We start from the raw sequence: 55,442 nt of genomic DNA, 5'->3' as shown, positions 1-55,442 counted from the left end.
GCCGTCGACTCGGTGACCGAATGGACTATCGCCCGCGGCGTCCAGGCGCTGCGCGCCGAGCGCGCAACCCTCGTGCTCACCGCCTCCCCCGCCTTCCGCGCCCTCGCCGACCTGGTCGTCGAGATCCCCGAGAACGCAGAGCCGACACTGGTCAGGAGCGTGCAGCGATGACGACCAGCACCGCCCCGGCGGCCGCCACGCCGCTCCTGCCCACCGCTCCGCCGCGCCGCATCCTCGCCGAGATCCGACCGATGCTCACGCGGCGACCGCTGCTGCTGCTCGCGATCGTGGCCGCCGGCGTCGTCTCCGCGGTCTGCGGGCTGGTGGGCCCCTGGATCGTCGGCGACCTGGTCGACGAGCTCACCGCAGACCCGACGATGCGGCCGGTCGTCACCGGCGCGATCTGGGTGCTCGGCGCCGGGATCGTCGGGGGCCTTGCCACATGGCTCGGGCGCTGGTGGACCTCCGCGCTCGCCGAGCCGGCGGTCGCCTCGCTGCGCGAGGACGTCATGGACGCCGCGCTGTCCGTGGACTCGGCGGTCGTCGAGAGCGGCGGCCGCGGTGACCTGGTCTCCCGCGTCGCCGAGGACTCCCGCGTGGTCACCGATGCTGCCTCGCTGATCCTGCCGATGTTCCTGCAGTCGCTGTTCGTGGTGGTCGTCTCCGCGGCCGGCATGACCGCGGTGGACTGGCGCCTGGGCGTCGCGGGCCTGGTCGCAGTGCCGATGTACTGGCTGACGCTGCGCTGGTACCTGCCGCGGTCGGGACCGATCTACGCGCAGGAGCGGATCGCCTTCGGGGTGCGCTCGCAGCGGATGCTCGGCGGGATCGGCGGCGCCGCGACCCTGCGCGCCTTCGAGGCCGAGCGCACCGAGCTGGACCGGATCGATGCCGCCTCCTCCCGCGCCCGCGACCTCTCGATCCACGTGTTCCGCTTCCTCACCCGGGCGTTCTCGCGCAACAACCGCGCCGAGGCCGTGACCCTCGTGGTCCTGCTGGTCGTGGGGTTCTTCCTCGTCGAGTCGGGCGGCCTCAGCGCGGGCGGCGTCGCCACCGCGGCGCTGCTGTTCCATCGCCTGTTCAACCCGATCGGCGCTCTCGTGGGCATGTTCGACGAGATCCAGTCCGCCGGAGCCTCACTCGCCCGCATGGTCGGCGTCATCGACCTCCCGGCCGACGGTGTCCGCGAGAGCCTGCTCGGCGCCGAGGGCGAGGACGCGGTCGCGGGTCGGCGGACCGGGGACGGGGCCACGCAGGCCGAGGTCGCGACCCCGCCAGTCGAGGGCGAGCGGGCCGACGGCCCCGCGCCCCTCGTGCTCGAGGGCATCGCCCACGCCTACGATCCCGAGCGCATGGTGCTCGCCGACGTCGACCTCACTATCGCCCCCGGCGAGGTGGTCGCGGTGGTCGGCGCGACCGGCGCGGGCAAGTCCACGCTCGCCCAGATCGCGGCGGGCATCGTCCCGCCCAGCACCGGCAGCGTGCGCCTCGGGAAGGACCACGTGCGGGCGCTCCCCGCCCGTGAGCTGCGGCGACGGGTTGCGATGATCAGCCAGGAGGTGCACGTCTTCCACGGCACGGTCGCGCAGAACGTGCGCCTTCCGCGTCCCGAGGCCGACGACACCCAGGTCGAGCGCGCCCTCGCGCACGTGGGGGCACTCGAGTGGGCGGCGGCGCTGCCGGAGGGGCTGGCGACCCTGGTCGGCGAGGGTGCGCACCGCCTGACGGCGATGCAGGAGCAGATACTCGCGCTCGCCCGCATCGTGCTCGCGGCCCCCGACTTCGTGGTGCTCGACGAGGCGACCGCGGAGGCCGGCTCCTCCGGAGCCCGGTCGCTCGAGTCGGCCGCCGAAGCCGTGCTCGCAGGCCGCGGCGGGCTCGTCGTCGCCCACCGCCTGTCGCAGGCCGTGGCGGCGGACCGGGTGGTGGTCATGGAGCAGGGACGGATCGCCGAGATCGGCCGCCACGAGGAGCTGGCCGTCGGCGACGGGCTGTACGCGCGACTGTGGGAGGCGTGGACGGCGCGCTGATCGGTCGCGGGGCATGCCCTGGGCGGGCCCGAGCTGCGATCAGCACCGGCACGCCCGACGCCGATGTCGCGGACGGGCCCGTGGTGAGGAGCCGTGGCGATATCGCCACGGCTCCTCAGCATCGGCCCGTCCGCGACAGGACCTTCGGGGAGAGAACCTCCGGGAGAGAACGCGACGGGCGAACCGATCGGGCGCGGGATCGGAGGTCGGACAGAGGTCGGACAGAGACCGGTCAGCGGTCGGTCAGCGGTCGGCGAGCGCGACCGGCTGACCGGTGCGCACCGATTCCTGCGCTGCGGCGACGATCTTCACGGTCCGCAGGCCGGCCTCGCCGCTCGGTTCGACGTCGCTGCCGTTCCCCTGGCGCACGGCGTCGAGGAACGCATCGAGCATGAGCTCGTCGAGGTTCGCGCCGTACGGCAGCCACTGGTCGAATCCGCCCACGTGCTGCGAGAAGGGGTCGACGGCGAGCTGCCCCTGGGTGCCGACGGCCTGGATGGTGACGCCTCCCCAGGTGGGGGCGTCGGCCGGCTGCGACCAGGAGCAGTCGATGGTCGCGACCAGCCCGTCGGGGTAGGTGAGGGTGACGAGTCCGCCGGTCTCGGCGCCGTCCCCGGCGCGATCGGCGAAGAGGATCCGGTTGGTGACGGCGTGCACGGTCTCCGGCTCCCCGAACACGGAGTCGAGGATCTGGGCGATGTGCACGGTGTGGTCCACGAGCGCGCCGCCGCCGGACAGCTCGACGTCGGTGAACCAGTCGCGGCCCGTGGGCAGTTTGCCGTTGTTGGTGCCGGTCACGCCGACGACCTCGCCGATGCTGCCGCGCGTGACCGCCTCGCGCAGGGATGCGATCTGCGGGGCGAAGTGCACGGGGAAGGCGGTCATGAGCAGCACTCCCGCCTCGCGGCAGGCCTCGACCATCTGCTCGGCGTCGGCGACGGTGGTCGCCAGCGGCTTCTCGCACAGCACGTGCGCGCCGCGTCGCGCGGCCTCGAGGACGAGATCGCGGTGGTGGGCGTTCGCGCTGGTGACGACGACGGCGTCCGGCCCGTGCGTGTCGCCGCGCCCGTCGGACCCGCCCGACCCATCCAGTCCGTCGGACCAGGCGTCGAGCGCCTCCTCGTGGCTGCCGACGATCCGCGAGCGCTCGGAGACGTGCACGTCGCCGAAGCCGTCGGGGTCGGAGACGACGAGGTCGACGTCCTCGCGGGCATCCAGCAGGGACACGTAGCCCGCGGCGTGGGTGTGGGCGCAGCTGAGCAGGGCGATGCGCAGGGGGCGGTCCGCCGCGTGCTCGGGCCGGTCGGCCACCTGGTCGTCCGCGGTCAGCATGCGATCCTCCGTCCGGTCGCGATGGATTCGAGGGCGGCGAGCGCGACCTCGACCGCCGTGACGCCGTCGGCCCCGCTCACGCGCGGGGCGGAGCCGGTCTCGAGGGTCGCGACGGCGTCGCAGATCTCGAGCGCGTAGGGGCTGGCCATGCCGGAGACGTCGGGCAGGTAGTCGCCGCCGGAGCTGCGGCGGGCGGTGGCGACCTCGTCCCAGGAGACGCCGTCGCCGCTCGCCGAGTCGTACTCGAGGCGGCCGCCGTCCCCCGCGAGGGAGAACGTGTAGCGGAAGACGGTCCCGGGTGCGCCCCAGAGCCCGCGGCAGTGGCTGATCGCGCCGCCCTCGTGGGTGAGGACAACGTGGGCGGTGCGCAGGGAGCCGTCCTCGCCGCGCCGGTTCTGCTGGGCGAACACGCTGGTCACGGGGCCGGCCATCCAGATGGCCTGGTCGAGATCGTGGATCATCTGGTCCATGACGATGCCGCCCGAGCGGGACTCGTCGGCGAACCAGGGCTGCCTCGGCATCGCGCCGGTGCGCTCGAAGCGCAGCACGGCCGGTGTGCCGATCGCACCGCGCTCGATCGCTTGCTTCGCCGCCGCGTACTGCGGGAAGAAGCGGACCACGTGCGCGGGGAACAGGAGGCGCCCGGCGCGCTCGGCGTGCTCGACCAGGTCGCGGGCGTCCTCCGCGCGCAGCGCGAGCGGCTTCTCGCAGACCACGTCGCGCCCGGCATCGAGCGCCTGGTGGACGATCCCGGGGTGACTGGGGGTGGGGGTGCAGACGTCGACGACGTCGACCGCGGCGAGCAGCTCGTCGAGGTCGTCGTGGAGGATCGCGCCGAACTGCTCGGCGAAGTCCTCGGCGCCCTCGAGGCTGAAAGCGTGCAGTTCGGCGCCGGCATCGATCCAGCCGGGGGCGTGCGCGCGGGAGATCCCGCCGGTGCCGATGATGCCGGCGCGCAGGTGGCCGGCGGGTGGGGCAGTCATCTCGCTCCTCGGAGGGGTCGTCGCGGAGGGTGCCGTGGCTCACTCGGCTGGTCCTCGAATCTACCGTCGGGCCCGACGACCGGCAACACGACCCGCAGCCCGTCCGACTGCCGGGCACGGATGCCCGCGCATAGGCTGGACCTGCGCCGGCGCGCAGAGGGAGGCGACGATGTCGACGACGGAGAAGCATCCGCGCGAGCTGCTGTGCTCGGCCGCCCCGGGCACGGATCGGACCGCCCGGTCCGTGCGGGGTGACCCCGGAGGCGCCCCGCGCCCGAGCGTGCTCACCCCGCGCGACGTGCCGCTGGGCGGGCCGCGCGCGATGACCGTGCGCCGCACCCTGCCGCAGCGCGCCCGCTCGCTCATCGGCCCCTGGTGCTTCGTCGACCACTTCGGCCCTGACGACGTCGCCGCGACCGGTGGCATGGCCGTCCCGCGTCACCCGCACACGGGCCTCGCGACGGTGACGCTGCTGTTCGAGGGGCAGATCGACCACATCGACTCCACGGGATTCGCGAACACGGTGCGCCCGGGCGAGGTGAACCTGATGATCGCGGGCCGCGGCGTCTCCCACTCGGAGTTCTCGACCGCGAGCACCACCGTGCTGCACGGCGTGCAGCTCTGGTACGCGCTGCCCGATGCCGAGCGGAGCGGCCCACCCGCCTCCCAGCACCACGTGGCCCCGCTCGTCGACGTCGGGGGCGCGGCGGTGCGCACCTATCTCGGGCAGCTCGCCGAAGGCCCCGCCTCCCCCATCGTCACCCGCACTCCGGCCCTGGCCGTCGAGATCCTGCTCCCGGCAGGCGCTCACCTCGAGCTCGCCCTGGATCCGACCTTCGAGCACGGCCTGCTCGTGGACACGGGCGCGGCGCGCGTGGGCGCCGACGCGGGTGCGGGAGGCGGCGCGGGCGCAGGCGGCGATGCCGTCGTCGACCTCCCTGCCGACCACCTCGCGCACGTCGAGGTCGGCGCCGACGCGCTGAGCATCGACGCCGGTCCGGAGCCGACGCGTCTGATCCTCCTCGGCGGGCCGCCCTTCGCCGAGGAGATCGTCATGTGGTGGAACTTCGTGGGCCGCAGCCACGAGGAGATCGCCGCATTCCGTGCGCAGTGGCAGCGCGAGATCGGTGGGGACGACGACGACGCGGCGCCCGAGGCGGCGGGACCGGCGGCGAGCCCGTCGGACATCCACCGCTTCGGACCGTTCCCCGAGCGCACGCCCGCTCCCCTGCCGGCGCCCACGCTCCCCAACGCACGCATCACAGCCCGCCGCCGGCCCCGCAGGTCCGCAGACCCCCACGAAGGAGATCCCCGATGAGCGAGAGCCCGACCCCCGCGACGCCCGGTGCGCCGGAGCCCGATGGCGCGCACCACGGCGCACCGGACGAGGCCGCGCCGGACACGACCGCGCACGACACCGTCGCACCCGAGGCGGAGGCCGACGGGACACCCGATCGCGCCTTCATCCGCGACAACCCCGAGAAAAGGCGGTTCGACGTCTTCGTCGGCGAGCACCACGCCGGCTTCTCGAAGTACCGCGACGTCGACGGCGCCGACGCCCCGCAGCGCATCTTCTTCCACACCGTCGTCTTCGACGAGTACGAGGGCCGGGGGCTCGCCTCGACGCTCACCCGCACGGCCCTCGAGCAGACGGTGCGCGAGGGGCGGCGGATCGTGCCCGTGTGCCCGTACGTGACGCGCTGGGTCGAGCACCACGAGGAGGCGGCACCGCACGTCGACGCGGTGCGCCCCGAGCACCTGGCCGCGATCGAGCAGGCGTGAGCGGCGCGGGACGTCAGCCCCGGGCGGGGGCCGGCTCCCAGTCCCTGTGCGACGTGGTCTCGCCGACGCCGGCGTTGAACATGTTGCGCGGGTCCATCTCGCGGAAGTGCTCGACCATCGGCTCGGGCGCGGGGTAGATGCGCCCGTAGTTGTGCTCGGCGGGGACGGCGGCGCCGCGGTCCTCGAGCAGCGTCCTCATGCGCTTCTTGAGGGCGACGGGGTCCACGCCCGCCTTCGCCACGTGGTCCTGGTGCATCACGTGGCAGAAGAAGTGTCCGAAGTAGACGCTCTCCAGCAGCTGGTCGGCGATCTCCGCGGGGAGCACCTCGAGCCAGTCCTCGTCGTCCCGGCGCAGCGCGACGTCGAAGGTGACCATGGCCGACGCCTCCTCGCGGTGCATCGTGAAGTACCGGCCGGCGGCGCTGGCCACGCCGAAACGGATGAGGGTGGCGCTCTGGGCCTCGTCGGCGTCGCATTCGAAGAACTCGCCCTCGTGGTCGGGCGCGGCGAAGAAGTCGGCGAGCAGGCGCTGCGTGGCCTCGCGCTCGCTGCCGCTGACGACGAGCAGCAGGTGATGCTCGAAGCGGTCGCGGAAGTCGAGCAGGCGCTTCGGGAGCTTCTCGGGGATCAGGCCGAAGAGCTTCTGGGAGATCTCGTCGGCGACCGAGGGTCCGAAGCCGGGGAGCTTCTCGAAGACTCCGTTCGCCCAGCTCTTGAGGGCGAACATGCGCACCAGGGTGCGGCTGCCGGCGTGCTTGAGGGAGACGTAGGTGTCCTTGCCGTACTCGGCGGCGAGGTCGAAGGCGTGGGAGCTCATGTACTCCCCGGAGATCGGCAGCGGTCCGTCGGCGGCGAGGAAGGCGCGGCGCAGCGCCTCCAGGTCGGAGGGCCGGTCGGTGCCGATGTAGAAGGTCGCCTTGTCCTTCTCGAGCGGGAACGTGCGGGTGCGCACCGCGAACACCATGAGCTTGCCGGCGCAGCCCGAGGCCTCGAACAGGAACTTCGGGTTCGCGTTGTACCGGGCGGGGGTGTCGGCGATCTCGCGCACGTGCTCGGCGTAGTCGGTGCCGGTCGAGTCCTCCGGCGGAGGGGTCACGTCGGCCGGGTCCCAGTCGCCGCGCTGCACCTTGTCGAGGATGTGCGTGGGGTCGGTGCCGAGGTCGATGCCCAGGTGGTTGACCAGGTGGATCGTGCCGTCCTCGTCGACCCGGGCGAACAGCGCGTGCTCGGTGAACGCGGGGCCCTTGCGGATCTGGCTGCCGCCGGAGTTGTTCGCGATCCCGCCGACGACGGACGCGCCGATGGAGCTCGAGCCGATCACCGAGTGCGGCTCGCGTCCGTGCTCGGCGAGGGTCTCCTCGAGCTCGAAGAGGGTGGCGCCGGCCAGGCAGATCGCCTCGCGCGCGTCGTTGATGAGATGGATCTGGTCGATGCGCAGCGTCGAGATGATGACGATGTCGCGGTCGTAGTCCTGGTCGCCGGGGCCGGAGCCTCCGGTCAGGCCGGTGTTGGCCGCCTGGGTGATGACGATGAGGTCGTGGTCGACGCACACCTGCAGGGCGCGCCACATGTCCACGAGGGAGCCCGGGCGCAGCACGGCCAGGACGTCGCCGGAGCCGAAGCGGTCGCCGGTGGCGTAGGGGGCGGTCGCGCGCTTCGAGGTGAGCACGTGCGAGGGCCCCATGATCTGGGCGAAGGCGTCGAGGGCCTGCGCGGATCCGGCGCTCGTGGATCCCTGGTTCCGCCGTGTGCTCATGTCCGGATGCTCCATCGCTGTCGGGGATGATGTGCGGCCGCGGGGCCATTGGCCAGCGTAGCCATCCAACGACGGACGGCCGGGGATGGCGAGGGCCGTTCTCGGAACGCGAGAGACAGGAGAGGCGTGGACCGCTTCACTCCCCCGGGTGCAGGGACTGCGGGGCCCGGGCGTCCCACGCGTCCTCGAGCACTTCGCGCAGGTCGTCGTCCTCGACGGTCTCCAGGCGGACCAGCACGCTCGGGTGGTCGCGGTAGTGGTCGGTGGTGAAGAAGCGGTCGGGCCGGGCGGCGATGAGGGCCTCGCGCTCGCCGACGTCATGGCACCCGGCCACGAGGATCTCCGCGCCGGGGCCGACGAGCCGGTCCACGATCTCGGCGCGGCGCGCCCCGCGGACGGTCGCGAACACCTTCCCGCCCACGCGGAAGGCCGGGGAGCCGTACGAGGTCGACTCCTCGACCCGGGGCAGAGCGGTCGCGAGGCGACGGACGTCGTCAAGGGTGCTCATCGTGCTCTCCTCCGACGGGAGCGGACCGTGTTCTCGGCGGCCTGCAGGACCGGGCGGCTCTGCTCGGTGCGATCTGGCGCGAGTGGTCCGCCCAGCGGTTCTCCCAGCATCGCACGGTCCACATCCTGGGGTGCGCTCGTTGCCGCTGAGCTGGATTGATACGTTCGAGCCACCGGCGGTAGGCCGCCGGACCGACGCGAAGGAGCTGTCCCGATGACCGTCATCGTCACCGCCGTGTTCTACCCCCAGGCCGGGAAGAAGCAGGAGCTCGTGCAGGCCATGCAGCGAGGCATCGCCGCCGTCCACGAGGAGCCCGGCTGCGAGCTCTACTCGATCCACGACGCCGAGGACGGCACCATCACCATGATCGAGAAGTGGACGACCGTCCAGGACCTCGACACCCATGGCGCGGGCGAGGCCGTCGGCATCCTCAACGGGGACATCGCCGACCTGATCGAGAAGCCCACCCTGGTCACCCGCATGACTCCGCTGCCCTCCGGCACCGAGGCGCAGGGCGCGATCTGACGGATCGGACCGGGCCTGCGGGCGAAGCCGAGCCTGAGATCTGGCCGCCCGCCGGCCCGAGCACTTCGACCGCACGGTGTCGACAGACCCTGTGCACCACGCGTAGCCATAGGTCCGGTCGCGTGCTCTATTCGTCGCGACCCGACGTATGACGACGCGAAGGGCACGCCTCCGCCGGAGACCGCCGGCCGGGAGTGTCCCGACTCATCCCGAACCGCGCCCTTGCGCGTCGGGCCGGGCCCCTCCACCCTCGGCCACTCCGCGAGAGCCTGGCTCGTCATCCCGCGCTCACCCGCAGCAGGCGGTCGTCGCCGTCGGAGGGCGAGCCGCGGCCGTCGGTGTTGTTCGTGAGCACCCACAGGGAGCCGTCGGGGGCGATGACGGCGTCGCGCAGCCGGCCGTGGGCACCGACCAGTCGCGGCGTCGAGGCCGCGAGGTCGTCCAGCGGGACGTCGATGAGGCGCTCGCCGCGCAGGGCGGCGATGTGGATCGTGCCGTGGGAGATCGCGAGGCCGCTCGGGCTCGCGTCCGCGGGGTGCCACTGCTGCCGCGGGTCGACGAGGCCGTCCTCGTGGGCGATGCCCTCTGCCCTCGGCCACCCGTAGTTCTTCCCGGCCTCGATGACGTTGAGCTCGTCCCAGGTGTCCTGCCCGAACTCGCTCGCGTACATCGTGCCGTCCTCGTCCCAGGCGATGCCCTGCGGGTTGCGGTGCCCGAAGCTGAACACGGGCGAGTCCGGGAAGGGGTTGTCGGCGGGCACGGAACCGTCGGGCTCGAGGCGCAGGATCTTCCCGGCGAGCGCGTCGACGTCCTGCGCGGCGTCCCTGTCCCCCGCGTCGCCGGCCGTCGCATAGAGCTTGCCGTCGGGTCCGAAGGCGAGGCGCCCGCCGTTGTGGTTCGCGGCCGACGGGATCCCGTCGAGCAGGGTCGTCGCCTCGCCGAGGCCCAGCGAGCCGGGGTCGCCCGTGATCTCGAAGCGCTGGATCCGGTTGCCGTCCGCGGAGGTGGAGTGCGCGAACAGCGCCCCGTCGCGCACGGCGATGCCCAGCAGCCCCGCCTCGCCCTGCGGGGTGACGCCGGGGATCGTCGCGACGGTGCGCAGGGAACCGTCCGGCTTCCGCTCGAGGAGTCGGGCGCTGTCGCGCTCGGTGATCAGCGGGGCCTCGTAGTGGAACGCGATGGACCAGGGCGCCTCGAGGCCCTCGGCGAGGACCTCGACATCCCCGGTGCGCGGCGTCGACGTTCCCCCGCCGTCGGAGGTCCGGTCCCCGGCCTCGCTCCCCCGCGGCGACGTCCCTGTATCGGTGCAGGCGGCAAGGCCTCCGAGCGTGACGAGGGCGAGCGTCGCGGCGGTGCGGCGGGTCGGCCGCCCTCCGCCGTCGTCGCTCTCATGGTGCGTGTGATCGGTGCCGGGCATGCCGCCTCCTCGCGGTTCAGCGTCCTGCCACGATCATCCCCGTGATCCAGTCCGGATGCACCCCGCCCCTGAGCTGTTCGAGCGCGTCGCCCGGGCGCAGCCACACGGGCTCATAGGTGCCGTGGGTCCCGGCGTCCCGTCCCGTCTCGGGCCATCCCAGGCGCAGCGGGAGCCGGCGGCGGGCGCGAGCGAGGAAGATCCACTGCTGGTCCTTGACGATGACGCTGCTGGTCATGAGGTCCAGGTTCTCGCCCTGCAGTCCGGTCTCCTCGGTGAGTTCGCACAGCGCGCCGGCCAGCGGATCGGCGTCGATGGATTCGAGGCCCCCGCCGGGGAGCACGGCGTAGGGCTCGCGGCCGGGACGAGTGCGGAGGATCGCCACGATCGCCGAGTCGTCGGGCGAGAGGACGAGCATCCGCGCCCTCGCGGGAGCCGGTTCCGGGGGCGTCGCAGCGCGCCGGATCGCGACGTCGGGGTCCCAGAACAGGCGCTCGGCCCCATGCCTGCCGTCCTCGCTGACCATGCGCTCGATCCTGCCATCCGGCGAGCGGCCCGTCCCGGAGCGCCACCACTTCCCGGGGCGTCACCATCTCCCGGTGACGTCACCACGTGCTCACGTCACCGCCCAGTACCGCCTGCGCCACACCGGTTTCCCGCGGCCGGGCGGCGCTCCCTAAAATGTCCAGACATGGAGAGCTCCTCGTCCGAACCGGTCATGTCCTTCCGCACCCGCAAGTGGGTGCGGCCCGAGGACCTCAACGCCAACGCCACCCTCTTCGGCGGCAGCCTGCTGCGCTGGATCGACGAGGAGGCGGCCGTCTACGCGATCATCCAGCTGGGCCACCAGCGCGTCGTCACGAAATATATGTCGGAGATCGTGTTCGTCTCCTCGGCCCGCGAGGGCGACATCGTCGAGATCGGCCTGGTCGCGACGAAGTTCGGGCGCACATCACTGACGATGCGCGCGGAGGCGCGGAACCTGTTCACCCAGCAGAGCATCCTCACGATCGACGAGCTCGTGTTCGTCAACGTCGACGCGGACGGGCGACCGGCACCGCACGGCTACACGGAGATCACCTACGACCGCGATCGGGTGCCCCGAGGCGATCTGCAGCGGTGAGGTGCTCGGCTGCGCGAGACTGACGAGCCACAGCCGTCGGCCGGCGGCCGACGGCAACGACCATCGAATGGAGACGCCGTGCGCGGGATCGACGCCGACACCCTGGGGCTGGATGGGCGCTGGTTCGATCCCGTCTGGCGCCTCGAGGTCGAGCTGACCCCGCTGGAGCTCGAGCTGCTGGACACCTGGTGGGTGCGGCGTCTGGCCTTCGTCGCCCACGCCGGCATCGCCTCGTTCACCACCACCCAGAGCTATTCGCGCATCGAGCACTCCCTGGGGGTCCTCGCTCTGACCGCGCACTTCGCGCCGGAGGATCACGCGGCTCGTGCGACGGCGCTCCTGCACGACATCGGGCACCTGCCCTTCAGCCACACCCTCGAGGGGCTGAGTGGGCTCGACCATCACACGATCGGCCGCGCGCGGATCGCCGAGCTCGATCCGATGCTGCGGCGGCACGACCTGGACGCCGAGGAGATCATCGCGATCGACGAGGGCGTGCGGCCCTCTCCCCTGACCAACGCCGCCGGCGCCCTCAAACTCGACCACCTCGACTCGTTCCTGCGCAGCGGCCAGGTGCACGGACGCACCACCACGCCCCCGCGCGAGATGCTCGAGCGGATGCGACTGGTCGACGGCGCCGTGGATACCGACGCGGAGACCGCCGGCGAACTCGTGGTTCTCATCGTCGCGGAGGCCCGCCACCAGCGCGCGCCCTCCAACGTCGTCCCGATCGCCGTGCTGAAGCACCTGGTCACGACCGCTCTCGATGCCGGGGCGTCGTTCGATGCGGCGGACCTGATGCAGATGACAGACGGCGAGCTCTGGGCGGCGCTCCTCGCCGACCCCGCCACGCGTGAGGAGACGCGGGAGCTGCGGGCGCACCCGCGTCGATGGCGGGTCGAGGCCGCGCCAACGGACGCGGCTGCCGGCGGATCGGACGCGGACGCGCTGCATGTGCACATCCGCCGCGGTTACCTCGCGCTGCCCACCGTCGGCGGGACGATGATCACCGACCCGCGGGTCACCGCCCTCGAGGACGCGCTGCCGCTGCACGTGCGCGTCGTGCGCGCCTGAGGAGCGTCGCGCGCACCTGGGCAGACGCGCCTCCGCCGGAGAGCCGTCCACCGGGATGCATAGGGAGGTCGGGTGACGCGCTCTCTGCGACGTCACCCGACCCCCCGCTGACTCGCCATACGGCGTACGAGGCGCCTGAGATCAGGCGGGCATCACCTCAGGCGCTCATGACCTCCGCGGCGGCGCCGGTGCGGGCGCTCTCGTAGGCGGCGAGGATGATGCCGAGCACGGCGATGCCCTCCTCCTCGGTGTTGAGCGGACGCTTTCCGGTCTCCAGGCAGGTCACGAAGTCGGCGATCTCCGCGGCGAAGGTGTCGATGGGCTCTGCGGCGTACACCTGCTCCTCGTCCTCCGCGCGCAGCTTCACGCGCAGGGTCGAGCCGTCGGAGCTCAGCGAGCCCTTCTCGCCGACCACGGAGAAGCGGTCGGTGCCGGGGGCCGCCTGGTAGGCCCAGGAGGTGACGAGCTGGCCCACGCTGCCGTTGTCGAAGCGCACCAGGACCTGCGCGGAGTCCTCGCCCTCCATGAACTTCAGGCGGTGGGTCGACATCATCGAGAAGACCTGCTTCGGACGACCGCCCGAGAGGTGCATGAGCAGGTAGGTCGGGTGGTAGCCGGTGTCGATGTACTCGCCGCCGCCGCTGGTGGCGGTGTGGGCGCGCCATCCCATGTTCTCCGGGTCGAAGTCGTTGAAGAACGAGTCGGTGGTGCGCACCTCGTAGACGTCGCCCAGGGCACCGGAGTCGATGACCTCCTTGGCCTTGGCGACGGCCGGCATGAACAGCTGGTTGTGCGCGCACATGAGGGTGACTCCGGCGGCGTCGACGGCCGCGCGGACCTCGGCGGCCTCCTCGGCGGTGAGGCACAGGGGCTTCTCGCACAGGATGTGCTTGCCGGCGTTCGCCGCCGCGACGATCGCGGGCTTGTGCAGGTGGTGCGGCAGGCAGATGTCGACGGCGTCGACGTCGGGGTCCTGCACGAGCTCGGTGAAGTCCGAGTAGCCCTTGGCGCCGATCTCCTCGGTGCGCAGGGCGAGGGTCTCGGGGTTCGCGTCGGCGATCGCGACCACGCGCGCGCGGTCCGGGATCGTGGAGTAGCCCTTGAGGTGGGCGTTGGCGATGCCGCCGCCGCCGATGAGGCCGATGCGGACGGGAAGGGTGACGGTCATGGGGGTGCTCCTTCGTGAGCGGATGTCAGGGGTATGTCAGGGGTGGGGTGGGGCGGGCCCTGCAGCGGGTGCAGGGTTCGGCGGACCGTGCCTGCTGCCCGATCAGATCCCGGCGTCGGCGTTCGCGGCGACGACCAGGGCGGTGAGGGCGCGGGCACGGGCGAGGTTCTCGAGCGTGGGCTCGCCGGTGCGGATCGCCTGGACCCACTGCCAGAACGGCGCATCGATGTCGCTGGGGACCTCGACCTCGGTGGTGCCCTCACGGGTGGTCAGCAGCATCTTCTCGCCGCCGAAGCCGTAGAGCAGCGAGCCCTCGGTGCCATGGACCTCGATGGTGAAGCCGCTGGCAGGGGTCACGAAGCCGGTCTCGATGACGCCGATGGCGCCGTCGGGCGTGGTGATCGTGACCGAGGCGTTGTCCTCGACGCCGCGCCCGGTGATGTCCGTATAGCTCGAGCGGACGCTCGAGACGTCCTCCCCCAGGATCAGCTGGGTGAGGTAGACGGGGTGGGCGGCGAGGTCGGAGAACGCGCCGCCGATGGCCTCGGCCGGGTCGTAGAAGCGGGCGGGCAGCCAGTCGCGGGTCGATCCGTCGTGCGCGAGACGCACGCGCGCATAGGTGATGCGGCCGAGGGCTCCGTCCTCGAGGATCTTCCGCAGGGCCACGGTGTAGCCGTGGGAGAGCCGGGGCAGGGACACGGTGAGCGCCACGCCCGCTTCGCCTGCCGCGTCGATGAGGGCATCGCAGCCCTTGACGCTGGGCGAGAGCAGCTTCTCGGTGAACACGTGCTTGCCCGCGGCGATGACCTTGCCGAGGATCTCGTCGTGCACGGTGGTGGCGGTGGTGTTGGTGACGCCGTCGAGGTCCTCGCGGGCCAGCAGGGCGTCGAGATCGGCCTCGAAGGGCACGCCCAGGCGCTCGGCGAGCTCCTGGCCGCGCGCGGTGTCGTCGTCCCAGACGGCGACGAGCTCCGTGTCCGGATGCTCGATCGCCGCCCGACCGTACTCCTCGGCGTGCACGTGCCAGGCGGAGAGCACGGCGATGCGCAGGGGCGCTGCCGCGGTGGAGGGGGAGGTCATGGAGAAGATTCCTGCTTCCGTCTCGTGGGGTTGGTGCTTTCCTGACCGGCCGACGGGGCCGGGGGTCTGTGGTCCGGCCGAAGGGCCGGTGATCTGCGGTGCGGTTCGAAGAGTGCGGCCGACGGGCCGGGTTCACTTCTCCCCGTCGGGGATCTGCTGGGGTTTCCCATAGGTGTCGGGCATCGTGTAGTCGGGGAAGAGCTCCATCTTCGGTACGACCATCGCCTGGTTCTCGTCGATGGCCTGCTGGGGGGTCTTGGAGCCGATGGCGACTGCCGTCTTCGCGCGGTCGAGGGTGTCGGACGCGGCGGATCCGGCAGGGATCGGCGGGCGCGAGGTCGAGTTCGGCAACATCTGGCGGAACAGCTCGGCGTCGGGGTCGTACTTCTTCTCGGTGATCGCACGCAGATGCGTGGGCAGGCTGCCGAGCTTCGGGACCACGATCGACTGTCCGGCGAAGCCCGTGAAGTGCTTCATGAACTCCCAGGTGGTGCGGGACATGTTGGATCCCTTGGGCAGCACCAGCGAGAAGCCGCCGGACCAGGTGTACGTGGGGTCGCCGTCCTTCGCGACCGGCAGCCAGGTCCATTTCAGCGGCAGCTTCGGCGCGTACTTCTTGTTCCCGGAGATCTGCCAGGGCCCGCCCGTGGTGATCGCCAGATGCTCGCCGAAGACGGCGTTCTGGGTGGGCGGCGCGTTCGGCGGCTGATAGGTCGCGAAGAATGCGTCGACCCGGGAGTAGGGGAACTCCTCGGCCCAGTCCGCGTAGAGGTCGAACACGGACTTCCACTGCGGGGAGTCGAGCACCACCTGGCCGGTCGCGTTGTCGTAGACCTGCGCGTCCAGGCCGAACGCCCAGGTGTAGGGCATGCCCTGGTCGGCCCAGGGCGCGAATCCGAGGCGGTCGTAGTTCCCGCGGGAGTCCTGGTGGGTGATCTGCCGCGCGGCATCCCGCAGCTCGTCCCAGGTGAGGACGTGCTGCTCGGGGTCGAACATGTCGAGGTCGACTCCGGAATCCTTCAGCACGTTCTCGTTGAAGAGCAGCCCGCGGGCGTCCGTCGATGTCGGAAGTCCGTAGAGCTTCCCGTCGTAGGTCAGCTCGTCGACGGCGAACTGGATCCACTGGGACTTGAACTCCTCGGGCGAGACGTCCTCGAACTTCTCGATGAGGGTGTCCACGGGCTCGAGCAGACCGATGGAGGCGTTCTGCACCGCATTGAAGCGATCCATCCACCACACGTCCGGCGCGGTCCCGCCGCGCACCGCCGTGATGATCTGGCTCATGTCGGCCGCACCGCTGGAGGGCACCTGGTCGATGCTGACCTGCGCCCCTGCGCCGGCGTCGGTGGCCAGGAAGGCATCGCGCGCCGCTTCGTCCTTGTCCTTGTCCGCGGCGCCCATCCCCCAGTAGCGGACGGTGCGCGGGCCGCTCGGTCCGCTGCCCGCGCACGACGTCGCGCCCAGCCCTGCCGCGAGGACTGCGCCCGCACCGGTGAGGAGCTGTCGTCGGTCGAGCATCAGGCCTCCCTTCCGAAGGTGGTGCGAGTCCGAAGGCGGGGTGCATCCGTGACCGGGCGGGGCCGGGCATCGGGATGGCAGGGGAAAGAAGCGGGGCGCATCCCGGGCTGCGCTCGTCGGCCCGGGATGCGGCCCCGGTCAGCTGCCGGGGACGGGGCTCGGTTTGCCGTAGGTCTCGGGCATCTTGTAGTCGGGGAAGAGCTCCATCTTGGGCGCGATCATCTGCTGGTTGGACTCCACGGCCTGCTTCGGGGTCGAGGAGCCCAGGGCGACCGAGCTCTTGGTGCGCGTGAGCGTGTCCCACATGGCCGACCCCACCGGCAGCGGCGGGCGCGAGGTGGAGTTCGGGAGCATCGTGCGGAACAGCTCCGCCTTGGCGTTGTACTTCTTCTCCTGGATGGCCTTGATGCTCGTGGGCAGGTTCCCGAACTGGGGGACGACGATGCTCTGCCCCTCGAAGCCCGCATAGAACTTCATGAACTCCCAGAGGGTCTTCGTGATGTTGGCGCCCTTGGGGATGACCAGGCACTGCCCGCCCGACCAGGTGTAGGTGGGGTCCCCTTCCTTCGCGACCGGCAGATAGGTGAAGTCCAGGGGAAGGTCGGGGGCGTACTTCTCGTTGCCGCTGATCTGCCAGGGCCCCGACGTGTCCACGCCCAGGCGGCCGCTGAACATCGCCGTCTGCGTGGGCGGCGCGTTCGGCGGCTGGTAGGTCGCGAAGAAGGCGTCGACCGAGGCGTAGGGATACTGCTCGGCCCAGTCCGCATAGAGCTGGTACACCGACTCCCACTGCGGGGAATCGAGGGTGACGGTGGCGGTCTCGTTGTCGTAGGCCTGGGCGTCGAGCCCGAAGCCCCACGTGTATGGCCATCCCTCGGAGAGCCAGGGAGCGAAGCCGAAGCGCTTGTAGTTGCCGCGCTTGTCGATGTCCACGATCTTCTCGCAGGCCTCGCCGAGCTCGTCCCACGTGATGACGTGCTTCTTCCAGTCGAACAGATCGAGGTCGACCCCCGCATCCTTGAGGACGTCCTTGTTGTACAGGAGCCCGCGGGCGTCGGTCGTGGCCGGCAGCCCGTACAGCTGGTCGTCGTAGGTCAGCTCGTCGATGGCGAACTGGATCCACTGGGACTTGAACTCCTCGGGCGAGACGTCCTCGTACTTCTCGATGAGGCCGTCGATGGGCTCGAGCAGGCCGATCGAGGCGTTCTGCACCGCGTTGAAGCGGTCCATCCACCACACGTCGGGAGCTGTCCCGCCGCGCACCGCGGTGATGATCTGGCTCATGTCCGCGACGCCGCTCGACGGCACCTGGTCGACGTAGATCTCCGCGTTCTTGCCCGCGTCGGTCTTCTTGAAGGCGTCGATGACCTGGTTGTCCTTGTCGACGTCGGCCGCACCGAGGCCCCAGTAGCTGACCACGTTCGGCCCCGCGGCAGGTGCCGAGGCGCAGGCGCCCAGTCCGACGGCCGCACCGGCGGCCGTCGCTCCGGCCAGGAAGGATCGTCTGGAGATCACTTGAAGCCTCCGATCGTGATGCCGCGGATGAAGTACCGCTGGAAGATGAAGAACAGGAGCAGCAGCGGCAGGATCACCAGGAAGCTGGCGGCCATCAGCTGGTTGAAGGAGACGTCCTGCGCGTTGACGGATCGGAACGTCTGCAGACCGATCGAGAGCGTCTGGACCTTCTGGTCCTGCAGATAGATCAGAGGTCCCATGAAGTCGTTCCACGAGCCGACGGCCGAGAAAATCGCGACGGTGGTCAGCGCGGGCATCGCGGTGGGGAACGCGATCCTCCACAGGATCGTCCATTCGCTCGCGCCGTCCACCCGGGCGGCGTCGAGCATGGGCTGAGGGATCTGCTTGAGGAACTGTCTCAGCAGGAACACGTAGAACGCACTGCCGAACATGGCCGGCAATATCAACGGGAACAGCGTGTTCACCAGCCCCAGTCGGGCCCACATGTCGAACATGGGGATCAGGGTGACGGGGAACGGGAGGAACAGCGTCGCGATGACGACGTAGAAGAGCTTGTCACGGCCCGGCCAGTCGATGCACGCGAAGCCGTACGCGATGATGAAGTTCGAGATCACCGACAGCAGCACCACCGAGATGGTGATGATCGCGGAGTTCGCGAAGAACTGCAGGAACGGCATCGCGGTGACGGCCTTGACGAAGTTCCCGAACTCGACGTTGTGCGGGAACAGCGTGGGCGGGAACTTCGCGAGCTCCTGGTCGGATTTGAGCGCGGAGACGATCATCCAGTAGAGCGGCATCAGGAACAGGATGCTGAGGATGATCATCACGATGCGCGCGATGAGCGTCGAGTGCCAGGAGCGCTTGGTGCCGTCGGCACGGCGGTTGTACTGCTCGGCGTTGGCCTTCTTGCGCCCGGGGACGATGTTCTCCGGGGGTGTCTGGATCATGGTGCTCATCAGCCGGCCTCCACGTCGTAGTTCACGAACCGGCGCGACAGCCAGTAGACGAGCAGGGCCAGGGCCAGCCCCACGAGGAACAGGATCACCGCGAGTGCGGATGCGTATCCGAGCTCGGCGAAGCCGAAGGCGTTCTTGTAGAGGTACATCATGTAGAACAGCGCGCCCGCGTCGGGATCGCCCGTGCCGTTGGTGACGATGAATGCCTCGGTGAACACCTGCAGGGATCCCGAGATGCCGGTGATCAGGTTGAACAGCAGAACCGGGGAGAGCAGCGGGAACGTGATCGAGAAGAACTGGCGCAGGGGGCTGGCGCCGTCCACTCGGGCCGCCTCGTAGATCGTCTTCGGGATGTTGCGCAGACCGGCGAGGAAGATGAGGGCCGCGTTGCCCGCACCCAGCTGTGCCATCAGGATGATCGCGATCTTCACCCCGGTGGGATCACCCAGGAGGTTGACGTTCGCGCCCCCGAAGATCTTGAGGACCTGGTTGAACACGCCGAACTGGGGATTCAGGAACACGATGAAGATGAAGGACATCGCGAACGCCGGGATCAGCGAGGGCGCGTAGAAGATCGTCCTGTACCAGGCGACCTCGCGCACGTTCTGGTTCATCGCGATCGCGAGCGCCAGAGCGATGATCAGTCCCAGCGGAACGGCGATGATGGCGTAGAAGATCGTGTTCGACGCCGCCTTGCCCACCATCGGGTCGGTGAAGGCCGTGACGTAGTTCTGAACGCCCACCCACGTGGGCGCCTCCATCCCGGAGTACCGCGTGAAGCTCAGGGCGATCGAGTACGCGACCGGGTAGATGATGAAGATGACGACCCCGATGATCCAGGGGGAGATGAACAGCAGGCCGGTGCGGAGCTTTCGGCGCTGGCCCGCATTCATCCCGCGCTTGCGGCGTGCGGGAGGGGCGGGCGCCGCACTGCCCAAGGCGCCTGAGGCGCTCGCGGGGCCGGCCGGTGGGCCGACGGTGTCGGTGACACTCATCGTGGTTCCTTCCTCGGTCTCGGCGGGCCGTCTCCGGCGCGTCGGGGGCTCTGCTCACGTGGGAGTCGGAGCGGGAACGATGGGATGGGGAATCTGGTCGGGAAGCGGGCCGGACGGCGATGTCGTGAGGCCCGGGTGTCGGCCCCGCTGGCTGCGGAGACCGGAGTTCGTCGGCGGGGATCGAGCACCGCGTCGATGCGGTCCATTCCGCATCGCGCGCCATCCCGCGCCTCTCGGTGACGTACATTACTCACACTGTTGGACTAAAGGCAACGGGGCTCGCCCCGCGGTGGAAGGAGCACTCGTGCGCGGGTCATCCATGCCGGACATCGGCGCCAAGAACGAGCTCGTCGTGCTCGACGCGATCCGCAGTGCGCCCGAGGGCAGCTCGCAGTCCGAGGTGGTGCGTCGCAGCGGCCTCTCCCGGCAGGCGGTCAGCCTCATCACCCGTCGGCTCATGGAACGCGGCCTCGTCGAGACCGACGGCACGCTCTCCGCGGGCCGGGGGAAGCCGCGCACCGTGCTGCGCGTCGTGCCGTCGTCGCTGCTCGCGGCCGGCGTGCATCTGGATCCCACGGGGATCACGCTGGTCATCGTCGATCTGGGGGCGAACGTCGTCGCGGAGAAGGCGCTCGGGCCCCCGGGCTCGGACCCCGATGCGGGGGTGGCGCGGATCGCGGCGGGCCTCGAGGAGCTGCTCGCGACGATGTACGAGGACGGCTGGCGCACGCCCGGCGGCCAGAGTGCGCGGGAGGCGCTGCTGGGCATCGGCGTCGCGGCCCCGGGCGGGCTGGACTGGCGCCGCGGCGTGCTCGTGGATCCGCCCTGGATGCCGGACTGGTGGGACACCCCGCTCGTGGAGATGCTCTCGCGGGCGACGGGCCGCACGGCCCTCCTGGACAAGGACACGAACGCTGCGCTCGCGGCGGAGATCTGGGCCGGCGAGCGTCTGAGCGAGCAGACGCTGCTGTACGTCTACGTGAGCGTGGGCGTCGGCTCGGCGGTCTCGAGCGCGGGCCGCGTCCAGCGCGGCTCGACCACGCAGGCCGGGGAGATCGGGCATCTGCCGACGGGTCTCGACGGTCCCGTGTGCGGCTGCGGCAGGCGCGCGTGCCTCTCGACGTTCACGGACGTGCACGCGATGCTGCACCGGATCGACGCCGCGAAGAGCGCTGCGGACGGCTCTGCGGGGAACTCAGACTGGCGCGAAGCGGCGGGTGCGGCGGCGGAGATCGATGTGGACGAGCTCTCCTCCGCTTCCCTCGAGGCCGACGGCGAGCGCCTGGATGCCCTGCTCGCGGCGGCGACGTCGGGCGACCGCCTGGCCGCACGGATCGCGCAGGAGCACGGCACCGCGCTCGGCGAGGCGCTGCGCACCCTGATCGGGATCCATGACCCGCACCGCGTGATCATCGGCGGCCCCTACTGGCGCGCGCTCGAGCCCTTCGCCATGCCGCAGGTGCTCGAGCGCGCGCTGCAGGGCAGCGGCGGGCGCCGCGGGGTCACCATCAGCTCCTCCGCCTTCGGCGACGACGTGGGCGCGATCGGTGCGGCCACCCTCTACCTGGGCAGGGAGCTCTCCCCCACCGTGCGCTGACAGGGCCCGAGCCCGATCCTCAGGGCCCGGGCCCAGACCCGGACCCGGTCAGCGGATCAGCTCGCCGTCGCGAGCCCCGTCGTCCCGTGGGGGTCGATGACGAACTTCTTCGCGGCTCCCTTGTCGAACTCGGCGTAGCCGCGCGGGGCGTCGTCGAGCGAGATCACGGTGGCGTTCACGGCGTCGGCGATGTGCACGCGGTCGTGCAGGATCGCCTCCATGAGCGGGCGGTGGTAGCGCATGACCGGGCACTGCCCGGTCATGAACCCGAGCGCCTTCGCCCAGCCCAGGCCGAGGCGCAGGGAGAGCGAGCCCTCCTTGGCCGCCTCGTCCACGCCGCCGGGGTCGCCGGTGACGTAGAGCCCGGGGATGCCGAGGGCGCCGCCGGCCTTGGTGACGTCCATGAGGGTGTTGAGCACGGTCGCGGGCGCCTCCTTCGCGTCGTGCCCGTGGCCCTTGGCCTCGAAGCCCACGGCGTCGACGCCGCAGTCGACCTCCTCGCGGCCGAGGATCCTCGCGATCTGCTCGCGGGGATCCTGCTCGGCGACGTTGATCGTCTCGCAGCCGAAGGCGCGGGCGGAGGCGAGGCGGTCCTCCTGCATGTCGGCGACGATGACGACGGCCGCGCCGAGCAGCTGCGCGCCGACGGCGGCGGCCAGGCCCACCGGCCCCGCGCCCGCGATGTACACCGAGCTGCCGGGTCCGACGCCCGCGGTGACGGCACCGTGGTAGCCGGTCGGGAAGATGTCCGAGAGCATGGTCAGGTCCAGGATCTTCTCGAGGGCCTGGTCCTTGTCCGGGAACTTCAGCAGGTTCCAGTCAGCATAGGGCACGAGCACGTACTCGGCCTGCCCTCCCACCCAGCCGCCCATGTCGACGTACCCGTAGGCGCTGCCGGGGCGGTCGGGGTTCACGTTCAGGCAGATCTCGGTGCGCCCGATCTTGCAGTTCACGCACCGCCCGCAGGAGATGTTGAACGGCACCGAGACCAGGTCGCCGGTCTTGATGAACTCGACGCCGGGGCCTACGTCGATCACCTCGCCGGTGATCTCGTGGCCCAGCACCAGTCCCTCGGGGGCGGTGGTGCGGCCGCGGACCATGTGCTGGTCCGAGCCGCAGATGTTGGTGGTGACGACCTTCAGGATGGCCCCGTGGGGCAGCTTCCGGCCGATGTTCGCGGGGTTCACCCCCGGCCCGTCCTTGAGCTCGTAGCCGGGGTAGTCGATGTCGACGACCTCGACCTTCCCGGCTCCCTTGTACGCGACTGCCCGATTGCTCGACATGGTGGCCTCCTCGGCTCCCCAGCGGCGCGTCCGACCTCGTTGTCCCGCGCCCTGCCTCATGGTGGGCATGCGCGTCGACCGTGGTCAAGAGGCGGCGGGCGCCGTCTGCCCGCGCCCTGCGCGTCGGTGTCCGGATCCCGCTGGCACCGCCTCCGCCGCTGCCGGATCATGGGCCCATGCCCGTTCCCTCGGCCGCGCATCCCCCGGCGTCCTCCTCCGCACCTGGCCCGACGCCGTCCTCGGTCCCGCCACGTCCGTCGCATCCCGCCCTGCCGTGGCTCGCGGCCCTGCTGGTGATGATCATGTGGGCGTCCTCGTTCGTCGTGATCCGGGCCGGCGGCGCGGACTTCTCCCCCGGTGCGATGTCCCTGCTGCGCAGCGGATCCGCAGCCGTGGTGCTGCTCCCGCTCGCTCTCCTCGGTCGCGTGCGCATGCCGCGGAGCCCGCGGCTGTGGCTGGGCGTGATCGGGTGGGGCGTCGCCTGGTTCGCGGCGTACACCATCGTGCTGAACGCGGCGGAGCTGCTCATCGACGCGGCGACGGCCGCGATGCTGGTCAACGTCGCTCCGCTCATCGTCGCCGTGGCCTCGGGACTGCTGCTGCGCGAGGGTCTGCCCGTGCGTCTGGTGGCGGGGATCCTGGTGGCCTTCGGAGGCATCGCCCTGATCACGGTCGCCACCTCGAGCGGCCGCGTCTCCGGCGCCGGTCTGCTGCTGGGGCTCCTCGCCGCCCTGCTGTACGCCGGGAGCGTGCTGGCGCAGAAGACGCTGCTCCCGCATGTCGACTCGACCTCGATGACGGTGGTGGGCATCGTCGCCGGGTTCCTCGCCTGCCTCCCGTTCGCTCCCGCGCTGATCGGGGAGCTCGCCGAGGCGTCCGCCGCCTCGGTCGTCACGGTCGTCTACATGGGCGTCTTCCCCACGGCGTGCGCGTTCCTGCTGTGGGGGTACGCGCTGACCAGCACCCCAGCCGGGGTGCTCAGCTCCTCCTCGCTCATCGTCCCGGGGATCACGGTGGCGATGGCCTGGATCGTGCTCGGCGAGACCCCGCCGCCACTGGCCGCGCTCGGCGGTCTGCTCTGCCTGGTCGGCGCCGGCTCCGCCGTGGCGCCGAGCGTCCTCGCCGCCCTCCGTCGGCCCGCCGGGCCCGTGCCTGCAACAGGGAGCCCTGCGGGCCGGGTGCCGCGCTAGGCCACGACCTCGCCGTCCTCGACGACCTCGGCGCCGCGCCCGCCCGTGGCCCGCAGGTGCCACAGCCACAGCACGGTGCCGGCGCAGACGAAAGCGAGCGCGGTCGCCGCGAGGGTGAGCAGGGAGCCCGTCACGAGAGGTGCCACGACCCCCGCGAGCAGCGCGTTCAGCACGAGCGAGGAGAAGGTGCCCAGCGAGGCGGCGGCGCCGCGGGCGTGAGGGAAGAGGTCCATGATCTCGAGCTGGATGGGCGCGAAGATCAGGGAAACGGTGAAGCCGATCAGCATCGGGCCGACGAGCACGGGGATGAGTGCGGGCGAGATCGTGCCGTCGGGCGCGGGGGCGAGCGCCACGAGCAGCAGGTTCAGGGCGGTCGCGCCGAGCGTCGCCAGGTAGCCGATGGTGATCATGCGCGTGCGCGGAAGGCGGTCGGCGAGCCGGCCGACGGCCTGGGCGCCGGTGAACATGCCGATGATCAGCGGCACGAACAGCACCCAGAAGTCCTGCTCGCCGAGCCCCAGCAGGCGCACCACGATGATCTGCGCCGACGCGATGAACAGGAACTGGGCGGCGAAGCCGAAGGCCGTGGCGAAGGCGATGCGGACCATAAGGGCCGAGGCGCCCACGTGCACGAGCGAGCCGAGCAGGGAGCCGATCCGCAGCGGTGAGCGCCGCTCGGGCGGGAGGGTCTCGGGCAGCAGGATCGTGAGCACGATCGCGAGCAGCCCGTAGATCCCGATCCCGCCGAACACCCAGCGCCAGTCCCCCAGCAGCAGGAGCCAGCCGCCGATCACCGGGGCGAGCGCGGGCGCGATCGAGAAGATGGCCATCACCTGCGCCATCAGTCGCTGAGCCTGGGCGCCGGAGTAGAGGTCGCGCACCATGACGCGGGAGATGATCGTCGCCGCGCCGGCGCTCATGCCCTGCAGGACCCGCAGCAGCACGAGGCTGCCGAAGGAGGGGGCGAGCACGCAGGCGAACATCGCGAGCACGTAGATCGTGAGGCCCGCGAGCATGACGCGCCGGCGGCCCAGCGCGTCGGACAGCGGGCCGTGGAAGATCGACATCACCGCGAACGCCGCGAGGTAGGCGGAGACCAGCTGCTGCAGCGCGCCCTCGGACTCGCCGAACTCGGCGCCGATGCGGGTGAAGGCGGGGAAGACGGAGTCGATCGTGAACGGGCCGATCATCGTGATCGCCGCGATCGCGACGGTGATGAAGCCACGGGGCCGACGACGGGCCGGGGCAGCGGGCTCAGCGGTCCGGCCCGCGGTGGACCCACCGGGCGAGGCGGGACCGGAGGGGATGGAAGAGTCGTCGGGGCTCGGGGAGGGTTTCGCAGGATCAGCCGTGCTCACCCTGCGAGCGTAGCCCGGTGTCCCAGATCCTGGACACCCCGTCTCAGGCGCCGGGAGCGTCAGCGACCGACGGCCATGACAGGTTGCCCGCCCACGGCGGACGCGGCCTCCGCATCCGCTGCATCGATCACCTCGGTCGTCTCGACGGCTTCGCCGGCGAAGCACGACGCGTCCTCGCAGGGCGCAGTTTCCCCGAGAAGCTCGAGCAGCAACCCGGAGGGGGCGTCGGCCGCCGGGGCGAGCGGGCAGATGGCGCTCACGGACCAGCTGGGCTGGGCGGCGCCCGGGAGCTCGCAGGTCACCAGCGTGGCCGCCTGAGGCTTCCGCGCGACGTGCGCGGGCACGATCGCGACGCCGAGCCCGCGGGTCACGAGGTCCAGCAGGGTGTGCACGTCGTTGACGCTGCAGCGCACGCGGCGGTGCACGCCGTGGGTCGCCAGCAGGTCGTCGTTCATGGTGCGCACGCCCCAGGTCTCGGAGAAGTCGACGAAGTCGGCGCCGTCGAGCATCTCCCAGCGCAGGGTCGTGCGTCGGGCGAGGCGGTGATCGGGCGGGACGACGAGCACGAGCGGCTCCCCGCCCAGGAAGGTGTGGCGCAGCGCGCCGAGGTGCCGGTCGGTCGCGACGAAGGCGACGTCGAGCTCGCCCTCGCGCACCGCTCCGACCAGCTCGTGCGAGCCGGCCTGGGCGAACTCGGTCGCGATCCCCGGGTGGCGCTGGTGGAAGGTCGAGAGCAGGGCGGAGACGTCCACGAGGCCCAGGCACTGCTCGGCGCCCACGCGCAGGGAACCGCTGATGGCGGGGCCGACGCGCATCACGGCCTCGCGAGCGCGAGCGGCCTCCTCGAGGAGTGCGCGCGCGTGCGGGAGCAGCGCGAAGCCGGCCGCGGTGGGCTCGACCCTCCGGGTGGTGCGGTCGAACAGGGCGGTGCCGAGCTCCTGCTCAAGGCCGCGGATCGCGCTGCTGAGCCCCGACTGCGAGATCCCCGCGAGCTCGGCCGCGCGGGTGAAGTGCCGCTCGTCGGCGAGCGCCACCACGTACTCCATCTGCCTCAGGTCCATCTCCGCCTCGCATCCTTCGTGTCCATCGCCGGTGTGCCGGGGTCGGCCCGGCACATCCGCCTGCCCGGCCCGTCCGTCGGCCCGGCTCATCCTCTCATCTACCAGCCGGCGCCATGAATGGCATCGCTGCGAGCTGTTGGACTTATATATCGAGGCTTCCTAGGCTCGGGGCCATGACTGTTCCCACGATCAACCTGAACTCCGGACATGCGATCCCCCAGCTCGGCTTCGGCGTCTTCAAGGTCCCGGCCGACGAGGCCGAGAAGGCCGTGACCAGCGCCCTCGAGGTCGGCTACCGCCACATCGACACCGCCGCCATCTACGGCAACGAGGAGGGCGTGGGCGCCGCGATCGCCAAGAGCGGCATCCCGCGCGACGAGCTGTTCGTGACCACCAAGCTGTGGAACGACCGCCAGGCCGGCGAGGAGCCGCACGCGGCGATCCGCGAGAGCCTCGAGAAGCTCGGGCTCGAGTACGTGGACCTCTACCTCACGCACTGGCCCACCCCCGAGAAGGACACCTACGTCAACGCCTGGCAGAAGCTGCTGGAGATCCGCGACCAGGGCCTCTCCCGCTCCGTGGGCGTCTCGAACCACCTGCCCGAGCATCTCGACCGCCTCGTGGAGGAGACCGGCGTCGTGCCGGCCGTCGACCAGATCGAGCTGCACCCCGCGCTCCAGCAGCGCGATGTGCTCGAGTGGGCCGGCAAGAACGGGATGCACATCGAGTCCTGGGGCCCGCTGGGCCAGGGCAAGTACCCGCTGTTCGAGGAGTCCTCCGTGGCCGACGCGGCCTCCGCGCACGGCGTCACCCCCGCGCAGGTCGTCATCCGCTGGCACCTGCAGCGCGGCTTCATCGTGTTCCCGAAGTCCACGCACCGCGAGCGCATGGAGCAGAACTTCGACGTGTTCGGCTTCGAGCTGCCGGCCGACGAGGTCGCCGCGATCGACGCTCTCGACAAGGGCGACGGCTCGGGCCGCGTGGGCACCCACCCGCTCGAGTTCAACTGACGGCGAGCGGCGCGCGCCCGCGAGCACGCGCCGCCTGACAGCATGGGCCGGGGCTCCGTCCGACGGGCGGAGCCCCGGCCCCGCCCGTCGGACCAGGGACCGCCTGCGCTCCTCGCCCGTCGGACCGGGGGTTCGCCCGGCCCCACCCGTCAGCCCGTCGGCCCTCCAGCCCCGCCCCTTCTGCCCCCGGCGAGCGCCGCTCACCGGCCCGACCGCGTCCGCGGCCGATCTCATGACGACACAGGAGTCTCTGCGATGAAGCATTTCCCCCTTCCCGGCACCGAGATCACGGCACCGAACGTGGTGCTGGGCCTCATGCGGATCAACGACAAGTCCGACGAGGAGATCCGCACCCTCGTGAACACGGCCCGCGACGCGGGCATCGACTTCTTCGACCACGCCGACATCTACGGCGGCGACCACCTGTGCGAACGGCGCTTCGCCGAGGCGATGCACCTGAACGCGAACGAGCGCTCCGAGATCACGATCCAGACGAAGGCCGGGATCGTCACCGACGGCCCCTACTTCGACTACTCCTACGAGCACCTGATCGAGTCCGTCGAGGGCTCCCTGAAGGCGCTGCGCACCGACTACATCGACATCCTGCTGCTGCACCGCCCCGACGCGCTCGTGGAGCCCGACGAGGTGGCCCGCGCCTTCGACGACCTGCACGCCTCCGGCAAGGTGCGCGCCTTCGGCGTCTCGAACCACACGCCCCGCCAGATCGACCTGCTCAAGCGCTCGGTGACCCGCCCGCTCGTGGCCAACCAGCTGCAGCTGTCGATCACGCACTCGCCGATCATCGCGCAGGGCATCGCCGCGAACATGAGCGGCGAGGAGCAGTCCAGCGTCCTGGACGGCGGGGGCATCCTCGACTACTGCCGCCTGAACGACATCACCGTCCAGGCCTGGTCGCCCTTCCAGGGCGGCTTCTTCGACGGCGTCTTCCTGGGCAGCGACAAGTACCCGGAGCTCAACGCCGTGGTGGACCGACTCGCCGCGAAGTACGACGTCGCCCCGGAGGCGATCGCGACCGGCTGGATCACCCGCCACCCCGCGAACATGCAGGTCGTGCTCGGCACCACCACGCCGCAGCGCGTCACCGACTCTGCCGAGGGCTCGGAGCTGCCGCTCACCCGCGCCGAGTGGTACGAGCTGTTCCGCGCGGCGGGCCACCGGGTGCCGTGATCCCGGAAGGCGGCGATCCCGGCGGGGACGGCGGTGACGGCGCGGCCGGCGGGGCCCACGAGGCCGACGCGCACCGGGTGCGCCGGGAGCACGCCTCCGAGGAGCATCGACTGCGCCGGGTGGCGGTCGCCGAGCGGCAAATACGGGACATCTCTGCCATATCTGGCAGAGATGTCCCGTATATGCCGGTCCATGACATCGCCGACGGGGACGGTATCGCCGACGCGGAGGGCGTCGCCTACGGGGACGGTGTCGCCGACAGGGGCGGCGCCGCCGACGAACCCGTGGTGCTCGACGTCGACGGCACCCTCTGCTTCGACGGCCGCACCCTCACGGACGACATCGTCGAGGCCCTGCTCCGCGTCCGCGCGCGGCACCCACTGGTCTTCGCCTCCGCGCGCCCGGTGCGCGACCTGCTGCCCGTGCTTCCGGAGGACTTCGCAGCCAGCGCGCTGATCGGCGGGAACGGCGCCTTCGTGCGGCGTGCTCAGAGCGCCGACGTCGAGGTCGTCGGCTTCCCTGCCGCCGCCAGAGCCCTGCTCGACGAGATCATCGAATCGCAGTCCCTGCCCGCGCTCGTCGACGGGCCCTGGGACTTCTCGTTCACGGGCGACGAGGAGCACCGCATCTTCCGCCAGCTCGACGCCGGAGGCCTCGCCCGCAACCTGCCGCGCAGTGCGCTCCCCGACTACGCGAAGGCGGTGCTGTTCACCGAGGATTCCCAGGTCATCGAGCAGTTGCGGGGCTCCGGCCTGACTGTGTCCGTCCATCCAGACGAGCACCTCATCGACGTGGCGCCGAGCGGCGTCACCAAGCACTCCGCGCTGCACCGCCTCGGCATCCTCGACGGCTCGTACACCGCCGTCGGCAACGACGTGAACGACGTCGAGCTGCTGCGTCACGCGCGCCGCGGCATCCGGGTCGGAGGGCACCCCGCGCTCGACTTCGCCCATCGCACCGTGGACCGCAGCGAGGTGGCGGGAGCGCTCGTCCAGCTGGACAGGTGACGACGCGCCGCCGCTGACCCGCGTCGCGAGGCACGAGCTGGGCCGCGCGGCCGGCCAGCCGTCGCCGTGAGGTGCGTCTCGAATCAGCTCCGCCCCACCGGGCTCGTCACGGCCCGACGCTAGCCTCAATGGACATTAGGCAAGCCTTGCCTTTTCACAATATGTGACACCACTTCCTCCCCATCCCTGTTCCCCGCCTCTCGCACGCGCCGGCTCAGCCGCCGGGCGTCCGTCCCCAGGAGTCTTCGTATGCGCCGTCGTGGCTTCCTCGCTCTCACCGTCCCGGGCCTCCTCGCCCTCGCCAGCTGCTCGTCCGCGGGATCCGATTCCGGCACGACGACGAGCGACGGCGGCGGTGACGCAGGCTCCGGGTCCTTCTCGTACACGCCGGAGGGGTACGACGGTCTGACCGTCGAGCTCGACCAGAAGCCGCAGAAGATCGTCGCCGACATCTACTCGGCCGCAGCCCTGCAGCCCTTCGGGATCACCTTCGCGGGAGTGTTCGGCTTCGGCAAGGGCGCCGGCGGTCAGGGGGACCTCGACCTCGAGAAGGAGAACATCATCGGCCTCGACGCCGAGTTCAGCCTCGAGAAGCTCGCGGCCGCGACCCCGGACCTCGTCATCGGGGTCGGCAACGAGAAGGGCGACGGCTGGACCTGGTGGGACGAGAAGGTGACCACTCAGGTCGCCGAGGTCGCGCCCTACCTCCCCGTCCGCATGAGCGGGACGCCCCAGGAGATGATCGACCGCTACACCGGCATCGCGAAGGCGCTCGGCGCCGATGTCGAGACCGCGGAGCAGAAGCAGGCCAAGAAGGACTTCGACACGGCCGTGGAGCGCGTGAGGGCCGTCGCCGAGGAGAAGAAGGACTGGCTGACGGTGATGGCCCTGAACATCGCCGGGGACGAGATCTATACGAGCGACACCCTCGGCGTCACGACCATGCTCGCCGACCTGGGGCTGAACCTCGTGGGCCCCGAGGCCCCGAAGGACAGCGCCTGGGCCACGTCGAGCTGGGAGAAGATCAGCGACTACGACGCCGACGTCATCCTCCTCGCCGAGACGTCGAGCGGCTACGAGGAGAACTCCCTGTGGACCTCGCTCCCCGCCGTCGAGGCCGACCAGGTGGGCAGCTGGGACGACAAGCGCGCGTACTCCTACACCGTGCAGACGACGTGGCTGAACGACCTCGCAGAGGTGCTGGAGAAGGCCGAGGACGTCGTCAAGTGACCCCCTCCGCCGGCGTGGCCCCGCCCCGGGGACGGGCCGTCCCCGGAGGTCAGGCCACACCCTCGGACGGATCGGCGCCGTCCGAGGCTGCCGCAGCCCAGGAGCCGGCGGACGCGACCGCGCTCCCGGGCATCGAGACCGATGAACCGGTCCGGGTGGGCGGCGCGGGCCGGATCGTGCTCGCCGTGGGCCTCGTGCTGCTGCTCGCGCTCGCGATCCTGGCGAGCCTGTGCATCGGGGACCGGCAGATCCCGCCCGGCACGGTGCTGCGCGCACTCGTGGAGCACGACGAGTCCACGATCGACGGGCGCGTGGTGTGGGGCTCTCGGGTCCCGCGGACGCTCGGCGGGCTCGTCGTCGGCGCGGCCATGGCCGTCGCCGGGGCCCTCGTGCAGTCGCTGACGCGCAACCCCCTGGCGGACCCCGGGATCCTCGGCGTGAACGCGGGCTCCGCGCTCGCCGTCGCCGCCGGGACCTCGCTGCTCGGCATCGCCGGGATGGCCGGCCAGCTCTGGCTCGCGCTCGTCGGCGCGCTCATCGCGACCGTGGCGGTGCTCGCCATCGGTGCGGCCGGGCGCAGCGGCGGTGATCCCGTGCGGCTGACGCTCTCCGGGGTGGCCTTCGCGGCCGTCGCCTCGGGATTCACCACCGCGATCACGCTGCTCGATCCCGCCGCCTTCGATGCCATGCGCTCATGGGCGGCGGGCTCCCTGTCCGTGCGCGGCCTGGGTCCGTCCCTGCGGGCCGTGCCGTTCATCGTCGTCGGCCTGCTGGCGGCGCTGATGACCGCGCGCTCCCTCAACGCGATCGCCCTCGGCGACGACCTGGCCGCGACCCTCGGGGTGCGGCTCAGACGGGCGCGCGCGATCGGCATCCTGGGCATCACCCTGTGCTGCGGGGCGGCGACCGCGATCGCGGGCCCGATCGGCTTCGTGGGACTGATGGTGCCCCACGTGGTGCGCTGGGCGACGGGCCCCAACCAGGGGTGGATCCTGGCCCTGTCGGCCCTCGGCGGACCGGTGCTGCTGCTCGCGGCCGACGTGGTCGCGCGGATCGCCGCACCCGGCGGGCTCCCCGTCGGCGTGGTCACCGCGTTCCTCGGCGCCCCCGTGCTGATCGCCATGGTGCGCTCCAAGGCGGTGTCGACCCTGTGACCGTCCGCAGCACCGCCGAGGCCCCCGCCTCGAGCGCCTCCCCCGCTCCGCAGGCCGGCCCGCGGGCGCCACGAGCCATCCGGCTCCCCACCCTCCGACGAGGGCATCTCCCCCTCACGCTGCGCACGCTCGGCGTGTGCCTGGCGATCCTGATCGCCTGCATGGCGATGCTGATCCTCGCCGTCAGCACGGGCGATCTCACGATCCCCGTGCGGCAGGTGGTACCGGCCCTGTTCGGCGCCGGAGACGGAGGCACGGTCCTGGTGGTCCAGCAATGGCGACTGCCGCGCGGCCTGATGGCGCTGCTGCTCGGGGCCGCGCTCGGCATCGGGGGCGCGATCTTCCAGTCCCTGACGCGCAATCCGCTGGGCAGCCCCGACGTGATCGGCTTCGGGACCGGCGCGTACACGGGCGCCCTCGTCGTGATCCTGCTGCTGGGCGGCTCGTACCTGGGGACGGCCGCCGGCGCGCTGATCGGCGGCACCGCCACGGCCCTCGTCGTCTACCTGCTGTCCATCACGAGGGGCGCCGGCCGACGCGGCATCCAGGGGTTCCGCCTGATCGTCGTGGGCATCGGCGTCTCCGCCATGCTCTCCGCGGTCAACACCTGGCTGGTGCTGCACGCGGAGATCGAGGACGCCATGCGCGTCGCGGTGTGGGGCGCCGGATCGCTCAACGGCGTCTCGTGGGAGCAGATGCGGCCCACGGTCATCACGGTGATCGTCCTCTGCGCCGCCTGCGTCGTGCTCGCCGAGCGCATGCACATCCTGGAGATGGGCGACGAGTCGGCGTCCGCCCTGGGAGTGCGGGCGGAGGCGACCCGGCTCGCGCTGATGCTCACGGGCATCACGGCGGTGGCCCTGGTCTCCGCGGTCGCGGGGCCGATCTCCTTCGTCGCCCTCGCCGCCCCGCAGATCGCCAAGCGCCTCACGCGCTCGCACGGCATGGGCATCGCGCCGGCGGCGCTCATGGGCTCCCTGCTGCTGCTCGTCAGCGACTACGTCGCGCAGCGCATCAACCCGACCAGCCCCCTGCCCGTCGGCGTCGTCACCGTGTGCGTCGGCGGCATCTACCTCGTGTGGCTGCTCATCTCCGAAGGAAGGAAGCACCTGCGATGAACGCCGGACTGACAGGCACGACGAGCACGACGAGCGCGGCGGAGCTCGACACCCTCCCGCCGGCGCACGCCGCATCCGCGGCCGCGCCCTCGCGGCTCGCCGCGCGCGGGGCGAGCATCGGCTACGGCGAGCGCACGGTCATCGAAACCCTCGACGTGCAGATCCCCGATGACTCCTTCACGGTGATCATCGGCCCGAACGCCTGCGGGAAGTCCACGCTCCTGCGGTCCATGTCGCGCCTGCTCAAGCCCAGCTCCGGGCACATCGTCCTGGACGGGAAGGACATCCGCTCGATGTCGCCCCGCGCGGTCGCCACGCGGCTCGGCCTGCTCCCGCAGACCTCGATCGCGCCCGACGGCATCCGCGTCGCCGACCTCGTGGCACGCGGCAGGTTCCCCCATCGCGGCACCTTCTCCCGCAACACGCCGGAGGACCGCGCGGCCGTGGCCGCCGCCCTCGCGGCGACGAGCACGCGGGACCTTGCGACGCGCCTCGTGGACGAGCTCTCCGGCGGGCAGCGCCAGCGGGCCTGGATCGCCATGGTCCTCGCGCAGGAGACCGACCTCCTGCTGCTCGACGAGCCGACCACGTACCTCGACATCGCGCACCAGATCGGCGTGCTCGAGCTCTGCGCCCGGCTCAACGCGCAGGGGCGCACCGTCGTCGCGGTGCTCCACGACCTCAACCACGCGTGCCGCTTCGCCACCCACATCATCGCCATGCGCGACGGTCGGATCGTCGCCGAGGGGCCCCCGCAGGAGGTCATCACCCCGCGTCTCGTCGAGGAGGTGTTCGACCTGCCGTCCGTGGTCATCGAGGATCCCACCACGGGCCGGCCGCTCGTCGTGCCGCGCCCCTCGTCCTCGTGACCTGCGAGACGGGATCACCTGCGGATCGAGCGTGCGCTCCAGCGGCCGTCCTCGTGGCGCACCGCGATCGGATGGTCGAAGGCCGCGGAGACGGCCTCGGTGGTGAGCACGTCCCGGATCGGGCCGTGCGCGCTGGGGACGCCGTCGCGCAGCAGCAGCGCATGGGTGACGGTCGTCGGGATCTCCTCGAGATGATGGGTGACCAGCAGTGATGTGAGTCCCGGGTGGGTGATGGGGAGCACCTCGAGGGTCTCCATGAGCTGTTCGCGGGCGGCGACGTCCAGGCCCGTCGTCGGCTCGTCCAGGAGCAGCAGCTCGGGGTCGGTGACGAGGGCCCTGGCGATGAGGGCGCGGCCGCGCTCGCCCTGGGAGAGCGTGGGCCAGGTCGACTCGCGCTTGGCCCCCAGTCCCAGCATGTCCATGAGCTCGCGGGCCCGGTCGACCTGCGCCGGCTCCGGGACCCAGCGCATCATCCTCTCGGCGGTGCCGGTGAAGCCCGTGAGCACGACCTCCTCGATCGTGAGCGGCGAGCGCACCAGGTGGCGCGGGTCGACGTGCCCGATGCGCTCGCGCAGCGCCCGCAGTTCGACGCGGCCCACCTGGTCGCCGAGGATGCCGACGGTGCCGCTCGTGGGGTGGGCGTTCCCACCGGCGAGACCGAGGATCGTGCTCTTGCCGGCGCCGTTCGCACCCAGCATCACCCAGTGCTCGCCCCGGCCGATCGCGAAGGTCACGCCCGGCAGGATGAGCTTCCCGGAGCGCTGGAAGGTGACGTCCTCGAAGGAGAGGACGGGGGCATCGGGTGCGGTGGTCATGGTCCTCCTCGGGACGAGGTGGCTCGGCGGGCGGGCCGACGATCGGACGCGGTCGGCCAACCCTCTGCCAAGCATGCTTCGGCTCCGCCCGCCGATGGGGCAGTGCCGTCCGATCCTGCCAGGCATCGCCCGTGGACGACGGCGCCCGTCAATCTCTGGGCGCGAGGACGCGGGGGCAGAGCCTTTCGATGCGGGTGCGGATGTGCCCTCCGACCAGTCATCGATGCGCTCGGTGAGGGGAAGCGTGAGATTCCCACGCTCCCCCTCACGACTCGTCGATCCTCCGCCGTGAGATCGAGCGGCGTCACGCCGTGAAGCGGCGCACCGTCTCCCGGATCGTCTCCGCGTGGGCGTAGATGTCGTCGACGCCCTCGATGCGATGACGGGTCTCGACCTTGTTCTCGTCGAACAGCCCGATGTGCTTCGTGCTCTTCCCGTTGAACCAGAGCCTGGCGATGGTGCGGCGGTTGTTGTCGTCGAGGAGGACGGCGAAGTAGGACTTCGAGTCGCGCTGCGTCACCCGCTGCGGCTTCACCTCGCTGCAGGCGATCGCCTTCACGACCTGATATCCCGCGAGCTCCTCCTCGGTGGTCACCACGTCGCCCTTGACGGGCGCTTCGACCTCGGGAGCCTCCCCGCTCGTCCCCGAAGCCTCGGTCTCCGCGGCATCCGGGACTGCGGGCTCGGTGTCCCCGAGCGCGGTCTTGAGGCGCGCATTCACCTGCTCCTTGAGGAACTGCCGTGTCGCCTTCTCGGTGAGCTCGGTGAACTGACGGATGTTGTCCACGGTCCCGCGCCGATCGGAGACCCTCCCCATGAGCATCTTGACCCACTCGGGCGAGGGGTCGCGGAACTCCTCGGCCACCTGGCGCTTCAGCGCACCGACGTACTTCAGCTCCTCCGCGGAGCTGATCACCGAGTCGAGGTTGAAGGTCTCCTTCGTGAGCTTCTTCAGCTCCGGGAGCGTCGTCTCATCGATCTCGAGCATGTCGAGGACCAGGAACGGCCGCTCGTCCATGATGTTCGAGGCGTCGAGGTCCGTGTAGAAGTTGAAGACCTGGCCGTTGGTGAGCACACCGATGCGCGCGTTCGTCACCGAAAAATATCGGAAGAGCTGCGAGGCGTGCTTGATGTCGAGCGCGTCCCCGATCCGCTTGCACTCGATGAGGATCTGGACCTCGCCCTCCTTCATGATGGCGTAGTCGACCTTCTCCCCCTTCTTGGTGCCGTGGTCGGCGGTGAACTCCGGGACCACCTCCAGGGGGTTGAAGACGTCGTAGCCCAGCACGCGGGATATGAACGGCATGATGAACGCGTTCTTCGTCGCCTCCTCGGTCTGTATGGACGACGACTGGGTACGGATCTTCGACGCCAGATCAGCGATCGCTTCCTCAAAGCTCACGACGTTCTCCTCCACGGGCTGCAGCAGGTCTCCCCTGCATGCGCGGCACTGCGCATGAGCACATCCTGATGCTTCATCGCGTCCGAGGAGAACGAATCCGAGAAATCGCCCCATAGGCGACTCCGATGCGCCACTTCGATTCCACGGAAAAGCGAGAGGAACGGTGCCGCCGAACTCACCGATGCCGTCAGCCAGATCCCTCTTGGTCATCGCAGCCCCCATGACGCCCGCGGCCGGGACAGCTCGTCACCCCACGGGCCCGAGGGAGCTCCCTTCCATGAGCCGCCCGACGCGCAGCACGTGCCGGGCCGAGGCGACGGCCCCGTCGAGTCCGTCCTGGCCGCCCCGCTCGCTCGCGTCGGTCAGCTCGACCATCCGCTCCACGGCCTCCCGCGCCACGAGCTCGATGGGCAGGCGGATCGTCGTGAGGCCCAGCAGGTCGAGCCCGTCGCTGATGCCGTCGAAGCCGACCAGGTGGACGTCCTCCCCGATCCGCACGCCTCGCGTGCGGGCCGCCCGCCAGAGCTCGAGGGCGGCGTAGTCGACGGGGGCGACGATGCAGGTCAGGTCCTCACCGGCCGCGACGTCGAGAGCCCCGGCGACGCCGGTCCGCACGGGCAGCAGGTCGATCTCGCGCACCATCGCGCCGCGCTCGCGCAGCCGCTCCCGCACGCTGCGCATGCGCAGCTCGAACACGCGGGAGTAGAGCACGGGCGCGACGAGCAGTCCCACCCGGCGGTGGCCGAGGGCGAGGATGCGGTCGGCCATCATCCGGCCGTGGGCGGCCTCGTCGTAGCTGATGGATTCCAGGCGCGGGTCGTCGTTGGGACGGCCCACGACCATCACCGGGACGGCGGCGTTCGCGGCGACGATGTCCTCTGGAGGGGTGACGCCGGTGGCGACGAACGCCCCGGCCACGCGCATGCCCACGAGCCGGCGTAGCCCCACGACCTCCTCGGGGCCGTACTCGTGGGGGAAGGCGGAGACGCTGATGAGGTGGCGCCCGCGCTCCTGCGCCGCGGCCTGCAGGGAGCCGATGAGCAGTCCGTAGGCGGGGTTCGTGGCGTCGCGGACGACGAGCCCCAGCACGGTGCGCTGGGTGAGCCCGCCGGCGAGCCCGCCCGCGACCAGGTTCGGCACGTAGCCGAGGTCCCGCGCGGCCTCGTGCACACGGATCTTCGCGTCGTCGGAGACGCTCGAGCCGGGCTGGAAGACCCGCGAGACCGTCGAGCGCGAGACGCCCGCGCGCCGGGCCACGTCGTCCATGGTCGAGGTGGGGCGCGGGGGTGCGGCCGCCGTGCGCGAGGACGACGAGGGTGGGGCAGGCGCGGGTGGGGTCGGCGTGGATGGGGCCGGCGTGGATGGGGCCGACGGGGGCGGTGCCCACGAGGACGATTCCGACGGGTGCGCGGGCTGTTCCGACGGACGCGCGGGCTGTCCGGGGTCCTGCGACTGGTACGGCGAGGGCTGCATCTTCTGTCCTCCGGAGGAGAGGGGTCGACGGCACTCTGCACGGCCCCCATCACAGCTCCACGACGATCACATGGCGCCCGGGTGACACCACGGAACCGGTCCGCGGAGCGCTCGCGACGGGCGCGGGGCGTTCGCCTCAACGTCTCCGGAACTCTGCGTGAACCCCGGCCGACGTCGGCCCCCGAACCGGGCGCCGCCAGGGCCCGCGACCGCCTCACCTCGCCTTTGGGAGCGCTCTCACCTGGCGTTCCATGTCCAGGCCACCGCCGCGTCACGCCGCGTTCGCGAACATTGCCCGGCCTGCCGGCCCTTCCTACGGTGAGATCGCCTCGCCCCGGAGCCCGCCTCCGGAAGCCACCTGGAGCAGGTCCCCGGACCTGCCCGCCGACGCTCGGCGCGCACCGTCCAGGGCATCTCCGCAGCGATCCGCGAGGCGCGTCGAGACCCCTCTTCGTCCCCTGATCCCGAGGAGCCCCGCATGTCCTCCTCCGCCGCTGTCCCCGCCACGACGGCCGGTCGGTCCGCCGTCCTCTCACCCCCCGCTCCCACGACCCCGGACGCCGGGGAGACGGGGTCCGACGCCGGGCAGGCCGCGTCCCGGCCGCCGCTGCGCCGTCGGCCCATGAGCCCCGTGCGCCGCCGACGCACGATCCGCGAGGGCCTGCTGTTCTGCCTGCTGATCCTGCCGAACCTCGCAGCGATCCTCGTCTTCTCCTACTGGCCCGCGATCTACAACATCGTCCTGAGCTTCATGGACTGGGACCTGGTCGCGCCCATGCCCGAATGGGTGGGGCTCGAGAACTACATCGACCTGTTCACCGACCCGGAGTTCTGGTCGGTCATGCTGAACACGCTCGTGTTCACCACGGTCACCGTGGTCGGATCGCTCGTGGGCGGAGTCCTGCTGGGCACGCTGCTGGCCACGAAGGTGCCGTTCACCGGGATGGTGCGCACCTTCGCGTTCGCCCCGCACATGCTCCCGGGGGCGGCCGTGGGCATGCTCTGGCTGTTCATGTTCGACCCGAGCTTCGGCCTCTCGCGCTTCCTGTTCAACCTGGTCGGGATGGACTCCCCGCAGTGGACCACCACCTCGGACTGGTCTCTGGCCGCGGTCACCGTCGCCTACCTCTGGCAGCGCCTCGGCTTCGTCACCGTCATCTACTACACGGCGATCCTCGACCTCCCCAAGGACATCCTCGAGGCGGCCTCCCTGGACGGCGCCCACGGCGTCAAGATGCTGCGCCACATGGTGCTCCCGCTGCTCAGCCCCATCACCTTCTTCCTGTCGGTGACCGGGGTGATCGCGGCGGCGCAGGCCTTCGACCTGATCTCGATCCTCACGAACGGCGGGCCCGGGATCTCCTCCTCCACCCTCAGCTGGATGATCTACGAGGAGGCGTTCCAGAAGTTCGACATCGGCAAGGCCTCCTCCGCCGCGACGGTGCTGCTGGTCCTGCTGCTGGTGCTCACATTCATGCAGGTCCGCTTCGGCGAGAAGAAGGTGAACTACGCGTCATGACCACCACCGCGCGCACCCCGGGCCCGCTCTCCCGTCTGCTCCCCGGCCGCAGCCGCCAGGAGGACCGCACCGCCGGCGCCGTCCGTCGGCCGCTCTGGCAGACGATCGTGCTGACCATCCTCGTCATCGCCTCGCTGCTGGTGTTCCTGGTCCCGATCTACTGGCTGTTCAGCGGGGCCGTGAAGTCGAACTCCGACATCTACTCCTGGCCGCTGAAGTGGTTCCCCACCTCACTGCACCTGGACAACTTCTCCTCCGCCTGGAACGCCGCTCCCTTCGACCGGTTCCTCGTGAACTCGGTGATCACGACGTCGGTGGGCACGGCGCTGGAGATGTTCAACGCGATCCTGTGCGCCTACGCCTTCGCGTTCGTGCACTTCCGGATCAAGCGCTTCCTCTTCCTGTTCCTCATCGGCTCGATGATGCTGCCCGGCCACGTCACCCTGATCGTCAACTACATCACCGTCGGGAACCTGGGCTGGCTGAACACCTACCAGGGCCTGATCCTGCCGGGCATCGGATCGGCGTTCGCGATGTTCCTGCTCTACCAGCAGATGCGCACGATCGACCCCGAGATCATGCAGGCCGCCGAGGTCGACGGCGCCGGGCACCTGCGCCGGATGGTGCTCATCGTCGTCCCCATGAGCTGGCCGATGATCCTCACCGCGACCCTGATCGTGCTGGTCGGGAAGTGGAACGAGTACGTGTGGCCGCTGATCGTCACCTCGACCGCCTCGATGCGCACCCTGCCCATCGGCCTGCTGTTCCTGCGCAGCCAGGAGGGCTACACGAACTGGGGCGCGCTGCTCGCGGGCACCGTCATCGCGGCCGCCCCGATGCTGCTCCTGTTCTTCCTGGCCCAGCGCCGCATCATCGGCGGCATGGCCGCCGGGGCGCTCAAGTGACCCGTCCGTCCCCGACCGCACCCATCCGCACATGACCCACCCCCGCACTCCTGGAGGCTCTGCCATGTCCCGTTCGCTCCTCACCCCGTCCCGTCGCCTGGCCACTCCCAGCAGGCGCTCCCTCCTGGCGGGCCTCGGCCTGGGGGCCGTGGGCCTCGGCGCCGCCGCCTGCGGCGCCCCCGGCGGCTCCGACGACGCCTCGGAGCCCGTGCGCGACGGCTTCTCGCAGGCCGACCTCGAGATCCCCTCGAAGTACAAGGGCCGCACCGCGATCCTGTTCTGGGCGCCCTTCACCGGGAACCTCTACGCCGAGGTCCAGAAGCTGTTCACGAAGTTCAACGAGTCCCAGGACGACATCGTCGCGATCAGCGAGTCCCAGGGCTCCTACGCGGACCTGAACCAGAAGTTCACGGCGTCCCTGCAGGCCAAGGCCGTGCCGGACATCGTCTGCTTCCCCGAGATGCAGTGGCTGCAGTTCTACTTCTCGAGCGCCCTCGCCCCTCTGGACGACTACTTCGACGACGACTGGAACCTCGACGTCTACCTGCCCAACTACGTGGGCGAGGGCAAGGCCGCCGGCAGCACCTACGTGGTGCCCTTCGCCCGCTCGAACCCGCTCTACTACTACAACAAGACGGTGTACAAGAAGCTCGGACTGCCCGAGGAGGGCCCCAAGACCTGGGACGAGCTCGCCGAGTTCGCCCCTGAGATCACGAAGCTCCAGGTCGACGGCAAGCCGATGTCCGCGATGACGTTCAGCTCGGCCGATGAGTGGTTCGGCCAGGCCGACATCTGGGCGTTCGGCGGCCAGAACTCCAAGGACTTCGACGTCACGATCAACCAGGACCCGGGCGTCGAGTGGCTCGAGTGGCAGCGCAAGTTCATCCACGAGGACAAGTTCGCGTACATGGCGAAGTCCTCCGGCACGGACTTCACGACCGGGATCTCCGCCGGCACCCGAGGCTCGACCGCCTCCCTGCGCGGCTTCACCGACGAGGCGGACTTCGAGGTGGGCGCCGCGTTCATGCTGGGCCAGGTCAACTCCCCCACGAAGGTGCCCACCGGCGGCAGCGGGCTCTCGATCGTCCGCTCGGACTCGAAGGAACGCCAGGACGCCTGCGCGGAGCTGTTCCGCTTCCTCGCCGAGCCGGAGAACTCCGCGCAGTGGCACAAGGGCACCGGCTACGTGCCGATCGTGAAGACGGCCAAGGACACGAAGATCGTCAAGGACCTCGTGAAGGAGGACCCGAACTTCAAGGTCGCCCTCGACCAGCTGGAGAACGCCCACACGGCCGACCGCACGAACTGGTTCCAGGGCGCGGTCACCGACATCGCCGCCGCGATGGCCCAGGTCTACGGCGACAACAAGGAGGCGAAGCCGGTGCTCGACGCCCTCGCCCCGAAGCTCCAGGAGGTCCTGGACGACAACCGCGAGGACATCGAGAAGGTGCTCGGCTGATGCCTCCGCTGATCGTCGGGCACCGCGGCGCGAAGGACGTCCTGCCCGAGAACACCCTGATCTCCTTCCACCGCGCGATCGCCGACGGCGCCGATGTGCTCGAGTGCGACGTGCACCTGAGCGCCGACGGGCGCCTCGTGGTCATGCACGACGCCCGCATCGACCGGACCGTCTCGGAGGACTCGCCCCGCCGCTCGGGTGCGATCGCGGAGCTCACCGCCGCCGAGCTGGCCGATGTGCGCGTGGGCGGCGGCCGCGAGGGCATCGGGCACGAGGCGGCGCCCGTCGGGCTCGCCGGGGCGGGCGGTTCCGCCGGGTCCGACGGGACCGCCGGGTCCGCCGGGAAGGGCGGCGACTCGATCGTCGAGGGTCAGAAGGTGCCGTATCTCGAGGAGGTGCTCGACCTCGCGGCGGACGCGGAGGTCCCGCTCCTACTCGAGGTGAAGGCACCCGCGGCGGCGGAGCCCGTCGCGCGTCTGCTGCTCGCCCGCGCCGCGGCCGGGAGCGGGGCGGGCGCCGCGGGCCCGTCGTCGCTCGCGGACGGAACCCCGTCGTCGGTCGCGGACGGGACTCCGTCGGCCGACGAGGGGCCCGGCGGCGCCCCGGCGTCGCATGCGCTGGTCGAGGCATCGGGCAGGGACCGGGTCGTGGTGATCTCGTTCCTGCGCGAGGTGCTCGAGACAATGCGCGAGATCGCGCCGCGACAGGTGATCGGCCTGATCACGAAGACGCCCACGGAGGACGACTGGGAGTACGCGACCCGGATCGGCGCGCGCACCTTCGGCCTCACCCTCACCAACCTGCGCGAGCACGACGTGATCCGCGCGCAGGAGGCGGGGATGGCCCTGAACGCGTGGACCCTCAACGACCCGGACGCGGTCGTCTTCGCGGCCGAGATCGGCGTCGACACCCTCACCACGGACGATCCCGCCTGGGCGCGCGCCGTCCTGGACGCGACCGCCCTCGAGCAGTCGGCGCTCGCGCGCTGACGCCGGGCCCTCCGGTCACGCTCCCGCTCCCCCGCCCGGCCCGCCGGTACCTCCAGCCGCGCACGGCATGCGCGGCAGGAACGGCGTGAGCGGCGGGAACGACGTGAGCGGCGGGAACGACGATGGCCAGGATCTATGACAGGAATCGCCCGATCTCGTCATAGATCCTGGCCATCGTGCTGTCCTCCGGGCGACCCCGCGGACGACGGCAGGCGACGAGGGCGGTTCGGGGTGCCCAGCGCCCATACTGGACATCTGATCCGCCCGGAATCGCATCCCACCACCGGAGGCCCCGATGCGCCGCATGCTCCCGTTCCTCACGCTCCAGCCCGCGCGCGGCCAGCACGCCGCCGAGGCGATCGCCCTGTACACGAGCCTGTTCGACGAGGGCCGCGTGGTCAGCCGCGAGCCGTGGCCGGAGGGAGCGCCCGGCCTCGAGACCCTGGAGGATCCGACGGAGGCCGTCCAGCTCGCCGAGATCGAGATCATCGCGGGTCAGCGCCTGCGCCTGAGCGACACCCTCATCAGGCACGGCTGGGACATGACCCCGGGCGTCTCGCTGTGGATCGACTGCGCCGACGCCGCCGAGCAGGAGCGCGTGTTCGGCGCGCTCCTGCTCGGCGGCATGGCCCTGATGCCGCTGGACGACTACGGATTCGGCCCCTTCGGCTGGGTCCAGGACCGCTTCGGCGTCACCTGGCAGCTCGGGGTCGCGGCCGACGACCCGCAGGACCCCGCTCTCTGACACCGCCCCGGAGCGAGATCCGGGGCCGACGGGTCAGTCCGCGTCGGTCCTCTCGTCGCGTCCCGCCCCGTCGGTCGTCTCGTCCCGCTCTGCCCCGCCGGTCGTCGCGCCCTGCTCCGCCCCGTCGGCCCCGCTCGCCGCGAGCCGGTCCGCCGGCGACTCCTCCGCCGCCCTCGGCGAGTCGGCGAGGAATGCGTTCAGCCAGCGCGCCTGCGGGTCGGAGTCGACGAACAGCTCCTTGACCAGCAGCGTCATCGGCACCGACAGCAGGGCGCCGGCGGCGCCGAGCACCCAGGACCAGAACAGCACCGAGAGGAACGAGACGCTCGCGGAGAGGCCCACGGCGTGCCCGGTGACGCGGGGCTGCACGAGCCCCTGCAGGATCATGGCGACCGCGACGCAGAGCGCGACCACCGCGACCGCCGTCCACGGGCCCTGGGCGAGCAGGGCCATGAGCGTGGGCGGGATCATCGCGAAGATGAAGCCGATGTTCGGGATGTAGTTGCACAGGAACAGCAGCACGGCCCAGACCCCGGGCAGCGGCACGCCGAGCGCCCACAGGGCGAGCCCGTCAATCACCGCGACGACGGCGCCGAAAGCGGTGGTGACCAGCCAGTAGGTCCGCACGGAGTGCGCGAAGTCGAGCAGTGCGTGGTGGGCGCGGGGGTGGGTCCGGCGCACCACGTCGAGGCGTTCGGGCAGGCCCACCGCGTCCAGCCCGAAGAAGATGATGGTGGCGACGGCCGCGGCGAGCAGTCCGCCGAGCGCGCCCAGCGAGCTGAGCGCCTGGTTCAGCAGCCCGAAGAGGCTCGAGAAGTTGAAGTCGGAGAGCCACTGGTCGATCTGGTCCTGGCCGACCCCCCAGCCGGCGAGGCGGTCCAGGCTGCTCTGCAGCAGCGCGTTGAACTCGGTGCCGTATCGGGGCAGCTGCCCCACCAGCTGGGAGATCGACCAGCCGATCGCGAGGAAGAAGACGGCGAGCGCGAGGAGCACGGTGAGCATCGCGGCGATCGAGCCGAGGATCCGGGGCGCGCCCACGCGCTCGATCCCGCGGGCGAGGGGCTGGACCGCGATCAGCAGGTTCAGGGCGAGGAACACGGGCACGACCAGGCCCGCGACCTCCTGCATCCCCTCGAGCACGAGCCAGATCGCCGCGAGGCCGACGAGGATCATCAGACCCCGGGGCAGGAGGGCGCGGCGCTCGTTCATGGAAGGATCGTAGGACGCCGACGTGCGCGGGGTCACCGCCGTCCCGCGGCCCGCCGCGCGGATCGATCCGTCCCGCACCCCGCCCCGGTCCACCCCGCCCCTCCACGCCCGTCCCCGCCCCCACGACGATCACGGAGCACCGATGCCCCACGAAGCCTCCAGCGCGCATCCGCCTGCCGCGCAGGCCCGCACTCCCCTCCCCCGGATCGCGGTCTGCGGCATCCACATCGAGTCCTCGACCTTCACCCCGTACGTGTCGACGGCGGCGGACTTCGACGTGCGCCGGGGCGAGGCGGTGCTCGAGCGCCACCCGTTCCTCGCCTGGGGCTCGCCGCTGCGGGAGGCGGCCGCGTGGCACGGCGTGCTGCACGCCGGGGCCCTCCCCGGCGGGCCGCTGGACCGCGAGGACTTCGAGGCCTGGCGCGCGGAGATCCTCGAGGGTCTCGCGGAGCTCGTCGCCGGATCCGAGGACGGTGCGCCGCTGGACGCCCTCTGGTTCGACGTCCACGGCGCCATGAGCGTGCGCGGCATGGAGGACGCCGAGGGCGCTCTGATCACCGCGATCCGCGAGGTGATCGGCGAGGACGTGCTCGTGGGCACCTCGATGGACCTGCACGGCAACGTCTCGCCGACCCTCTTCGCGGGCTGCGACCAGCTCACCTGCTACCGCACGGCTCCGCACGTCGACGTCGCCGAGACCCGCGAGCGCGCCGTGCGCAGCCTGCTGGACGCGCTCGCGGCCGCGCCCGACGGACTCCCGGCCCCGAAGCCCCATCGGGCGCTCGTGCACGTGCCGATCCTGCTGCCCGGGGAGATGACCTCGACCCGCGTCGAGCCCGCGGCCTCGCTGTATGCGCGGATCCCGGGGCTCGCCGCGCGCGAGGGCGTCACCGACGTCTCGTACTGGATCGGCTTCGCCTGGGCCGACGAGCCTCGCTGCCAGGCGGCGGTCTTCGCCTTCGGGGCCGACGGCGCGGCGGTCGACGCCGCCGCCCTCGAGCTCGCGACCGCGATCTGGGAGGCCCGGCACGACTTCGTCTTCGTCGCCCCGACGGGATCCTTCGAGGAGTGCCTGGACGCGGCGATCGCCTCTCCCGCGCGGCCGTTCTGGATCTCGGACTCCGGGGACAACCCCGGCGCGGGCGGGGCGGACGACACCACCGGGTGCCTCGCCGCGCTCGCCGCACGCCCCGAGATCCGCGCGGGCGAGGTCACCGCGCTGCTGGTGTCGATCGTCGATCCCGAGACGGCGGGACGCGCAGCCTCGCTGGGAGTCGGCGGGCGGGGCGAGGTGCGCGTCGGCGGACGCATCGACGCCCGCGATCCCGGTCCCGTGCCGCTGCACATCGAGGTCGAGGCGCTCGACGACTCCCCCGCCACCGGCGTCGCGACGGTGCTGCGGGTGCTCGCGCCGACGGCGGATGAGTCATCGTCGGAGCCGCGGCCCACGAGCCGGCAGCCGACGGAGCAGCGGCCGACGGGACTGCAGGTCGTCGTCACCTCGCGCCGAGCGCAGTTCTCGACCGAGGCGATGTTCGCGCGCCTGGGCCTGACGATGACCGGGGCCGACGTGGTGGTCGTGAAGATGGGCTACCTCGAGCCCGACCAGCACGCCGCGGCGGCCGACTGGATGATGGCGCTGACCCCGGGCGGGGTCGACCAGGACCTCTTACGGCTGGGCCACCGCCGGATCGCCCGGCCGATGCTCCCCTTCGACGCCGAGATCCCGGCGCCGTCGGCCGCGGACGTGCTGCGCTGATCCGAGGCCGCACCCGGGCCCGCATCCGCGCCCGCGCGCGCGAGCTCAGTCCCGGTGCGCGTACAGGTCGCGCAGCAGCGCGATCTCGGCGAGGTGGTGGATGAGCTCGCGGTTGATGTGGGCGACGATCGCTGCCCGCGGGTGGTCGGCGTACGGGCCCTCGGACGGCCCGCAGGGCAGGGAGAAGTCCTCCTCGCTCCAGGAGCGCAGTCCGGTGATCCAGCGCGCGTACTCGGCATCGAGCTGGGCCAGGGCGTCCTGCGCGCTGCCCGCGTAGTCCCAGCTGAAGTAGTCGACCTCGGGTCCGTCGAAGTGGCCGTGGCTGCGCATGGCGAGCACGCCCACGATCACGTGCCCGAGCCGCCAGGCGATCGTCGTGAAGGGAGGCGGGGTGGGCTCGGGGAACTCGAAGTCGATCACCATCTCGCCGCTGCCGCCCTGTGTGCCCGAGCGGACCTCGCTGCGCGGGTGCACGCTCCAGGCCGGACCGGCGGCCTCGGGCGTGGGGTCGTAGAAGTACTCCTCGTCGGTGAGCCCCTCCAGGCGGGGCCGGGCGATGTCCTCCCAGTGCCCCTCGATCTGGGCGAGGAGGGCGCCGCGGGTGGTGGTCTGGTCGTAGTCCCCGTGCTGATCCAGGGTCACGTGCTGATCGTTCATCGTGCTCTCCTTCTTCTCACCAGCCCTCGGGCGGCCAGGTGCCGCCCTCGGCGAGGGCGTTGAGCTCGTAGGTGCCCTTGCCGTCGATGCTCTCGCGGATGATGTCCGCGTGCCCGGTGTGCCGGGCGAGCTCCTCGATGAGGTGCAGGGCGCTCCAGCGGTTGTTCCAGTGCTCGGCGCCCGTGAACCACGGGGCGTCGGGGATCGGGACGTCGGTGTCGAGGTCGACCTTCCGCAGCAGGGAGTCGGCGGAGCGGGCCTGCTCCTCGAGGGCGTCGATGAGCCCCTGCGCCGTGTCGTCCGCCCGGATCGCCGCGGCGTCGATCGTGCCCTCGGCCTGCGCCTGCTCGGGGCTGCGCTCGGCGCCGGTGCTGGGCTGCGGCGCCTCGCTGATGCCGGCGAGGATGTTCTCGGTGACGAAGAGGGCGTGCCTGGCCAGGGCGCCGAGGCTCATGGTCGAGGCGCTCGGGGTCGCGGCGAGCTGCTCGGGCGTCAGGCCGTGCAGGGTCGTGCCGAGCTGGCGGATCTGCTGGGAGGCGAAGGTCGCGAGGGCGTCGCGCTCGTCGGTCACATCTGCGGTCAGGAAGGGCATCTCGGTCTCCTCGGATCGTGCGGTGCGCGGTGGCGCCGACGGGGATGTCCGCCGGAGGCGGATCGATCGGCCGACGGCGGTTCCGTCGACCGGCAGATCCGATGCTCCTCGCCCAAGCGGACAGTTCCTGTCCGCGATCTCCGGCAGACTCTCCCCATGACCGACGTGACCCGAAGGACCCTGCGCCTGCTGAACCTGCTGCAGTCGCGCACCGTGTGGACCGGCCCCGAGCTCGCCGACGAGCTGGGCGTGACCACCCGGTCCGTACGGCGCGACGTGGACCGCCTGCGCGACATGGGCTACCCGGTGCTGGCCTCGAACGGGCACGGCGGCGGCTACCAGCTGGGCGCCGGGCGGGCCCTGCCTCCGCTGCTGCTCGAGGGCGACGAGGCGACGGCGATCGCCGTCGCCCTGCGGCTCGCAGCCGGGTCGGGGATCGACGGGCTCGGCGAGCAGGCCGTGCGCGCGCTCGCGAAGCTCGACGGGATCCTCCCGCCCAGCGTGCGCGCCGAGGTCTCGGCGATCACCGACGCCCTGCACGTCGTGGATGCGCACACGGGCGCCGGCGGCATCCTCTCCTCGACCCTGGTCACGCTCGCCAGGGCCGTGCGGGACGGGGTGCAGGTGCGCGTGGACTACGAGCGGGCCGACGGGCATCGCGCGACGAGGCGCCTCGAGCCCTACCGGGTGCTCTCGATCCAGGGTCGGTGGTACCTGTTCGCCTGGGACCTCGACCGCGAGGACTGGCGCACCTTCCGCCTGGACCGCATGCATGAGGTGCGTGCGAGCACCTTCCGCTTCACCGCCCGCCCCGCCCCCGACATCGAGTCCTACGTGCGCGAGTCGATCAGCGTGGGCGCCTACCCGATCGGCGCCCGGGTGCGGATCCTGCGCCCGGCGAGCGAGGTCGCGCCGCGCATCCCCGCCTTCGCCGGGACGATCACGGCCGACGGGGAGGACGCGTGCATCCTGCGCTCGGGCGCGCGGGACCTCACCTGGATCGCGATGCAGCTCGCGTGGCTGGGCCTGCCGATCGAGGTGATCGAGCCGCCGGAGCTCGCCGCGGAGATTTCGCGGATCGGGACGTGGGCGGGTGAGGTGCGCCAAGGATGAGCGGGCCTCGCGCGCCGCTCACGGATGGCGGGCGCTGAAGCGCGCCTTCTTCTCCTTGTTCCCGCAGGTGTTCATGTCGCACCAGCGCCGAGTGCGGCTGCGGCTGGTGTCGAAGAACGCGGCTCGGCAGGTCGGTGACGCGCACAGCGCGAGGCGGCCGTCGCGCGCGCCGGAGATGATGTCGATCGCGTCGGCGGCGATGACGCCGAGCGCATCCCCGAGGGCCCGCGTCGAACGCAGCTCCCACATTCGTTCCCCCGTCGGGGAGAGTCGCGTCGACGCATGGCCGCCGGCGCTGCGCACGTTGATGAGCTCCACGGCCGATGAGGGCAGTGCTCGACCGCTCGCGGACGCCGTGGCGGCGGCGTGGATCGCCTCTCTGAGCTCTCGCGCTCGCTCGAGCTGCACCTGGCTGCACGAGGGGACGTCCAGTCCGAAGATCGCCAGCCACTCCACGAGCCGTCCGGGGGTGGGGATGCGCTCCACGGGATCGCCGCTCCGCTCGGTGAGCGTGCCGGTGAAGCTCGTCGAGAGCACGTTGCCCAGTCGGAATTCGGGAGGGTCTGCAGGCATGGAACCACCGTAGCCCGTTCCTGGGACTGTCGACGCGGATGACCTGCCGCTCCTGCGCCGGCCGAAGCGAACTGTCTATGCTGGTTCGGAACCGGCTTTGCCGGTTCACTCGAGCGAAAGAGCCCCGCACCCCCGTACAGGAGACGTCATGACCGACACGACCCGAGACATCCGAGAGCTCCCCATCGAGACCCCCGAGCGCGACCTGGAGGACCTCCGGGCTCGCCTCGCAGCGACGCGGCTTCCCGAGCCGGAGACCGTTCCCCGTTCCGGCCGAGGTCCGCAGCGCTGGGCTCAGGGCGTTCCGCTCGCCGACCTCACCGAGCTCATCGCCTACTGGCGCACGGGCTACGAGTGGAGGGCCTTCGAGGCGCGCCTCCATGCGATCGGGCAGCTGGTGACCCGGATCGACGGACTGGACATCGCGTTCCTGCATCGGCGCTCCTCCCGCCCGGATGCGGCGCCGCTGGTCATGACGCACGGCTGGCCCGGGAGCATCGCGGAGTTCGTCGACGTCATCGACGCCCTCGCCGAGCCGGCCGACCCGAACGCCCCCGCGTTCCACGTGGTCGCTCCGTCCCTGCCGGGCTTCGGCTTCAGCGGGAAGCCGGCCGGCACCGGCTGGGGCATCGAGAAGATCGCCGCCGTGTGGGTCGAGCTCATGGAGCGTCTGGGATACCGGCGCTTCCTCGCGCACGGCGGCGACTGGGGCGGCGTCATCACCACTGTCCTCGGCGGGCGGTTCCCACAGCAGGTCATCGGGATCCACACGCTCGTCGCGCAACCCCCTCCGGGACTGAGCACGGAACCCCTGACCCCCGGCGAGCGCGCGATGGTCGAGCGCTCCCAGACGTTCTGGGCACGGCGGGCGGCCTACGCGAAGGTGCAGGCGAGCAGCCCCCAGACGATCGGCTACTCCCTGGTCGACTCCCCCGCCGGTCTCCTCGCCTGGATCCTGGAGAAGTTCGCCGCGTGGACCGACACCTGGGACAGCCCCTTCGAGACGATCTCGCGGGATCGGCTCCTCGACAACGTGACGCTGTACTGGCTGACGCGCAGCGGAGCGTCGTCCGCCCGCATCTACGCGGAGAGCCACGATTCGCTCGATCCCGCCCTGCGCGTCGACGTCCCGACCGCCGTCACCACCTGCCCCCACGACATCGAGACCTGGCCCCGGCCGTGGGCGCAGGAGCGGTTCCGGGACATCGTCCGATGGCACGAGCCGGAATCGGGCGGACACTTCCCGTCACTGGAGACGCCGGAAGCATTCATCGAGGACGTGAGGGCGGGGCTCGCGGCGGTGAGCCGCTGAGCACCCGGCGCAGGGCCTCGTCCGTCGCCCCCTCCGACTAGCGTGTGCGCATGCTTCTCCAGGTCTGCCCGAACGGCGCCCGCACCCCAGACGAGCACCCCGCCCTGTCCGCCGATCCGTCAGTGATCGCGGCCGATGTCGCCGCGTCCGTGCAGGTCAGTGAGGTGGCGGCACATGTGAGCGTCGGATCCGTCCACGTCCACCCCAAGGACCCGGACGGTCGTGATTCGCTCGTGTCCGCGCACGTCGATCGATGGATCCGGGTCCTCCGCGGCGCGTGCCCGCGCGTCGAGCTCGGAGTGACGACGGGTGCGTGGAGCGCCCCGGACCCCGCGGAGCGCTGCGCACTCATCGGCGGATGGCGGGAGCTGCCCGACGTCGCCTCCGTGAACTGGCACGAGGACGGGGCCGAGGACGCCGCCGACCTGCTGCTCTCGCGCGGCATCGGCGTGGAGGCCGGGATCTGGACCGAGGAGGCGGCCGAGCGGTGGGCAGCGTCCCCGCTCGCAGGCCGCTGCACGCGCGTGCTCGTCGAGATCCAGGACATCCCCGGCGACCAGGCGCCCGGGGAAGCCCGGGCGATCCTCGACGTCATCCGCGCGGCCCGCCCCGCCGCGAGCATCCTCCTGCACGGCGAGGAGCGCTCCGCCTGGCCCGCGTTCGAGATCGCGCGTGGACTGCGCCTGGACACCCGCATCGGGCTCGAGGACACCCTGGTCCTCCCCGACGGCGCGGCTGCCGCCTCGAACGCGCAGCTCGTGAACCTCTGCGGGACCCGCTTGGCGGGCTGACGGCCCGGTGCCACGACGTCGCGCACCGTCCGAAGAGCGGGGCGGATCTCGTGCCCATCCCCAACCCCCTCGTCAGATCGACCACGAGCGTCCGAGACCTGTCGTCGCTCAGGCTCCAGCCGCTGTCGTCCGTCGGCCGTCTCGTCCCGCGTGCCCCACGGGTCCGGTCCTTCGCGTCACCCCGCGCTCCCCCGCACCACCAGCCGGTAGGGCGCCTCGATCACGCGCGCGGGACCGTCGTACCCGCCGATCCTCTCGATGAGCAGGTCCAGGACGGTCGCGGCGAGCGCCTGCTTGTCGGGGTCGATCGTGGTCAGCGACGGGGTCGTGAAGGCGGCCTCGCGGATGTTGTCGTAGCCGATCACGGCGACCTGTCCGGGCACGTCGATCCCGGCCATGCGCAGCCCCAGCAGCACGCCGCGGGCGAGGTCGTCGTTGCCGCAGACGATCCCGTCCACCTCCGGGTGGCTGTCCATGAGCTCCCGCCCCGCGCTGAGTCCACCCTCCTGGCTCCAGGTGGGGACCGTGGGGACGACGGGTTCCGGTGCTCCCGCCTCGGTGAGCGCGCGGCGCACGCCTCCCAGGCGCAGGCGGCTCGTGGAGTGGGCCTGGCGCGACTCCGTGGTGGGCAGCATCCCGAGGTAGGCGATGCGGCGGCGGCCCAGGCCGAGCAGATGCGCCGTGGCGTCGTGCGCCGCGCGCTCGTTGTCGGTGCGCACGTAGTCGCTGCCGGCGGGCAGCGCGGCCTCGGCCAGGTGCTCGCCGATGAAGACCGTCGGCTGGATGGTCCGCCCGAGCCCCGCGATGACGTCCTCGCCGATCAGCAGCGGGTTGAACACGACGCCGTCGCCGAGGACCCGGGTGAAGCCCGAGAGCACGCTCGCCTCCTCGTCGCGGCCGGCGGCGGTGCTGTGCAGCATGATGCTGCGGCGGCGCCTCTGGGCCTCGTCGGCGAACGCCTGGGCGAGCTCGGAGAAGTAGGTGCCCGCGAGCGACGGGATCGCCAGCGTGATGAGCCCGCTGGTGCCGGTGCGCATCTGCTGCGCGCCCACCTGCGGGCGGTAGTTCAGGTCGCGGATCGCCTGCTGCACGCGCTCACGGGTCGCTGACCCCACGTTGGGGCGCTCGTTGACCACGTTGGAGACGGTCTTGATCGACACACCGAGCCGCGCGGCGATCTCCCGCATCGTCACGTTCCGCGGACGCGGGGATCCGGCCGACGGGGTCTCGGCGGAGGGCTCGTGCTGGAGGGCCGACGAGGGCTCGGCCGACGGCACGGCCCGTTCGTCGGCCATCACACCGTCGCGGCGTCGAGCCGCGACTGCCAGGAGCGCACGAGGACGAGGGTGGTCACGGCGACCAGGATCCCACCTCCCAGCAGCAGGCCGACGGGCTGGATGATCCCCGAGACGATCCCGACCGCGACCAGGGTGATCGCCCAGGAGACGGTCGCCATCGGCAGCAGCACGATCCCGGCCAGGGCCCCGCGCCACAGCATCGGCGCAGGCGCGCCGGGCCGCAGCACGTGCAGGGCGATCGCGTGGAAGAGCGCGAGCACGCTGATCGCCGCGAGGACGCCCGCGGCCGCGAAGCCCGCCGGGAAGAACCACGACGGCAGCGCCCCGGCGATCCCGAGGGCGAGGTTCGCCCCTGCGGCGAGGCCGATCACGAGGAACGGACCGGCCGCACCGTTCGCGGGCCCGAGCTCCGCACGGAAACGGCCCAGCACCGCACGGGCCGCCCCGCCGAACCCGCTCTTGCCCTCGAGAGGGTCGGCTCCCGGGACCTCCCCGCGGAGCACGGCCGCGAGGGTCGCGGTGGCCGGGGCGATCCCGCCGATCACGCCGCCGCACAGCACCAGCACCGCCCAGGCCACGTGGAGGGCGAGCAGCCGCGGCAGCCAGGCGAGCGCGGCCATCACCCCGTGCGGGGCGCCCGATCCGTCGGCCTCGCCCCTGTCCTCCCGCACCTGCGTCATCGGCTCAGCCCTTGTTCCCGGTCAGCGCGATCGACTCGATGATCTGGCGCTGGAACACGAGGAACACGGCGAGCACGGGCACGAGCGCGATGATCGAGGCGGCCATGATCAGCGGGTAGTCGGTCTCCACCGCGTAGGTCGCGTTGAAGTTCGCGATCACCAGCTGCAGGGTGTGCACGTTCTCGGAGTTCAGGTAGATGATCGGGCCCAGGTAGTCGTTCCAGGTGCCCATGAACCACAGGATCACCTGGGCGGCGATCGCGGGACGGATCAGCGGCAGCACGATCCGCCAGAAGATCTGGGGATGGTTCGCCCCGTCGATCACGGCGGCCTCGATGAGGGAGTCGGGCACGCTCATCAGGTACTGGCGCAGGAAGAACACCATCATCAGATTCCCGAACAGCCCGGGGACGATGAGCGGCAGCAGGGTGTCGACCCACCCGATCTTCGAGAACAGCATGAAGGTGGGGATCATCAGCGCGGGGAACGGGATCATGATCCCGCCCAGCAGCGCGAGGAACAGGGCGTTCTTGCCGGGGATCCGCATCTTCGAGAACGCGTAGGCGGCGAAGCACGAGGTCACCGTGCCCACCGTGATCACGGTCAGGGAGACGATCGCGGAGTTCACGATGCCGCGCAGCAGCGGCCCGGCCTCCCACACCCGGAGGTAGTTCGACCATTCGGCGGGCTTCGGGATCCACTGCGGAGGCAGCGCGAACACGTTCTCCTGGGTCTTCAGCGAGGTCGAGAGCATCCACACGAGCGGCAGCAGCATGGTGAACGCGCCCAGGCAGAGGACCACGAACACGACGACGTCGGCCGGGGTCTGGAAGCGGCGCTCGCTCTTCTTCCGCCGACGGCGGGCGGCATCGGGCGCGACCCCGGAGGTCTGCAGCGGGGCGGTCGGGACGGCACTGGTGGCAGCCATGTCGGGCCTCCTCATTCCACCGTGAAGACGTTGCGGGAGTTCAGGTAGAACTGGAAGGCCGTGACCAGGAAGATCAGCGCTCCCAGCACGAGCGACATCGCCGTCGCGTATCCCAGCTTGAGGTTCTGGAAGCCCTGCTGCCAGATGTACCAGACGATGGTCGCGGAGCCGAACTCGGGGCCACCGGTGGGGGTCATGATGTTGATCTCCGCGAACATCTGGGCGCCGCCGATGATGCCAGTGACCACCAGGAAGAACGTGACGGGGCTGAGCATCGGCAGGGTGACGTGGCGGAAGCGCCGCCAGGCGCCCGCGCCGTCGAGCATCGCCGCCTCGAGCAGGTTCCGCGGCACCGACTGCAGGGCCGCGAGGTAGAGCAGGGTCGAGAACCCGAGCCCCTTCCAGACGCCCATGAGGATCAGCGCCGGCTTGACCCAGGTCTTCTCCGCGAGCCAGTTGGGGCCGTCGATGCCGAGCATGCGCAGCAGCTCGTTGACCAGGCCGAAGTCGCCGTTCAGCGCCCATTGCCAGAGGATCGAGATCGCGGCGACGGAGGACACCCCGGGCAGGTAGTAGATGACGCGGAACGCCGCGCGGCCGGGCATGCGCCGGTTCAGCGCGATCGCGAGGGCGAGGGAGATCGCGAGGCCGATCGGGATCCCGATCATGAGGAACAGCGTGTTCCACAGCGACTGCCAGAACTGCGGGTCGCCGGCCATGGTCCGGAAGTTCGTCAGCCCCGAGAACACCGGGGAGGACAGCCCGTTCCAGTGGGTGAAGGCCGCGTAGCAGGAGAACAGCAGCGGGGCGAGGGCGAACAGCGCGAAGCCGAGCACGGGCGGGGCGATGAAGATCCGGCCCCAGATCCGCTCGGGGCGGGTGAGGCGGCCGCGGCCGGGCGGCCGGGACGCGCCGGAGGTGCGGGCCCCGGCCGAGGCGCGCGCGGAGCGTCGGCCGGGCCGGACGAGAGCTGCGGGCGGCGGGGTGTTCGCGGCGGGGCCGACGGGCGTGGTGGCGCTCATCAGGAGTTCGCCTCCTGGTCGATGCGGAGCTGGTCGTAGCCCTGGTCCAGGAATCCCTGCATCACGGGCTGCGTGGCCTTCAGGTACTCCCCCACGTCCTGCCGGCCCTCGAGCACCGGTTGGATGTTCGTGAAGAAGGTGTCGAGCCACTCGGGGGTGTAGGTGCGGGTGTTGGGCACGAAGTGCCCGTAGTCCTCGACGATGTCGATGTACTCCTGCTTGTTCTGCGGTTCGATCGACGTGTCCTTCACCCACTCCTTGGCGCGGGTGCGGGTGTTGGGGATCGTCTGCCCCTGGCCGACGATGATCTCCTGCGCCTCCGGGTCGCAGGAGAGGAACATGGCCAGCTCGGCGGCGCGGTCCGGGCGCCGGCTGTTCGCGGAGACGCCGATCCCGAGCGAGCCCACGTTGGTCGC

Annotated in this window: 52 protein-coding genes (2 of these 52 cut by a window edge); 25 read left to right on the top strand and 27 right to left on the bottom strand. The window is 71.3% G+C overall.

Annotated features, from left to right (window positions below; all coding sequences use genetic code 11):
• Window positions 1-171, top strand: partial view of an ABC transporter transmembrane domain-containing protein gene (locus M4486_RS14560; protein WP_249477949.1) — the final stretch only. The gene continues 1,695 nt to the left of window position 1, outside the view; only the last 171 of its 1,866 coding nucleotides appear in the window; its start codon lies beyond the left edge, outside the window; the stop codon is at window positions 169-171.
• Window positions 168-2,030, top strand: a complete 1,863-nt coding sequence (locus M4486_RS14555) for an ABC transporter ATP-binding protein (RefSeq protein ID WP_249477948.1) — start codon at window positions 168-170, stop codon at window positions 2,028-2,030. Before M4486_RS14560 ends, M4486_RS14555 begins: the two co-directional genes overlap by 4 nt.
• Before the next feature lie 243 nt (window positions 2,031-2,273).
• On the opposite strand, the gene M4486_RS14550 is transcribed toward M4486_RS14555, so the two are convergent.
• Window positions 2,274-3,362 (bottom strand): Gfo/Idh/MocA family protein, encoded by a 1,089-nt coding sequence (locus M4486_RS14550; protein ID WP_249477947.1) that lies wholly within the window; start codon window positions 3,360-3,362, stop codon window positions 2,274-2,276.
• Window positions 3,356-4,345 carry a Gfo/Idh/MocA family protein gene (locus M4486_RS14545; protein WP_249477946.1) on the bottom strand — a complete coding sequence of 330 codons (990 nt, stop codon included), beginning with the start codon at window positions 4,343-4,345 and terminating at the stop codon, window positions 3,356-3,358. The genes M4486_RS14550 and M4486_RS14545 overlap by 7 nt, the downstream gene beginning before the upstream one ends.
• A 169-nt stretch (window positions 4,346-4,514) precedes the next feature.
• Here M4486_RS14545 and M4486_RS14540 point away from each other — a divergent pair, with 169 nt between their 5' ends.
• Entirely contained in the window at window positions 4,515-5,663 is a 1,149-nt protein-coding gene (locus M4486_RS14540; protein ID WP_249477945.1) for a pirin family protein, read from the top strand.
• A complete protein-coding gene (locus tag M4486_RS14535; RefSeq protein WP_249477944.1) occupies window positions 5,660-6,127 on the top strand; it encodes a GNAT family N-acetyltransferase in 468 nt (155 codons plus the stop codon). Before M4486_RS14540 ends, M4486_RS14535 begins: the two co-directional genes overlap by 4 nt.
• A gap of 13 nt (window positions 6,128-6,140) precedes the next feature.
• Here the strand turns inward: M4486_RS14535 and dld are convergent, their stop codons facing one another.
• Both dld and M4486_RS14525 read right to left on the bottom strand, forming a co-directional pair.
• The gene (dld, locus tag M4486_RS14530; protein WP_249477943.1) at window positions 6,141-7,883 is read right to left on the bottom strand and encodes a D-lactate dehydrogenase; all 1,743 of its coding nucleotides are present in this window, start codon (window positions 7,881-7,883) and stop codon (window positions 6,141-6,143) included.
• A gap of 136 nt (window positions 7,884-8,019) precedes the next feature.
• On the bottom strand, window positions 8,020-8,391 hold the full coding sequence (locus M4486_RS14525) for an MmcQ/YjbR family DNA-binding protein (protein WP_249477942.1): 372 nt from the start codon (window positions 8,389-8,391) through the stop codon (window positions 8,020-8,022).
• 213 nt (window positions 8,392-8,604) lie between these two features.
• Between M4486_RS14525 and M4486_RS14520 the strand changes: the two genes are divergently transcribed.
• Window positions 8,605-8,916, top strand: coding sequence for a putative quinol monooxygenase (locus M4486_RS14520; protein ID WP_228356834.1), 312 nt, complete (start codon window positions 8,605-8,607; stop codon window positions 8,914-8,916).
• Between the two features lie 277 nt (window positions 8,917-9,193).
• Here the strand turns inward: M4486_RS14520 and M4486_RS14515 are convergent, their stop codons facing one another.
• A complete protein-coding gene (locus M4486_RS14515) occupies window positions 9,194-10,333 on the bottom strand; it encodes a PQQ-dependent sugar dehydrogenase (protein ID WP_249477941.1) in 1,140 nt (379 codons plus the stop codon).
• A 16-nt stretch (window positions 10,334-10,349) separates the two neighbouring features.
• Window positions 10,350-10,856 (bottom strand): NUDIX domain-containing protein, encoded by a 507-nt coding sequence (locus M4486_RS14510; RefSeq protein ID WP_249477940.1) that lies wholly within the window; start codon window positions 10,854-10,856, stop codon window positions 10,350-10,352.
• Window positions 10,857-11,021: 165 nt separating this feature from the next.
• On the opposite strand from M4486_RS14510, the gene M4486_RS14505 reads away from it, so the two are divergent.
• Both M4486_RS14505 and M4486_RS14500 read left to right on the top strand, forming a co-directional pair.
• Complete coding sequence (locus M4486_RS14505) at window positions 11,022-11,453, top strand: acyl-CoA thioesterase (RefSeq protein ID WP_249477939.1); 432 nt, start codon at window positions 11,022-11,024, stop codon at window positions 11,451-11,453.
• Window positions 11,454-11,531: 78 nt separating this feature from the next.
• On the top strand, window positions 11,532-12,527 hold the full coding sequence (locus tag M4486_RS14500) for an HD domain-containing protein (RefSeq protein ID WP_249477938.1): 996 nt from the start codon (window positions 11,532-11,534) through the stop codon (window positions 12,525-12,527).
• A 157-nt stretch (window positions 12,528-12,684) separates the two neighbouring features.
• Here M4486_RS14500 and M4486_RS14495 read toward each other — a convergent pair whose 3' ends face one another.
• The 6 genes from M4486_RS14495 to M4486_RS14470 form a co-directional block, all read right to left on the bottom strand.
• Window positions 12,685-13,695 carry a Gfo/Idh/MocA family protein gene (locus M4486_RS14495; RefSeq protein ID WP_249477937.1) on the bottom strand — a complete coding sequence of 337 codons (1,011 nt, stop codon included), beginning with the start codon at window positions 13,693-13,695 and terminating at the stop codon, window positions 12,685-12,687.
• A gap of 102 nt (window positions 13,696-13,797) precedes the next feature.
• Window positions 13,798-14,775, bottom strand: a complete 978-nt coding sequence (locus M4486_RS14490) for a Gfo/Idh/MocA family protein (RefSeq protein ID WP_249477936.1) — start codon at window positions 14,773-14,775, stop codon at window positions 13,798-13,800.
• Between the two features lie 132 nt (window positions 14,776-14,907).
• Entirely contained in the window at window positions 14,908-16,293 is a 1,386-nt protein-coding gene (locus M4486_RS14485; RefSeq protein WP_249477935.1) for an extracellular solute-binding protein, read from the bottom strand.
• A 138-nt stretch (window positions 16,294-16,431) separates the two neighbouring features.
• Entirely contained in the window at window positions 16,432-17,808 is a 1,377-nt protein-coding gene (locus tag M4486_RS14480; RefSeq protein ID WP_239205478.1) for an extracellular solute-binding protein, read from the bottom strand.
• Window positions 17,805-18,725: a carbohydrate ABC transporter permease gene (locus tag M4486_RS14475; protein ID WP_239205476.1), complete on the bottom strand. Its 921-nt coding sequence runs from the start codon at window positions 18,723-18,725 to the stop codon at window positions 17,805-17,807. Before M4486_RS14475 ends, M4486_RS14480 begins: the two co-directional genes overlap by 4 nt.
• Window positions 18,725-19,720, bottom strand: a complete 996-nt coding sequence (locus M4486_RS14470; RefSeq protein WP_239205474.1) for a carbohydrate ABC transporter permease — start codon at window positions 19,718-19,720, stop codon at window positions 18,725-18,727. Before M4486_RS14470 ends, M4486_RS14475 begins: the two co-directional genes overlap by 1 nt.
• Before the next feature lie 304 nt (window positions 19,721-20,024).
• Between M4486_RS14470 and M4486_RS14465 the strand changes: the two genes are divergently transcribed.
• Complete coding sequence (locus M4486_RS14465; RefSeq protein WP_249477934.1) at window positions 20,025-21,317, top strand: ROK family transcriptional regulator; 1,293 nt, start codon at window positions 20,025-20,027, stop codon at window positions 21,315-21,317.
• A gap of 56 nt (window positions 21,318-21,373) precedes the next feature.
• On the opposite strand, the gene fdhA is transcribed toward M4486_RS14465, so the two are convergent.
• The gene (fdhA, locus tag M4486_RS14460) at window positions 21,374-22,600 is read right to left on the bottom strand and encodes a formaldehyde dehydrogenase, glutathione-independent (RefSeq protein WP_249477933.1); all 1,227 of its coding nucleotides are present in this window, start codon (window positions 22,598-22,600) and stop codon (window positions 21,374-21,376) included.
• Between the two features lie 176 nt (window positions 22,601-22,776).
• Between fdhA and M4486_RS14455 the strand changes: the two genes are divergently transcribed.
• Window positions 22,777-23,790, top strand: coding sequence for a DMT family transporter (locus M4486_RS14455; protein ID WP_249477932.1), 1,014 nt, complete (start codon window positions 22,777-22,779; stop codon window positions 23,788-23,790).
• Here M4486_RS14455 and M4486_RS14450 read toward each other — a convergent pair.
• Window positions 23,787-25,148, bottom strand: coding sequence for an MFS transporter (locus tag M4486_RS14450; RefSeq protein WP_249477931.1), 1,362 nt, complete (start codon window positions 25,146-25,148; stop codon window positions 23,787-23,789). The genes M4486_RS14455 and M4486_RS14450 overlap by 4 nt on opposite strands.
• Before the next feature lie 59 nt (window positions 25,149-25,207).
• Window positions 25,208-26,209 carry a LysR family transcriptional regulator gene (locus M4486_RS14445; protein ID WP_249477930.1) on the bottom strand — a complete coding sequence of 334 codons (1,002 nt, stop codon included), beginning with the start codon at window positions 26,207-26,209 and terminating at the stop codon, window positions 25,208-25,210.
• A 173-nt stretch (window positions 26,210-26,382) separates the two neighbouring features.
• On the opposite strand from M4486_RS14445, the gene M4486_RS14440 reads away from it, so the two are divergent.
• The 7 genes from M4486_RS14440 (at window position 26,383) to M4486_RS14410 (ending at window position 33,785) form a co-directional block, all read left to right on the top strand.
• A complete protein-coding gene (locus M4486_RS14440; RefSeq protein WP_249477929.1) occupies window positions 26,383-27,219 on the top strand; it encodes an aldo/keto reductase in 837 nt (278 codons plus the stop codon).
• A 255-nt stretch (window positions 27,220-27,474) separates the two neighbouring features.
• A complete protein-coding gene (locus tag M4486_RS14435; RefSeq protein ID WP_249477928.1) occupies window positions 27,475-28,407 on the top strand; it encodes an aldo/keto reductase in 933 nt (310 codons plus the stop codon).
• Between the two features lie 182 nt (window positions 28,408-28,589).
• Window positions 28,590-29,414, top strand: a complete 825-nt coding sequence (locus M4486_RS14430; protein ID WP_249477927.1) for an HAD hydrolase family protein — start codon at window positions 28,590-28,592, stop codon at window positions 29,412-29,414.
• A 249-nt stretch (window positions 29,415-29,663) separates the two neighbouring features.
• A complete protein-coding gene (locus tag M4486_RS14425) occupies window positions 29,664-30,644 on the top strand; it encodes an ABC transporter substrate-binding protein (protein WP_249477926.1) in 981 nt (326 codons plus the stop codon).
• On the top strand, window positions 30,641-31,798 hold the full coding sequence (locus M4486_RS14420; protein ID WP_249477925.1) for a FecCD family ABC transporter permease: 1,158 nt from the start codon (window positions 30,641-30,643) through the stop codon (window positions 31,796-31,798). Before M4486_RS14425 ends, M4486_RS14420 begins: the two co-directional genes overlap by 4 nt.
• Window positions 31,795-32,916, top strand: a complete 1,122-nt coding sequence (locus M4486_RS14415) for a FecCD family ABC transporter permease (protein WP_249477924.1) — start codon at window positions 31,795-31,797, stop codon at window positions 32,914-32,916. The genes M4486_RS14420 and M4486_RS14415 overlap by 4 nt, the downstream gene beginning before the upstream one ends.
• A complete protein-coding gene (locus M4486_RS14410; RefSeq protein WP_249477923.1) occupies window positions 32,913-33,785 on the top strand; it encodes an ABC transporter ATP-binding protein in 873 nt (290 codons plus the stop codon). Before M4486_RS14415 ends, M4486_RS14410 begins: the two co-directional genes overlap by 4 nt.
• Window positions 33,786-33,799: 14 nt before the next feature.
• Here M4486_RS14410 and M4486_RS14405 read toward each other — a convergent pair whose 3' ends face one another.
• The 3 genes from M4486_RS14405 to M4486_RS14395 all read right to left on the bottom strand — a co-directional run bounded on the left by M4486_RS14405 (window position 33,800) and on the right by M4486_RS14395 (window position 37,268).
• Entirely contained in the window at window positions 33,800-34,600 is an 801-nt protein-coding gene (locus tag M4486_RS14405; protein ID WP_249477922.1) for an ABC transporter ATP-binding protein, read from the bottom strand.
• 304 nt (window positions 34,601-34,904) lie between these two features.
• A complete protein-coding gene (locus M4486_RS14400; RefSeq protein ID WP_249477921.1) occupies window positions 34,905-36,002 on the bottom strand; it encodes a type I restriction endonuclease in 1,098 nt (365 codons plus the stop codon).
• 246 nt (window positions 36,003-36,248) lie between these two features.
• Entirely contained in the window at window positions 36,249-37,268 is a 1,020-nt protein-coding gene (locus M4486_RS14395) for a LacI family DNA-binding transcriptional regulator (protein ID WP_249477920.1), read from the bottom strand.
• Window positions 37,269-37,953: 685 nt separating this feature from the next.
• Between M4486_RS14395 and M4486_RS14390 the strand changes: the two genes are divergently transcribed.
• From M4486_RS14390 to M4486_RS14370, 5 genes are all read left to right on the top strand, one after another.
• Window positions 37,954-38,994, top strand: a complete 1,041-nt coding sequence (locus M4486_RS14390) for a carbohydrate ABC transporter permease (protein ID WP_283257932.1) — start codon at window positions 37,954-37,956, stop codon at window positions 38,992-38,994.
• Complete coding sequence (locus M4486_RS14385; RefSeq protein WP_249477919.1) at window positions 38,991-39,899, top strand: carbohydrate ABC transporter permease; 909 nt, start codon at window positions 38,991-38,993, stop codon at window positions 39,897-39,899. Before M4486_RS14390 ends, M4486_RS14385 begins: the two co-directional genes overlap by 4 nt.
• Before the next feature lie 64 nt (window positions 39,900-39,963).
• Window positions 39,964-41,358 carry an ABC transporter substrate-binding protein gene (locus M4486_RS14380; RefSeq protein WP_249477918.1) on the top strand — a complete coding sequence of 465 codons (1,395 nt, stop codon included), beginning with the start codon at window positions 39,964-39,966 and terminating at the stop codon, window positions 41,356-41,358.
• On the top strand, window positions 41,358-42,347 hold the full coding sequence (locus tag M4486_RS14375) for a glycerophosphodiester phosphodiesterase (protein WP_249477917.1): 990 nt from the start codon (window positions 41,358-41,360) through the stop codon (window positions 42,345-42,347). Before M4486_RS14380 ends, M4486_RS14375 begins: the two co-directional genes overlap by 1 nt.
• Before the next feature lie 295 nt (window positions 42,348-42,642).
• The gene (locus M4486_RS14370) at window positions 42,643-43,092 is read left to right on the top strand and encodes a VOC family protein (RefSeq protein WP_249477916.1); all 450 of its coding nucleotides are present in this window, start codon (window positions 42,643-42,645) and stop codon (window positions 43,090-43,092) included.
• 33 nt (window positions 43,093-43,125) lie between these two features.
• Here M4486_RS14370 and M4486_RS14365 read toward each other — a convergent pair whose 3' ends face one another.
• Window positions 43,126-44,301 carry an AI-2E family transporter gene (locus M4486_RS14365; RefSeq protein ID WP_249477915.1) on the bottom strand — a complete coding sequence of 392 codons (1,176 nt, stop codon included), beginning with the start codon at window positions 44,299-44,301 and terminating at the stop codon, window positions 43,126-43,128.
• Between the two features lie 142 nt (window positions 44,302-44,443).
• Between M4486_RS14365 and M4486_RS14360 the strand changes: the two genes are divergently transcribed.
• Entirely contained in the window at window positions 44,444-46,060 is a 1,617-nt protein-coding gene (locus M4486_RS14360; protein ID WP_249477914.1) for a M81 family metallopeptidase, read from the top strand.
• 45 nt (window positions 46,061-46,105) lie between these two features.
• On the opposite strand, the gene M4486_RS14355 is transcribed toward M4486_RS14360, so the two are convergent.
• Entirely contained in the window at window positions 46,106-46,717 is a 612-nt protein-coding gene (locus M4486_RS14355; protein WP_249477913.1) for a DinB family protein, read from the bottom strand.
• Window positions 46,718-46,733: 16 nt separating this feature from the next.
• On the bottom strand, window positions 46,734-47,309 hold the full coding sequence (locus M4486_RS14350; protein WP_249477912.1) for a mycothiol transferase: 576 nt from the start codon (window positions 47,307-47,309) through the stop codon (window positions 46,734-46,736).
• Between the two features lie 156 nt (window positions 47,310-47,465).
• On the opposite strand from M4486_RS14350, the gene M4486_RS14345 reads away from it, so the two are divergent.
• Window positions 47,466-48,422, top strand: coding sequence for a helix-turn-helix transcriptional regulator (locus M4486_RS14345; RefSeq protein ID WP_249477911.1), 957 nt, complete (start codon window positions 47,466-47,468; stop codon window positions 48,420-48,422).
• A gap of 18 nt (window positions 48,423-48,440) precedes the next feature.
• On the opposite strand, the gene M4486_RS14340 is transcribed toward M4486_RS14345, so the two are convergent.
• A complete protein-coding gene (locus M4486_RS14340; protein WP_249477910.1) occupies window positions 48,441-48,995 on the bottom strand; it encodes a CGNR zinc finger domain-containing protein in 555 nt (184 codons plus the stop codon).
• Window positions 48,996-49,143: 148 nt separating this feature from the next.
• Here M4486_RS14340 and M4486_RS14335 point away from each other — a divergent pair, with 148 nt between their 5' ends.
• Together M4486_RS14335 and M4486_RS14330 are read left to right on the top strand one after the other, a co-directional pair.
• The gene (locus tag M4486_RS14335) at window positions 49,144-50,307 is read left to right on the top strand and encodes an epoxide hydrolase family protein (RefSeq protein ID WP_249477909.1); all 1,164 of its coding nucleotides are present in this window, start codon (window positions 49,144-49,146) and stop codon (window positions 50,305-50,307) included.
• 50 nt (window positions 50,308-50,357) lie between these two features.
• Window positions 50,358-51,098: a 3-keto-5-aminohexanoate cleavage protein gene (locus M4486_RS14330; RefSeq protein WP_249477908.1), complete on the top strand. Its 741-nt coding sequence runs from the start codon at window positions 50,358-50,360 to the stop codon at window positions 51,096-51,098.
• 176 nt (window positions 51,099-51,274) lie between these two features.
• Here M4486_RS14330 and M4486_RS14325 read toward each other — a convergent pair whose 3' ends face one another.
• The 5 genes in view from M4486_RS14325 to M4486_RS14305 are tightly spaced (at most 11 nt apart) and all read right to left on the bottom strand, a layout consistent with a single transcriptional unit that may run on beyond the window.
• Window positions 51,275-52,393: a LacI family DNA-binding transcriptional regulator gene (locus M4486_RS14325; RefSeq protein WP_249477907.1), complete on the bottom strand. Its 1,119-nt coding sequence runs from the start codon at window positions 52,391-52,393 to the stop codon at window positions 51,275-51,277.
• Entirely contained in the window at window positions 52,393-53,076 is a 684-nt protein-coding gene (locus M4486_RS14320; protein ID WP_249477906.1) for a DUF624 domain-containing protein, read from the bottom strand. Before M4486_RS14320 ends, M4486_RS14325 begins: the two co-directional genes overlap by 1 nt.
• A gap of 4 nt (window positions 53,077-53,080) precedes the next feature.
• Window positions 53,081-54,004 (bottom strand): carbohydrate ABC transporter permease, encoded by a 924-nt coding sequence (locus tag M4486_RS14315; protein WP_249477905.1) that lies wholly within the window; start codon window positions 54,002-54,004, stop codon window positions 53,081-53,083.
• Between the two features lie 11 nt (window positions 54,005-54,015).
• A complete protein-coding gene (locus tag M4486_RS14310) occupies window positions 54,016-55,026 on the bottom strand; it encodes a carbohydrate ABC transporter permease (protein ID WP_249477904.1) in 1,011 nt (336 codons plus the stop codon).
• Window positions 55,026-55,442: the end of an ABC transporter substrate-binding protein gene (locus M4486_RS14305; protein WP_249477903.1), read on the bottom strand. Its footprint extends 930 nt past the window's final position; 417 of the gene's 1,347 nt are visible here — the last part of the coding sequence; the start codon falls outside the window, past its right edge — the gene reads right to left on this strand; the stop codon is at window positions 55,026-55,028. Before M4486_RS14305 ends, M4486_RS14310 begins: the two co-directional genes overlap by 1 nt.

It is taken from the genome of Brachybacterium kimchii, assembly GCF_023373525.1.
Classification (GTDB): Bacteria; Actinomycetota; Actinomycetes; order Actinomycetales; family Dermabacteraceae; genus Brachybacterium; species Brachybacterium kimchii.
Note: the sequence above shows the minus strand (reverse complement) of the source record. Positions and strands in the feature narration are given on the sequence as shown.

Excerpts from the sequence above, each read along its gene's own strand:
- M4486_RS14440 (WP_249477929.1), top strand. The coding sequence starts at position 26,383 with ATGACTGTTCCCACGATCAACCTGAACTCCGGACATGCGATCCCCCAG.
- dld (WP_249477943.1), bottom strand. The coding sequence starts at position 7,883 with ATGAGCACACGGCGGAACCAGGGATCCACGAGCGCCGGATCCGCGCAG.
- M4486_RS14505 (WP_249477939.1), top strand. The coding sequence starts at position 11,022 with ATGGAGAGCTCCTCGTCCGAACCGGTCATGTCCTTCCGCACCCGCAAG.
- M4486_RS14520 (WP_228356834.1), top strand. The coding sequence starts at position 8,605 with ATGACCGTCATCGTCACCGCCGTGTTCTACCCCCAGGCCGGGAAGAAG.
- M4486_RS14445 (WP_249477930.1), bottom strand. The coding sequence starts at position 26,209 with ATGGACCTGAGGCAGATGGAGTACGTGGTGGCGCTCGCCGACGAGCGG.
- M4486_RS14335 (WP_249477909.1), top strand. The coding sequence starts at position 49,144 with ATGACCGACACGACCCGAGACATCCGAGAGCTCCCCATCGAGACCCCC.
- M4486_RS14555 (WP_249477948.1), top strand. The coding sequence starts at position 168 with ATGACGACCAGCACCGCCCCGGCGGCCGCCACGCCGCTCCTGCCCACC.
- fdhA (WP_249477933.1), bottom strand. The coding sequence starts at position 22,600 with ATGTCGAGCAATCGGGCAGTCGCGTACAAGGGAGCCGGGAAGGTCGAG.
- M4486_RS14510 (WP_249477940.1), bottom strand. The coding sequence starts at position 10,856 with ATGGTCAGCGAGGACGGCAGGCATGGGGCCGAGCGCCTGTTCTGGGAC.
- M4486_RS14330 (WP_249477908.1), top strand. The coding sequence starts at position 50,358 with ATGCTTCTCCAGGTCTGCCCGAACGGCGCCCGCACCCCAGACGAGCAC.
- M4486_RS14375 (WP_249477917.1), top strand. The coding sequence starts at position 41,358 with ATGCCTCCGCTGATCGTCGGGCACCGCGGCGCGAAGGACGTCCTGCCC.
- M4486_RS14320 (WP_249477906.1), bottom strand. The coding sequence starts at position 53,076 with ATGACGCAGGTGCGGGAGGACAGGGGCGAGGCCGACGGATCGGGCGCC.
- M4486_RS14405 (WP_249477922.1), bottom strand. The coding sequence starts at position 34,600 with ATGACCACCGCACCCGATGCCCCCGTCCTCTCCTTCGAGGACGTCACC.
- M4486_RS14430 (WP_249477927.1), top strand. The coding sequence starts at position 28,590 with ATGCCGGTCCATGACATCGCCGACGGGGACGGTATCGCCGACGCGGAG.
- M4486_RS14455 (WP_249477932.1), top strand. The coding sequence starts at position 22,777 with ATGCCCGTTCCCTCGGCCGCGCATCCCCCGGCGTCCTCCTCCGCACCT.
- M4486_RS14315 (WP_249477905.1), bottom strand. The coding sequence starts at position 54,004 with ATGGCTGCCACCAGTGCCGTCCCGACCGCCCCGCTGCAGACCTCCGGG.
- M4486_RS14390 (WP_283257932.1), top strand. The coding sequence starts at position 37,954 with ATGTCCTCCTCCGCCGCTGTCCCCGCCACGACGGCCGGTCGGTCCGCC.
- M4486_RS14385 (WP_249477919.1), top strand. The coding sequence starts at position 38,991 with ATGACCACCACCGCGCGCACCCCGGGCCCGCTCTCCCGTCTGCTCCCC.
- M4486_RS14435 (WP_249477928.1), top strand. The coding sequence starts at position 27,475 with ATGAAGCATTTCCCCCTTCCCGGCACCGAGATCACGGCACCGAACGTG.
- M4486_RS14470 (WP_239205474.1), bottom strand. The coding sequence starts at position 19,720 with ATGAGTGTCACCGACACCGTCGGCCCACCGGCCGGCCCCGCGAGCGCC.
- M4486_RS14515 (WP_249477941.1), bottom strand. The coding sequence starts at position 10,333 with ATGCCCGGCACCGATCACACGCACCATGAGAGCGACGACGGCGGAGGG.
- M4486_RS14365 (WP_249477915.1), bottom strand. The coding sequence starts at position 44,301 with ATGAACGAGCGCCGCGCCCTCCTGCCCCGGGGTCTGATGATCCTCGTC.
- M4486_RS14535 (WP_249477944.1), top strand. The coding sequence starts at position 5,660 with ATGAGCGAGAGCCCGACCCCCGCGACGCCCGGTGCGCCGGAGCCCGAT.
- M4486_RS14545 (WP_249477946.1), bottom strand. The coding sequence starts at position 4,345 with ATGACTGCCCCACCCGCCGGCCACCTGCGCGCCGGCATCATCGGCACC.
- M4486_RS14490 (WP_249477936.1), bottom strand. The coding sequence starts at position 14,775 with ATGACCTCCCCCTCCACCGCGGCAGCGCCCCTGCGCATCGCCGTGCTC.
- M4486_RS14395 (WP_249477920.1), bottom strand. The coding sequence starts at position 37,268 with ATGGACGACGTGGCCCGGCGCGCGGGCGTCTCGCGCTCGACGGTCTCG.
- M4486_RS14485 (WP_249477935.1), bottom strand. The coding sequence starts at position 16,293 with ATGCTCGACCGACGACAGCTCCTCACCGGTGCGGGCGCAGTCCTCGCG.
- M4486_RS14310 (WP_249477904.1), bottom strand. The coding sequence starts at position 55,026 with ATGAGCGCCACCACGCCCGTCGGCCCCGCCGCGAACACCCCGCCGCCC.
- M4486_RS14475 (WP_239205476.1), bottom strand. The coding sequence starts at position 18,725 with ATGAGCACCATGATCCAGACACCCCCGGAGAACATCGTCCCCGGGCGC.
- M4486_RS14410 (WP_249477923.1), top strand. The coding sequence starts at position 32,913 with ATGAACGCCGGACTGACAGGCACGACGAGCACGACGAGCGCGGCGGAG.
- M4486_RS14495 (WP_249477937.1), bottom strand. The coding sequence starts at position 13,695 with ATGACCGTCACCCTTCCCGTCCGCATCGGCCTCATCGGCGGCGGCGGC.
- M4486_RS14370 (WP_249477916.1), top strand. The coding sequence starts at position 42,643 with ATGCGCCGCATGCTCCCGTTCCTCACGCTCCAGCCCGCGCGCGGCCAG.
- M4486_RS14540 (WP_249477945.1), top strand. The coding sequence starts at position 4,515 with ATGTCGACGACGGAGAAGCATCCGCGCGAGCTGCTGTGCTCGGCCGCC.
- M4486_RS14355 (WP_249477913.1), bottom strand. The coding sequence starts at position 46,717 with ATGAACGATCAGCACGTGACCCTGGATCAGCACGGGGACTACGACCAG.
- M4486_RS14325 (WP_249477907.1), bottom strand. The coding sequence starts at position 52,393 with ATGGCCGACGAACGGGCCGTGCCGTCGGCCGAGCCCTCGTCGGCCCTC.
- M4486_RS14360 (WP_249477914.1), top strand. The coding sequence starts at position 44,444 with ATGCCCCACGAAGCCTCCAGCGCGCATCCGCCTGCCGCGCAGGCCCGC.
- M4486_RS14550 (WP_249477947.1), bottom strand. The coding sequence starts at position 3,362 with ATGCTGACCGCGGACGACCAGGTGGCCGACCGGCCCGAGCACGCGGCG.
- M4486_RS14525 (WP_249477942.1), bottom strand. The coding sequence starts at position 8,391 with ATGAGCACCCTTGACGACGTCCGTCGCCTCGCGACCGCTCTGCCCCGG.
- M4486_RS14425 (WP_249477926.1), top strand. The coding sequence starts at position 29,664 with ATGCGCCGTCGTGGCTTCCTCGCTCTCACCGTCCCGGGCCTCCTCGCC.
- M4486_RS14380 (WP_249477918.1), top strand. The coding sequence starts at position 39,964 with ATGTCCCGTTCGCTCCTCACCCCGTCCCGTCGCCTGGCCACTCCCAGC.
- M4486_RS14340 (WP_249477910.1), bottom strand. The coding sequence starts at position 48,995 with ATGCCTGCAGACCCTCCCGAATTCCGACTGGGCAACGTGCTCTCGACG.
- M4486_RS14350 (WP_249477912.1), bottom strand. The coding sequence starts at position 47,309 with ATGCCCTTCCTGACCGCAGATGTGACCGACGAGCGCGACGCCCTCGCG.
- M4486_RS14345 (WP_249477911.1), top strand. The coding sequence starts at position 47,466 with ATGACCGACGTGACCCGAAGGACCCTGCGCCTGCTGAACCTGCTGCAG.